Origin of the sequence: Arthrobacter globiformis, from assembly GCF_003261175.1 — a bacterium.
In the GTDB taxonomy this organism is placed as follows: Bacteria; Actinomycetota; Actinomycetes; order Actinomycetales; family Micrococcaceae; genus Arthrobacter; species Arthrobacter globiformis_A.
The window spans coordinates 1-57324 of sequence record NZ_QLNP01000034.1; the positions used below are offsets into that span (position 1 = coordinate 1).

Annotated in this window: 48 protein-coding genes, 1 tRNA gene and 1 other RNA gene (1 of these 50 only partly in view); 18 read left to right on the forward strand and 32 right to left on the reverse strand. The window is 66.5% G+C overall.

What is annotated here, in order from left to right; translation table 11 throughout:
* The first annotated feature begins 277 nt into the window (after nt 1–277).
* Nucleotides 278–3382 (forward strand): S8 family serine peptidase, encoded by a 3105-nt coding sequence (locus DBZ45_RS02630; protein WP_223256888.1) that lies wholly within the window; start codon nt 278–280, stop codon nt 3380–3382.
* Nucleotides 3383–3551: 169 nt separating this feature from the next.
* On the opposite strand, the gene DBZ45_RS02635 is transcribed toward DBZ45_RS02630, so the two are convergent.
* Genes DBZ45_RS02635 through DBZ45_RS02645 form a run of 3 tightly spaced genes read right to left on the reverse strand, consistent with a single transcriptional unit; the run spans nt 3552 to nt 5552 of the window.
* Entirely contained in the window at nt 3552–3956 is a 405-nt protein-coding gene (locus DBZ45_RS02635; protein ID WP_111902421.1) for a serine protease inhibitor, read from the reverse strand.
* On the reverse strand, nt 3956–4894 hold the full coding sequence (locus tag DBZ45_RS02640) for a 3-methyladenine DNA glycosylase (protein ID WP_440130490.1): 939 nt from the start codon (nt 4892–4894) through the stop codon (nt 3956–3958). The genes DBZ45_RS02635 and DBZ45_RS02640 overlap by 1 nt, the downstream gene beginning before the upstream one ends.
* A gap of 19 nt (nt 4895–4913) precedes the next feature.
* The gene (locus DBZ45_RS02645) at nt 4914–5552 is read right to left on the reverse strand and encodes an SSI family serine proteinase inhibitor (protein ID WP_111902422.1); all 639 of its coding nucleotides are present in this window, start codon (nt 5550–5552) and stop codon (nt 4914–4916) included.
* Nucleotides 5553–5793: 241 nt separating this feature from the next.
* Here DBZ45_RS02645 and DBZ45_RS02650 point away from each other — a divergent pair, with 241 nt between their 5' ends.
* Nucleotides 5794–8238 (forward strand): S8 family serine peptidase, encoded by a 2445-nt coding sequence (locus DBZ45_RS02650; RefSeq protein WP_111902423.1) that lies wholly within the window; start codon nt 5794–5796, stop codon nt 8236–8238.
* A 91-nt stretch (nt 8239–8329) separates the two neighbouring features.
* On the opposite strand, the gene DBZ45_RS02655 is transcribed toward DBZ45_RS02650, so the two are convergent.
* Nucleotides 8330–8836, reverse strand: coding sequence for a MarR family winged helix-turn-helix transcriptional regulator (locus tag DBZ45_RS02655; RefSeq protein ID WP_111902424.1), 507 nt, complete (start codon nt 8834–8836; stop codon nt 8330–8332).
* A 105-nt stretch (nt 8837–8941) separates the two neighbouring features.
* On the opposite strand from DBZ45_RS02655, the gene DBZ45_RS02660 reads away from it, so the two are divergent.
* Nucleotides 8942–9136 carry a hypothetical protein gene (locus DBZ45_RS02660; protein ID WP_395405379.1) on the forward strand — a complete coding sequence of 65 codons (195 nt, stop codon included), beginning with the start codon at nt 8942–8944 and terminating at the stop codon, nt 9134–9136.
* Nucleotides 9137–9307: 171 nt separating this feature from the next.
* Entirely contained in the window at nt 9308–9493 is a 186-nt protein-coding gene (locus DBZ45_RS02665; protein WP_223256889.1) for a hypothetical protein, read from the forward strand.
* Nucleotides 9494–9582: 89 nt separating this feature from the next.
* Here DBZ45_RS02665 and DBZ45_RS02670 read toward each other — a convergent pair whose 3' ends face one another.
* The 5 genes from DBZ45_RS02670 to DBZ45_RS02690 form a co-directional block, all read right to left on the reverse strand.
* Entirely contained in the window at nt 9583–10941 is a 1359-nt protein-coding gene (locus DBZ45_RS02670) for an aspartate kinase (RefSeq protein ID WP_111902425.1), read from the reverse strand.
* A gap of 115 nt (nt 10942–11056) precedes the next feature.
* A complete protein-coding gene (gene recR / locus DBZ45_RS02675; protein WP_111902426.1) occupies nt 11057–11656 on the reverse strand; it encodes a recombination mediator RecR in 600 nt (199 codons plus the stop codon).
* A gap of 131 nt (nt 11657–11787) precedes the next feature.
* Complete coding sequence (locus DBZ45_RS02680; RefSeq protein ID WP_111902427.1) at nt 11788–15354, reverse strand: DNA polymerase III subunit gamma and tau; 3567 nt, start codon at nt 15352–15354, stop codon at nt 11788–11790.
* A 32-nt stretch (nt 15355–15386) separates the two neighbouring features.
* Nucleotides 15387–15483: signal recognition particle sRNA small type (gene ffs, locus DBZ45_RS02685), an RNA gene on the reverse strand.
* 72 nt (nt 15484–15555) lie between these two features.
* Complete coding sequence (locus DBZ45_RS02690; protein WP_111902428.1) at nt 15556–15879, reverse strand: hypothetical protein; 324 nt, start codon at nt 15877–15879, stop codon at nt 15556–15558.
* Nucleotides 15880–15955: 76 nt separating this feature from the next.
* On the opposite strand from DBZ45_RS02690, the gene DBZ45_RS02695 reads away from it, so the two are divergent.
* Nucleotides 15956–16043, forward strand: a tRNA-Ser gene (locus DBZ45_RS02695).
* A gap of 69 nt (nt 16044–16112) precedes the next feature.
* Here DBZ45_RS02695 and DBZ45_RS02700 read toward each other — a convergent pair.
* A complete protein-coding gene (locus DBZ45_RS02700; protein WP_111902429.1) occupies nt 16113–17021 on the reverse strand; it encodes an oxygenase MpaB family protein in 909 nt (302 codons plus the stop codon).
* Between the two features lie 260 nt (nt 17022–17281).
* Here DBZ45_RS02700 and DBZ45_RS02705 point away from each other — a divergent pair, with 260 nt between their 5' ends.
* Both DBZ45_RS02705 and DBZ45_RS02710 read left to right on the forward strand, forming a co-directional pair.
* On the forward strand, nt 17282–18958 hold the full coding sequence (locus DBZ45_RS02705) for a M23 family metallopeptidase (protein ID WP_223256890.1): 1677 nt from the start codon (nt 17282–17284) through the stop codon (nt 18956–18958).
* 667 nt (nt 18959–19625) lie between these two features.
* The gene (locus tag DBZ45_RS02710; protein ID WP_111902430.1) at nt 19626–20537 is read left to right on the forward strand and encodes a phosphodiesterase; all 912 of its coding nucleotides are present in this window, start codon (nt 19626–19628) and stop codon (nt 20535–20537) included.
* A gap of 95 nt (nt 20538–20632) precedes the next feature.
* On the opposite strand, the gene DBZ45_RS02715 is transcribed toward DBZ45_RS02710, so the two are convergent.
* Nucleotides 20633–22204, reverse strand: coding sequence for a stealth conserved region 3 domain-containing protein (locus tag DBZ45_RS02715; protein ID WP_223256893.1), 1572 nt, complete (start codon nt 22202–22204; stop codon nt 20633–20635).
* Nucleotides 22205–22365: 161 nt separating this feature from the next.
* Complete coding sequence (locus DBZ45_RS02720) at nt 22366–23295, reverse strand: hypothetical protein (RefSeq protein WP_111902431.1); 930 nt, start codon at nt 23293–23295, stop codon at nt 22366–22368.
* A gap of 148 nt (nt 23296–23443) precedes the next feature.
* Here DBZ45_RS02720 and DBZ45_RS02725 point away from each other — a divergent pair, with 148 nt between their 5' ends.
* Together DBZ45_RS02725 and DBZ45_RS02730 are read left to right on the forward strand one after the other, a co-directional pair.
* Entirely contained in the window at nt 23444–23743 is a 300-nt protein-coding gene (locus DBZ45_RS02725; RefSeq protein WP_043417724.1) for a type II toxin-antitoxin system VapB family antitoxin, read from the forward strand.
* A complete protein-coding gene (locus tag DBZ45_RS02730; RefSeq protein ID WP_111902432.1) occupies nt 23736–24410 on the forward strand; it encodes a LytR C-terminal domain-containing protein in 675 nt (224 codons plus the stop codon). The genes DBZ45_RS02725 and DBZ45_RS02730 overlap by 8 nt, the downstream gene beginning before the upstream one ends.
* A gap of 40 nt (nt 24411–24450) precedes the next feature.
* Here the strand turns inward: DBZ45_RS02730 and DBZ45_RS02735 are convergent, their stop codons facing one another.
* Together DBZ45_RS02735 and DBZ45_RS02740 are read right to left on the reverse strand one after the other, a co-directional pair.
* The gene (locus DBZ45_RS02735) at nt 24451–25101 is read right to left on the reverse strand and encodes a TetR/AcrR family transcriptional regulator (RefSeq protein ID WP_111902433.1); all 651 of its coding nucleotides are present in this window, start codon (nt 25099–25101) and stop codon (nt 24451–24453) included.
* Between the two features lie 103 nt (nt 25102–25204).
* Complete coding sequence (locus tag DBZ45_RS02740) at nt 25205–25936, reverse strand: DsbA family oxidoreductase (protein WP_111902434.1); 732 nt, start codon at nt 25934–25936, stop codon at nt 25205–25207.
* Between the two features lie 200 nt (nt 25937–26136).
* Here DBZ45_RS02740 and DBZ45_RS02745 point away from each other — a divergent pair, with 200 nt between their 5' ends.
* The gene (locus tag DBZ45_RS02745) at nt 26137–27183 is read left to right on the forward strand and encodes a glycosyltransferase family 4 protein (protein ID WP_111902435.1); all 1047 of its coding nucleotides are present in this window, start codon (nt 26137–26139) and stop codon (nt 27181–27183) included.
* Nucleotides 27184–27251: 68 nt separating this feature from the next.
* Here the strand turns inward: DBZ45_RS02745 and DBZ45_RS02750 are convergent, their stop codons facing one another.
* From DBZ45_RS02750 to DBZ45_RS02770, 5 genes are all read right to left on the reverse strand, one after another.
* Nucleotides 27252–28289, reverse strand: a complete 1038-nt coding sequence (locus DBZ45_RS02750) for a Gfo/Idh/MocA family protein (protein ID WP_111902436.1) — start codon at nt 28287–28289, stop codon at nt 27252–27254.
* 94 nt (nt 28290–28383) lie between these two features.
* Nucleotides 28384–29385, reverse strand: coding sequence for a sugar phosphate isomerase/epimerase family protein (locus tag DBZ45_RS02755; RefSeq protein ID WP_111902437.1), 1002 nt, complete (start codon nt 29383–29385; stop codon nt 28384–28386).
* A gap of 1 nt (nt 29386) precedes the next feature.
* On the reverse strand, nt 29387–30607 hold the full coding sequence (locus DBZ45_RS02760; protein WP_111902438.1) for a Gfo/Idh/MocA family protein: 1221 nt from the start codon (nt 30605–30607) through the stop codon (nt 29387–29389).
* 8 nt (nt 30608–30615) lie between these two features.
* Nucleotides 30616–31734 carry a Gfo/Idh/MocA family protein gene (locus DBZ45_RS02765; RefSeq protein WP_111902439.1) on the reverse strand — a complete coding sequence of 373 codons (1119 nt, stop codon included), beginning with the start codon at nt 31732–31734 and terminating at the stop codon, nt 30616–30618.
* A complete protein-coding gene (locus DBZ45_RS02770; RefSeq protein ID WP_111902440.1) occupies nt 31731–32486 on the reverse strand; it encodes a sugar phosphate isomerase/epimerase family protein in 756 nt (251 codons plus the stop codon). The genes DBZ45_RS02765 and DBZ45_RS02770 overlap by 4 nt, the downstream gene beginning before the upstream one ends.
* A 296-nt stretch (nt 32487–32782) precedes the next feature.
* Here DBZ45_RS02770 and DBZ45_RS02775 point away from each other — a divergent pair, with 296 nt between their 5' ends.
* The 4 genes from DBZ45_RS02775 to DBZ45_RS02790 all read left to right on the forward strand — a co-directional run bounded on the left by DBZ45_RS02775 (nt 32783) and on the right by DBZ45_RS02790 (nt 37235).
* The gene (locus DBZ45_RS02775) at nt 32783–34006 is read left to right on the forward strand and encodes an ROK family transcriptional regulator (RefSeq protein WP_111902441.1); all 1224 of its coding nucleotides are present in this window, start codon (nt 32783–32785) and stop codon (nt 34004–34006) included.
* A gap of 66 nt (nt 34007–34072) precedes the next feature.
* The gene (locus tag DBZ45_RS02780; RefSeq protein WP_111902442.1) at nt 34073–35167 is read left to right on the forward strand and encodes a Gfo/Idh/MocA family protein; all 1095 of its coding nucleotides are present in this window, start codon (nt 34073–34075) and stop codon (nt 35165–35167) included.
* Nucleotide 35168: 1 nt separating this feature from the next.
* A complete protein-coding gene (locus DBZ45_RS02785; protein WP_111902443.1) occupies nt 35169–35918 on the forward strand; it encodes a ThuA domain-containing protein in 750 nt (249 codons plus the stop codon).
* A 123-nt stretch (nt 35919–36041) separates the two neighbouring features.
* Complete coding sequence (locus tag DBZ45_RS02790; RefSeq protein ID WP_111902444.1) at nt 36042–37235, forward strand: MFS transporter; 1194 nt, start codon at nt 36042–36044, stop codon at nt 37233–37235.
* 208 nt (nt 37236–37443) lie between these two features.
* Here the strand turns inward: DBZ45_RS02790 and aceB are convergent, their stop codons facing one another.
* The gene (aceB, locus tag DBZ45_RS02795) at nt 37444–39114 is read right to left on the reverse strand and encodes a malate synthase A (protein WP_111902445.1); all 1671 of its coding nucleotides are present in this window, start codon (nt 39112–39114) and stop codon (nt 37444–37446) included.
* Between the two features lie 93 nt (nt 39115–39207).
* Nucleotides 39208–40536 (reverse strand): isocitrate lyase, encoded by a 1329-nt coding sequence (aceA, locus tag DBZ45_RS02800; protein WP_111902446.1) that lies wholly within the window; start codon nt 40534–40536, stop codon nt 39208–39210.
* 165 nt (nt 40537–40701) lie between these two features.
* Between aceA and DBZ45_RS02805 the strand changes: the two genes are divergently transcribed.
* Nucleotides 40702–42216, forward strand: a complete 1515-nt coding sequence (locus tag DBZ45_RS02805) for an XRE family transcriptional regulator (protein ID WP_111902447.1) — start codon at nt 40702–40704, stop codon at nt 42214–42216.
* 184 nt (nt 42217–42400) lie between these two features.
* Entirely contained in the window at nt 42401–44149 is a 1749-nt protein-coding gene (locus DBZ45_RS02810) for a pyruvate dehydrogenase (protein ID WP_111902448.1), read from the forward strand.
* Nucleotides 44150–44168: 19 nt separating this feature from the next.
* On the opposite strand, the gene DBZ45_RS02815 is transcribed toward DBZ45_RS02810, so the two are convergent.
* Entirely contained in the window at nt 44169–44525 is a 357-nt protein-coding gene (locus tag DBZ45_RS02815; protein WP_111902449.1) for an iron chaperone, read from the reverse strand.
* A gap of 223 nt (nt 44526–44748) precedes the next feature.
* On the opposite strand from DBZ45_RS02815, the gene DBZ45_RS02820 reads away from it, so the two are divergent.
* Entirely contained in the window at nt 44749–46023 is a 1275-nt protein-coding gene (locus DBZ45_RS02820; protein ID WP_111902450.1) for a serpin family protein, read from the forward strand.
* A gap of 12 nt (nt 46024–46035) precedes the next feature.
* Here DBZ45_RS02820 and DBZ45_RS02825 read toward each other — a convergent pair whose 3' ends face one another.
* The 4 genes from DBZ45_RS02825 to DBZ45_RS02840 form a co-directional block, all read right to left on the reverse strand.
* Nucleotides 46036–46908, reverse strand: coding sequence for a hydroxymethylpyrimidine/phosphomethylpyrimidine kinase (locus tag DBZ45_RS02825; protein ID WP_111902451.1), 873 nt, complete (start codon nt 46906–46908; stop codon nt 46036–46038).
* 84 nt (nt 46909–46992) lie between these two features.
* Complete coding sequence (locus tag DBZ45_RS02830) at nt 46993–47973, reverse strand: TAXI family TRAP transporter solute-binding subunit (RefSeq protein ID WP_111902452.1); 981 nt, start codon at nt 47971–47973, stop codon at nt 46993–46995.
* The gene (locus DBZ45_RS02835) at nt 47970–49397 is read right to left on the reverse strand and encodes a sensor histidine kinase (protein WP_111902453.1); all 1428 of its coding nucleotides are present in this window, start codon (nt 49395–49397) and stop codon (nt 47970–47972) included. The genes DBZ45_RS02830 and DBZ45_RS02835 overlap by 4 nt, the downstream gene beginning before the upstream one ends.
* On the reverse strand, nt 49394–50062 hold the full coding sequence (locus tag DBZ45_RS02840; protein WP_102972744.1) for a response regulator transcription factor: 669 nt from the start codon (nt 50060–50062) through the stop codon (nt 49394–49396). The genes DBZ45_RS02835 and DBZ45_RS02840 overlap by 4 nt, the downstream gene beginning before the upstream one ends.
* A gap of 397 nt (nt 50063–50459) precedes the next feature.
* Here DBZ45_RS02840 and DBZ45_RS02845 point away from each other — a divergent pair, with 397 nt between their 5' ends.
* Nucleotides 50460–51887: an MFS transporter gene (locus tag DBZ45_RS02845; protein ID WP_111902454.1), complete on the forward strand. Its 1428-nt coding sequence runs from the start codon at nt 50460–50462 to the stop codon at nt 51885–51887.
* A 115-nt stretch (nt 51888–52002) separates the two neighbouring features.
* Here DBZ45_RS02845 and DBZ45_RS02850 read toward each other — a convergent pair whose 3' ends face one another.
* The 6 genes from DBZ45_RS02850 to DBZ45_RS02875 form a co-directional block, all read right to left on the reverse strand.
* On the reverse strand, nt 52003–52935 hold the full coding sequence (locus tag DBZ45_RS02850) for a type IV toxin-antitoxin system AbiEi family antitoxin domain-containing protein (protein ID WP_111902455.1): 933 nt from the start codon (nt 52933–52935) through the stop codon (nt 52003–52005).
* Nucleotides 52936–53080: 145 nt separating this feature from the next.
* A complete protein-coding gene (tgt, locus tag DBZ45_RS02855) occupies nt 53081–54412 on the reverse strand; it encodes a tRNA guanosine(34) transglycosylase Tgt (RefSeq protein ID WP_111902456.1) in 1332 nt (443 codons plus the stop codon).
* 33 nt (nt 54413–54445) lie between these two features.
* Entirely contained in the window at nt 54446–55171 is a 726-nt protein-coding gene (locus tag DBZ45_RS02860) for an SRPBCC domain-containing protein (protein ID WP_111902457.1), read from the reverse strand.
* A gap of 91 nt (nt 55172–55262) precedes the next feature.
* Nucleotides 55263–56378 (reverse strand): DUF6707 family protein, encoded by a 1116-nt coding sequence (locus DBZ45_RS02865; protein ID WP_111902458.1) that lies wholly within the window; start codon nt 56376–56378, stop codon nt 55263–55265.
* 85 nt (nt 56379–56463) lie between these two features.
* Nucleotides 56464–57003: an NUDIX hydrolase family protein gene (locus DBZ45_RS02870; protein ID WP_111902459.1), complete on the reverse strand. Its 540-nt coding sequence runs from the start codon at nt 57001–57003 to the stop codon at nt 56464–56466.
* 135 nt (nt 57004–57138) lie between these two features.
* Nucleotides 57139–57324 carry the 3' end of a VOC family protein gene (locus tag DBZ45_RS02875; RefSeq protein ID WP_111902460.1) on the reverse strand. 543 nt of this gene lie beyond the right edge of the window, so the window shows 186 of its 729 coding nt (coding positions 544–729); its start codon lies beyond the right edge, outside the window; it ends in the stop codon at nt 57139–57141.

Here is a 57324-nt window from a genome sequence, read left to right on the forward strand (position 1 = left end):
GCCCTTTCCGGGCGCCCGCCGCTGCTTTTTGATGCCCGTGTCAAGGGCAGTGACAAAAAGTAAATTCGTTTGGTTGTGCCCTATGTCATATACGGCTCTCAGTAGGTACTGTGGGGATCGGTCGACGATTGCTGGGATCGACAGGACCTGTCATCTTCACGTGTCGTTGCCGCCTGCGCCCGGCAATGTAGCCGGGGCCATTTCTTAGGAAAGGTTCCAACCACTCGTGAAATCAGCAGGAAAAAGCTTATTCCCAAGCCGGGGGGCAGGGAAAGCAGTGGCACTGGTTGTCGGCTTGCCTTTGCTTCTTTCGTCAGTCGGCGCGCTGCCGGCCACCGCGGCGCCGTCGCAGGTTGCGGCTACGGCCGCTCAGCAAAAAAACGTCGACCCCAACGACTACTCGGCCGGCCGCTACATTGTGGTCCTGACCGAGAAGCCCGCAGCCACCTACGAGGGCGGCACTCCCGGCCTGCAGGCCACAAAGCCGCGGTCCGGCCACAAACTCGACGCCGACCGGGCAGAGGTGCGCAAGTACCAGGCCCACCTGGAGGCGAAGCAGGCCGCGCTGGCTGAGAAGGAACACGTGCAGATCCGCCGCAAATACACGGCGGCACTCAACGGATTCACCGCCAGGCTTACCGCCGACCAGGCCGTGAACCTCGCCAAGAGCCCAGAGGTCCTCGCGGTGGCACCCGACACCCAGCAGGCCCCGGACTATTCCACCACGGACTTCCTTAAGCTGAGCGGAGCCTATGGCACGTGGAACAGGCAGTTCGGCGGCAAGGCCGGCGCCGGCAAGGGCGTTGTGGTGGGCGTCATCGACTCCGGCTACACGCCGGGCAGCCAGTTCTTCGCCGGCAATGAGGTTGCACAACTCAAGGGCAATCCGCAGGTAGGTGTTCCCTACCGCACCGCCGGCGGCAACATCGCGATGCTGAAAGCCGACGGCAGCACCTTCGAGGGCGAGTGCCAGAAAGGTGAGGAGTTTAACGGAACGGCCTGCAACTCCAAGGTCCTCAGTGCCAGGTACTTCTCCGACGCGTTCGAGGATTCCGTGGCCAAGCAGGACCGGGCGCCGGAGGAACTGATTTCGCCGGTGGACGTGGGAAGCCACGGAACCCACACGGCAAGCACCGCGGCCGGCAACGCCGACGTGGAAACCTTCGTCGACGGCCGAAGCTTCGGCCTGACCGGCGGCATCGCACCGGCCGCCAAGCTTGCCAGCTACAAGATCTGCTGGGAGGACAACGATCCCAACACCGGCGGCTGCTATACCTCGGCCGCTGTCGACGCCATCAACCAGGCTGTGCTCGACGGCGTGGATGTCCTGAACTACTCGATTTCCGGCACCACCTCCACCACCACGGACCCGGTGTCCATGGCGTTCCTGTCCGCCGCATCAGCCGGCATCTTCGTGGCCACGTCCGCGGGCAACTCCGGCCCCATAGCCAGCACCGTGAACCACGGCGAGCCGTGGGTTACCACTGTTGCGGCCAGCAGTTTCTCCCAGGAACTGCAGGGCACCGTGGAGTTCTCTGACGGCAGCAAGTTCCGCGGCGCCAGCATCATGAACCGTGAAGTTGCCGGCGCGGGCGTTGTGCTCGCGGCCAATGCAGCATCCGGACAGGCCGCCGATCCTGCACTCTGCGCCCCCGGTTCCGTCGACCCTGCCAAGATCGCCGGCAAGGTGGTGGTCTGCGACCGGGGCGTCTATGACCGCGTGGCCAAGAGCGCCGAGGTTGCGCGGGGCGGCGGGGTGGGCATGATCCTCGTGAACCTGGCCGCATCGTCGCTCGACGCCGACAAGCACTCCGTCCCCACCGTGCACGTGAACCCGCCTGCCACGGAAACCATCAAGGCGAAGGTGACGGCGAACCCGGCCATCACGGTCTCCCTGGTCAACAGGGACACCACGGGACTGCCTGCCGAGGCGCAGCCGCAGATCGCGGGCTTCTCCTCCCGCGGACCGCTCCTCGCCACCGACTCTGACCTGCTGAAGCCCGACGTCGCCGCACCCGGCGTCGCCGTCCTGGCCGGCGTATCACCGATCGGCGCCGGCGGCGACGAGTTCGGGTTCATGTCCGGCACCTCCATGGCGTCGCCCCACGTGGCCGGTTTCGGTGCCCTCATCCTGGGCAAGAACCCCGCCTGGTCCCCGGCCGCCGTGAAGTCGGCCATGATGACCACCGCCAGCGACGTCAAGCTCGCAGACGGCAGCAAGAACACGGACGTCCTCGCCACCGGCGCGGGTCAGGTGGATCCTGCCCGTGTCCTGGATCCTGGCCTCGTGTACGACGCCACCACCGACGATTACCTGCGGTTCATCCAGGGGACCGGCATGGACCTCGGCATGCCCGGGCTCGGCAGTACGCGGTCCCGCGACATGAACGTCCCGTCCTTCTCACTGGGAAACCTGGCAGGCAGGATCGAGGTCACCCGCACGGTGACGGCGCTGACGCCGGGAGTGTACCGCGCCAAGGCCAGCGTGCCGGGAGTGAAGGTGACGGTGACGCCGTCGGTCCTGTCCTTCAGCGCGGCCGGTGAGAAGCGCACGTTCAAGGTGGCCTTTGAAAACCAAAATGCGAAGTTGGGCAAGTTCGCCGCGGGTTCCCTCACCTGGCAGGGGGCCAACAAGACCGTGACCTCGCCCATTGCGGTGCGGCCGCAGTCGGTGCTTGCTCCCAAGAATATTGCGTTCACCTCCCAGGGTGCCAACGGTTCCGGGAACATCGGCATCGTCTCGGGCTCAAACTCGCGCACGAACGTGACGCTCGACGGCCTGTCGAAGGCGGACTCCTCGGCCATCGAGCTCGTACCCGGTCCCTTCCGGTACGAGGCCGACGCCTCGAACTTCGTCAAGAAGGTGGAAGTTCCGGCCGGCGTGCCCCTGGCCAAGCTGTCCGTGATTTCCGCGGATGAGAACGCCGACTTCGACATGGTGGTGGTCACGCCGGCCGGGCAGGCAATTGTGGTGGCCACGGCCTCGGCAAGTGAGTCCGTGTCGATTCCGAACCCTGCTGCCGGTACCTACCGGATGTTCGTGAATCTCTTCGACAGTCCCAACCAGCAGGCAACCAAGGCCTCGGTGGATGCTGCGGTCCTGGGCGCGAATGAGGGCAACGCCACCGTGACTCCTGACCCGGTCCGCCTTGCGAACGGGCTCAGCGGGAAGCTCGCCCTCACCTGGAAGAACCTGGCCCCCGGCTCCTATATCGGGCGGATCACCTTCGACGGGTCCAGCGCCCCGACGTTCGTGAGCGTCGTGGTGGCGGAGGGCGGCGCCGTCGCGGTTGCACCGGCTTCGGAAGATCCGAAGAAAAAGAAGGAACGGGGGAAGGTCCAGAACCAGGACCTGACGCGGTCACCGGATAACTCCATCTAGGAAGGTCCCGGAACCGGGCTCCCGAAGGGGCCCCACAGCGAAGGCCGGCGGGCATGGCGCAATTGCCAAGGTCCCGCCGGCCTTCGCCGTGCCAAGCTTCCGTCCGGTCGCCCCCCGCATTCCCTGGACCGCGGCCAAGGATGCACGGCAGGTCAGATCTCGCAGGGGCTTAGATGGCGCCCGTGGACCCGGCGACCCCGCCCAGCAGCGGGGATAGCGCCCGCCAACGGGCAATTTCACAGCCGTCCGTCATGGAAAAGCGGGAGTTCACAGTGCGCCCGTTGAACGTGCCGGTGACCACGGCCACCTGAGGGCCGCCGTACTGCTGGGTGCACAGCTTGGGCGGGCCCGGTTCGGGGAAAAAGATCCGTTCGCCGAAGCGTCCGACGGCGGCAATCGCCGCCGCGGGATCCGGCAGGGTTGATTCCACCAGTAGTCCGGAACGGCTGACCAGGACAAAGACGTGTTCCGGGCCGCCCGGGGCGTGGGTGAGGGCGACGGTCAGTTCAAGGTCTGCTTCCGGAGGCAGGTCCGCGTCCGGGCCTGCGCCTGGGAATGGAGGTGCGCCGCTCATCATTCGGTCTCCGTTCCAAGGCTGCCAAGGAGCGGCACGAGGGCGGCCATGAGCCTGCCGCGGAGCTCCTGCGCTTCGGCCGAGAAGGCGCGCTGCTGCTCCACGTAAGCAGCCTTGCCGTCGGGGGTCTCAATCGGAATGGCCGGGTAGCCCCAGTCTGTGAGGTCATAGGGCGAGGCCTGCATGTCCATGGCCCGCACCCGCCACGACAGCTCAAAGCAGTCCATAACGAGTTCGCTGGGCAGAGCCGGGGAGAGCTTGTATGCCCACTTGTAGAGGTCCATGTTGGCGTGCAGGCAGCCGGGCTGCTCCATGGTCCGCTGGTTCTCGCGGCTGGGGGAAAGCTCGTTGAGGGGCACGGCGTCGGGTGTGTAGAACCGGAACGCGTCGAAGTGCGAGCAGCGGATCCTGTTGTCCTCGACCACCTTGTCCGTGCCCGCGCCGCCCAGCCGCAGTTTAAGGTACTCGTGGCGCAGCTCGAACTTCTCCTGCCGGTAGACCATGGCCCACTCGTGCAGGCCGAAGCAGCCGAACTGCGCGGGCCGCGCGGCTGTTCTGGCCAGAATGATCCGGGCAAACAGGAGGGCCTCGCGCCGTTCGGCCAGGAACGACTGACGGTCGAACGCCACCGCGGTGCTGCCGGGCGGGAGGCCGGCGCGGGCCAGCTCACCGCCGTCGAGCGCTTTGTAGTATTTCCAGTCCCTGCGGGCAGCCGCCTCCATTCCGGAGAGGACCACACCGTCACCGGGATGCCAGCGCAGCAGTTGGCCTGGCTTTTGCGTGTAGTACGTGAAGAGGAAGTCCTCCACGGGATGCTTCCGCCCCGCGGAGCGGCGGGCAAGGTAGGGATCGGCGTAACGGCGTACCCGGCGCACGTGAGCGGCTTCCCGTCCCGTCCAGTCAGCAGGGCGGAGGACCTGGGCGGCGGGGATCGTCAATGGAGTACCTGCCACGGTGCTAAAGAGCCCCGCCTGCAGCACCGAGAATCTCCTTGGCGGCGTTCCAGGCTCCGATCTGGCAGCCGTCCAGCAGGGCGAAGGAGGTCTCCACGGGGGTGCCATTGACTTCGCCGGTCACGGTGGCCAACTGCGGGCCGCCATACTGCTGCGTGCAGGAGATACCCTTTGGCGGCGCGGCAGGGTTCACGATGGCTGCGTTGTCCTTCAGTGACGTGCAAGCTGCTGCGGCGTTGGGGTGCTGGCTCTCTGCCATCGCCGCGCCGCCCTTGCAGACCAGCGTGTAATTGGCGGCCTTGCCGTCCTTCGACGCTTTGACCGTGATGGACAGTTCGGCATCGCCGGCGCCGGGCCCGGACGGCAGGGGGGAAGCGGCAGGGGGTGCGGGCGCCGGGACGGTCGTTTCGGCGTCGGGCGGTGTGGAGCCGGGCGCCGGAGTACTGGAAGTGCCGGTGCCGGGGGTTTCAGTGCCCGGAGTTTCGGTGCCCGGCGAAGAAGTCCCGGGCGATGACGTCCCCGGCGAGCCGGTGGTGGCCCCGGGGGTGGCCGAAGGCTGGCCGGTTCCGGTGTTCGGGGTGCAGGCCGCGAGACCGCCCGTCGCCGCGAGGGCGAGCAGCACAGAAATCAGTTGCTTGCGCATGCCGGGTCTCCTCAAGTTTTTCCCATTCTACCGTCGGGGCCCCATGCCGTCCGGTACAGCCGGATAACGGTACCGGGCAATTGCTAACGGAAGGGTATCGATTCTTGGGGGCGTCCGCGGTATCTTTCTGACATCAACGGGTGCGCGGCATAACCAAATAGTGATGACGCCCATGGGGGGCAGAGCGTCCAGTTCGTGGGACCGAAGGTCTACAGGTCCTGAACCAAGGAAGGCATCCCCCATGATCCCTCAGCAATCCACTACCCGCCCCGGACAAGGCAGCAGGTTGCCGGCCGTCTTCGCCGTCGCCCTTGCCATGGTCATCGGCCAGGGCCTCGCCGGACCAACGGCGGCGGCTCCCGCACCTGCATCGGCGCAGCCGGCAGTTCTCCAGCCAACCGCCGCCCAGCCGGCGGCATCGCCGCTCAACGACGGCCACTACATCGTGATGCTCAAGGACAAGCCGCTGGCCACCTACTCCGGCGGCGTCCCGGGCATCCCGGGCACGGCGGTGCCGAAGGGCAAGAAGCTGAACCCCTCCGGTCCCAACTCCCGCAAATACGATACTCACCTCAGGGCCAAGCAGCAACGGGCGGCAGCATCCAGGGGCGTGACCATCAACAGGAGCTACACCCTGGCAATCAACGGCTTCAGCGCTGTACTCTCCGCGGCGCAGGCCAAGGCGCTCGCCGGTGACAGCAGCGTGCTGGCCGTGGTCCCCGACAGCATGCGCAAGCCGGATTACTCGAGCACCGACTTCCTTGGACTTCCCGGCGGCGACGGCGTGTGGAACCAGCAGTTCGGCGGCACGGATGAGGCGGGCAAGGGCGTCGTCGTGGGCGTGGTGGACACCGGCTACACGCCCGACAACCCGTTCTTCACGGGGGACACCGTCGATCCGCTGTCCGGCACCCCGGACGTGGGCGTGCCGTACCACCTCCAGGGCAACGTGATCGCGATGCGGAAGGCCAACGGTGGAACCTTCGTGGGTGACTGCGTGGCCGGAGACGGTTTCGACGGCACGGAATGCAACAGCAAGGTCATCGGCGCCAGGTTCTACGACAAGGCCTACAAGGCGGCGGTCCCGCCGGAATTCCGGTCCCCGAACGAGAAGTTCTCGCCGCTGGACGTTAACGGCCACGGATCCCACACGGGCAGCACGGCAGCCGGAAACAGTGGCGTCGCCCAGACGGCAGGCGGCCGGGACTTTGGCAAGAGCTCAGGCGTTGCGCCGGCGGCCAAGATCGCCGTTTACAAGGTCTGCTGGGAAGGTTCCATTCCTGAGGCTACCGGGTGCGTCGAGTCGGACATTCTCAACGCCATCCAGGATGCGGTCCTCGACGGCGTGGACGTCCTGAACTTCTCCATCTCGGGAAACAACAACTCCACTGTCGACGCGGTTTCGCTCGCGTTCCTGAATGCCGCGGCCGCAGGGATCTTTGTGGCGGCCTCCGCCGGCAATTCGGGCCCGACGGTCTCGACCGTCAACCATGCCGGACCCTGGATCACCAGCGTGGCCGCGTCGACGTTCGACAACACGCTGCGCGGAACCGCCGAACTGTCGGACGGCAGCAAGTTCGCCGGTGCGAGTGTCATGGGCAGCGAGGTGGACGCCAAGCCGATCGTGCTGGCCGTGGACGTGAAAACAGCCGCCGCCCTGGCTGCAGATGCGGCGCTGTGCGCACCGAACTCCCTGGACCCGGCCAAGGTTGCGGACAAGATTGTCGTCTGCGACCGCGGCGTTGTGGCACGCGTTGACAAGAGCGCCGAGGTCAAGCGCGCCGGCGGTGTAGGCATGGTCCTGGTCAACCTGACGCCCAGCTCCCTCGACACCGATCTGCACAGTGTCCCCACGGTTCATCTGGGCGACCCGAAGATCAAGGACCTGGTGGCGGCAACTCCGGGCATGACGGCAAGCCTCAAGGCGACTGACACCACCGGAGCCGCACCCCCGCCCGTGCCGCAGATTGCCGGATTCTCCTCACGCGGGCCCACGCTGGCATCCAACGGAGACCTGCTCAAGCCTGACGTTGCGGCTCCTGGCGTGGCTGTGCTTGCCGCTGTTTCGCCCGTGGGGTTCAAGGGCGAGAATTTCGGCTTCCTGTCCGGCACGTCGATGGCATCGCCGCACATCGCCGGCTCGGGAGCCCTGCTGCTCGGCAAGAACCCGAAGTGGTCCCCGGCGGCCGTGAAATCCGCCGTCATGACCACGGCCTACGACCTGGTTAATGCGGCAGGCGCCAAAGTGCATGACGTCTTTGCCCAGGGCGCCGGCCACGTCGATCCGGCCCGGTTCGACTCCCCGGGCCTCGTTTACGACGCCGGCATCAGTGACTGGATGGGCTTCCTCCAGGGACAGGGAATCGACCTTGGCGTCGCCCCCATCGCGGCCAAGGACGTCAACCTACCCTCGGTGGCACTGGGCGCCATGTCCGGCAGCCAGACCGTCACGCGGCGGGTCACTGCGATGACGGCAGGAACCTATCGGGCAGCGATTACCCTTCCGGGCATTACAGCCACAGTCAGTCCGGCAGAAGTGACGTTGGCAGAGGGTGCAAGCGCCACGGTCACCATCACGTTTACTACCGCAGGGGCACCGCTGAACGCGTACTCCACCGGATCGCTGACGTGGACGTCAGGTGACAACACCGTCCGCTCACCGGTGGCGGTGCGCCCGGTGCCATAGTGCAGTTGGTCCCAAGACGGACGACGCCGGGACTCACCCCAGGTGGTGAGTCCCGGCGTCGTGCCTGGGCCGGTTTAAAAGCAAAAAGAAGTCAGCCATGGGCGGAGCCCGTGGCGGCAATCAGGTCCATCATGGACCTATGCAGGCTCTCCACTTGGTCCCGGCTGAGGCCCAGCTTGGACATCATGGTCACGGGAACTGCAGTGGCCTGCTGGCGGAGGGCGGTCCCCTGCGGAGTCAGGTCCACTGCCAGAGCACGTTCGTTCCCCTCCACTCGCGTGCGCGTGATGAGGCCCGCCGCTTCCAGGCGCCGCAGAAGAGGCGATATGGTCGCGGGCTCGTGCAGGAGGGCCTGGCTGATATCGCGGACCGAGCGCGGGCTGGACTCCCAAAGGCACAGCATGACCAAGTACTGGGGGTGGGTGAGCCCCAGCCTGTCCAGCACGGGCTTGTAGGCGCCCACTACGCTGCGCGAGGCGACGGTCAGGGCGAAGCACAGTTGCCGTTCCAGAAGGAGGTCGTCCTGCGCGGAAGCAGGCGTTGCGGCTGTTCCGGCAGTACCGGCGGCCGTTGATTTCGGGCGGGTAGCGATGAGCATCCCTTTCTATCGTTAGTACACTAATCATTAGTGTATCCTTGATACTGGCACTAGTCGTGGAATGGAGTGGACACCGTGGCAAAAGAGAACGGCGCGCAGCGGTTCATGCGGGCAACCGGCAAGCTCAGGGCGGTCTTTGGCCCCGCCAACAGGAGTTCGCTGGTGCACGACATGACCGAGGAGAACCGCAAACTGCTCGCCCAGCGCGAGGCCGAGACGCAGCAGTGGGAAACGGTCCACCGACCGGACGGCAGCACGTATGTAGTGCCCCGCAACCCCGACGACAAGTCCCTGCGTTAGCCACCGGCCGGGCCCGGCGTCCGGCCATAGCCAGCGGCCAGGCTGTACCTGCCGGGGTTCTTTTTCGGGGTCCCGGCGTAAAATAAGGGCACTGGCAGTCGAAGGGCAGACGCTCTCCGCCTTCAAGCAGGGAAGGGGGTGGGACTTGTGGCACACGTGCTCAGTGGCTTTATGAACCTGACAGACAGGCTCCGGTTCGTATTTGGCCCTGCCGCCGTCGGCGACTCAGCCACGCCGGTGGTTCACCTGCATGACGATTATGAGCATGCTTCCGAAAACGATCTGGCCCAATTCGAAGTCGAGACCGACTCGGAGGGGCACCACTATGCTGTCCGCAAGGGCGACCAGGATAAGTGACAACGCCGTTAACGAGTGAAGAAGCCCCGGTGCGCGTGAGCGCACCGGGGCTTCTTTCTGCACTGACTCGCAGTGCTTGACCGGGACCTTTAGCGGCCGGTGCCCCCGTAGACGGTGGCAACCGCTTCGCTGTCCAGGTCGAATGCCTTGTGGATGGCGCGGACTGCGTCATCGAGCAGGTCGGCATGGGTCACCACGGAAATGCGGATTTCCGAGGTGGAGATCATGTTGATGTTGATGCCCGCTGCGGAGAGGGCCTTGAAGAACGTGGCCGAAACGCCCGGGTGGGAGCGCATGCCGGCGCCGATCAGCGACAGCTTGCCGATCTGCTCGTTGTACTCGATGCTTTCAAACCCGATCTCGGCCTGTGCAGCACGGAGGGCGGCAAGCGCGTCAGCGCCCTCGACGATGGGCAGCGTGAAGGAGATGTCCGTCCTGCCGGTGCCGTGCGTGGAGACGTTCTGGACGATCATGTCGATGTTCGAGTGCGCGTCCGCGATGACCTGGAAGATCGCGGCTGCCTTGCCGGGGATGTCCGGAACACCTACGACGGTGACCTTTGCTTCCGAGCGGTCGTGTGCAACACCGGAGATGATTGGCTGCTCCAAGGCAACTCCCTCTTGAGTCGTGATCTTGTCATCGGCGCCGGGCAGGACCCAGGTGCCTTCGTTCTGGCTGAATGAGGAACGGACATGCAGCGGCACGCCGAACCGCCGGGCGTATTCAACGCACCGGAGGTGCAGGATCTTGGCCCCGGACGCGGCCAGTTCCAGCATCTCCTCGCTGGAGATGCGGTCGATCTTCTGGGCTGACGGCACCACGCGGGGGTCCGCCGTGTAGATGCCGTCAACGTCGGTGTAGATCTCGCAGACGTCAGCCTCGAGGGCGGCGGCGAGGGCCACCGCCGTCGTGTCCGAACCGCCGCGGCCGAGCGTGGTGATCTCGTTCGTGGAGCGGCTCATGCCCTGGAACCCGGCGACGATGGCAATGTGCCCCTTGTCCAGGGCGGTGCGGATGCGGTGCGGGTCGACGTCGATGATCCGGGCCTTGCCGTGGATCCCGTCCGTGATCATGCCGGCCTGGGAACCCGTAAAGGACTGCGCGGACGCGCCGAACTTGTTGATGGCCATGGCCAGCAGGGCCATGGAGATGCGCTCACCGGCGGAGAGGAGCATGTCCATCTCCCGGGCCGGGGCTGAGTCGGTGACCTGGCTGGCAAGGTCAAGGAGTTCGTCGGTGGTGTCACCCATCGCGGAGACGACGACGACGACCTCGTTGCCGGCCTTCTGGGCGTCGACCACGCGCCTGGCCACGCGCTTGATGCCGTCAGCGTCAGCCACCGACGAGCCGCCGAACTTCTGCACAATGAGCTGCGTGGTGGCAGCAGCATCTGCGGGCAGCTCCTGCGGCCGCGGTTCGGTTTTCACATCGGTACTGGGCATACTCATGCGTGCACCCTCACTGGATCAAATTGGAGTTCTGGAGGCCAGGCGGCCTGACGGCACGGCGGCATACCCAGTTTATCGCCGTGGCCCGCCCGCCGTGGAATTGTGACCGTTGCGGTCAGCTGAGGGCGTTCCGGCGGCCCTCGAAGGCCCTGCCCAGGGTGACTTCGTCCGCGTATTCGAGGTCGCCGCCTACTGGCAGCCCGGAAGCGAGCCGCGTTACTGCGATGCCGATGGACTGCAGCATGCGCGCCAGATAGGTGGCCGTGGCCTCGCCCTCCAGGTTCGGGTCGGTTGCAATGATGATCTCCTGGACGGCGCCATCGCTGAGCCGGTTGAGGAGTTCACGGATCCGGAGCTGCTCCGGGCCGACGCCGGCGATCGGGTTAATGGCACCGCCGAGCACGTGGTAGCGGCCCCGGAATGAGCGGGTGCGCTCCACGGCCAGCACGTCCTTGGACTCCTCCACGACACAGATGACTGATGGGTCACGGCGCGGGTCGCGGCAAATGTTGCAGAGTTCCTGCTCGGTCACGTTGCCGCAGGCGGTACAAAACTTGACCCGTTCCTTGACAGTGGTGATGGCCTCCACCAACCGCTTCATGTCCTGGGGGTCCGCCTCCAGGATGTGGAACGCCAGGCGCTGCGCCGACTTCGGTCCCACGCCGGGAAGACGTCCGAGCTCGTCGATCAGCTCCTGAACTGCACCCTCGTACACTTTTTCCTCGATTGCTTGGTTGAAAGATGGCCGGTGCCGCCAGACGGGGCACCGGTACGTCGCAGGGCGCGCTGCCCGGGCCTTGGGTCCTCGCTCCGGGCGGGAGGTCCTTCAGGGCCGCGTGCCGCCCCCTAGTACCGGGGCGCCAGGGGGCTGCCGTCCAGCGACCGTTCTTCGATGAGCTTTCCGCCCAGAATACGCTCGACGGCGGCACGGCCAAAGACGCCCGACTCCTCGATGGTTTCGTCGTCCGCGCTGGGGATGTCCTGCACGTACGGTGCCGGTTCCTCGGTGCTCCGCGCGGGCGCCTTGGCCCGGCCAGCCTCGGCCTCCGGGCTGTTGGATAGCCTCTGGTAGAGGCTCAACTTGCCCCTTGCGGAAGTCTCGGTTGCAGGCTCCGGCACCGGCACAGCGGCGCGAACAGCGGCAACTGAGGGGCCGGCCTGTACCGCTGGTCCTGCCTGTACCGCTGGTCCGGCCTGCAGTGCGGGGCCGGCCTGCACCGTTGGTCCTGCCTGAACTGCCGGGCCGGAGGCGAACACAGGAACGCGGACCGGGGCGGCGTCGGTGGCAGCGGTGACGGCGGGGACGCGGACACCCTGGTTCGGGGTGGGTGCTCCGTACTCGTGGCTGGCAGCCGCCGGGGCGGATGCCATGGCGTAGGCAGGCTCGAACTCCGGGCCACCGCGCTCAACTGTTTCCGGCGCGCGCTCAGCAGGGGCGATTTCAGCTGGGCCACTCACACCCGGGCCGCGTTCAGCTGGGGCGCTCCCGCCCGGGGTGCTGGACAGTTCGCCTCCCGCTGCGTCCCCGCCGGCACGCGGCAGCTGGGCGGCGGCGGGTGGGTACACCGGTGCAGCGGAGCCGCTCGACTCCTCGTCGTGGTCGATGTCAGCCGCAGCCGGGTTTTTGCCCACGTTGCTCTCGGAACCGAGAGCCCAAACGCCAGGTGTCTGCTCGACAGCACGGGACCACGGATCGGCCGAGGTGTCCGGAGCAGGCTGGCGCTCCGCCTGCGCCGGGGCTGTAGTTTTTGCGCGGGTTTGCGCGGCCGGGGGTGCGGACCCGGCAGTCTGGTTTACCGTCGGTGCCTTTATCTCCGGCGCCGACGACGGCGCGGGGCTGCCCTGCCACTGGCGCGACGGCTCCCAGTCCATGGGTGGCTCTTCGTCCAGCGGAGGTGCGTCCTCGTCGAGTGGAGGGCCCCAGTCGTCATCCGGATAGGAGTAGTCGCCGGCCTGCTGCTGAGGTCCGCGTGCCGCCTCTTGCTGCCCGGCGACGGACGGCGCGGCAACGGACGGTACGGCGGGCGGCTGTGTGGCAACAGGCTGCGTGGCGGACGCCTGGGTGGGAGCAGGCTGCTGGGGGAGTGCGGCCGGTTCATTGCCGGATGCTCCCGGAACGCTGCCGCTGCCGGTGCCGGCGGGGGCGGCGGTGTCCGCCCGGGATGCCGTGATGGTGGGTCCTGACCACTGCGGCGCGGACACCGCAGAGGCCTCCGGCGACGACGCAGGGGCATGCCCGGCCGCGGGTACGGTGGACGAACCCGGCGACGCCGGAGCCGAGCCGGTTGCGGCAGGGCGGGCAGGGGCGGGCTCCGGCTCTCCGGAGACACCTGGGGCAGGGGCCAAGCCCCAATCCGCGTCGGTGGTGGTAGCCGGAACGTCCCGGCTAGTAGGCGCTTTTGGGTTTGGCTCAGAGCTCGCTGAACTGCCGGCGCCTGCCACCGCGGTGATCTGGCAGTCGATGCCGATCGTCTTGTGGATGGCCTGGCGCAGATTCTCGGAGTGGTCTGCCCGGCCGAAGGCACCGGCCAGCCCGGAGGTAGTGAAGACGAGCGTCAGGACCTGGCCGTCGAACTGGCCAACCTGGGCGTTGGGCTCCACGAGCGCCCAGGTGCTTCGCTTAATTTTTGCCACGGTCTGCAGGACCTCGGGCCAGGCGCGGCGCAGCACCTCGACGTCGGCATGCGCCCCGGTGGAAGCTGCCCCGGCGGAGGCTGTACTGGACGAGGGCCGGGCGTGTGACTGCGGCGCGGGAGCCGACGGGGCCGCCGGTGCGGCAACCGGCTCTGGGCCTCGAGCCTGTTGGCGCGGGGCCTCGTGGTGCTGGGCCTGTTCCGGCCGCGGGGCGGACTCCGGGGCCTGCGAGGCAGCGGGACGCTGGGCGTCGGGCTCCCGGCCCTGCCTGTCGTTCGCGTCCGGGTCAGGGCGGTGGCGCGCGGCGGCGTCATCCATGGGCCAGTCACCGGTGGTGATCCGTGGGGCGGCCAGGGCTTCCCGCCCGGGCGCGTCCGGTGCCGCCGGTGCGGCATCGATGTTCGGTGGGCCCGCCTGCGGCCCGCCGGACGCCGGAGCCGCCTCGGCCGGAGCGGCAGACGGAACAGACGCAGAAGCTGCCGGAGCATGGGAGACCGGGGTGTTCTGGGCCGGAGCGGCAGACGGAACAGACGCAGGTAGTGCCACCGGAGCCGGCACAGCCGGCGCGACCGCCGACGCAACCGCGGCGGGAGTACCGGCGTCGGACCCCGCGTAGTTCAGGCGCCGCTCCACGCGGTCGATCCTCGCTGCGATACCGCGTTCGGTCTGCTCAGAACTGGGCAGCAGGATGCGGGCGCAGAGCAGTTCCAGGTGCAGGCGCGGCGATGTGGCACCCGTCATCTCTGTCAGCGCGGTGTTGGTGACATCGGCCGCGCGAGACAGCTCAGCCGCACCGAGATTGTGTGCCTGGCTCTGCATCCGGGCGATCTGGTCGGCCGGCATGCCGCGGAGGATGGCCTGGGCGCTTTCCGGCATGGCCTGCACGATGATGAGGTCGCGGAAGCGCTCCAGGAGGTCCTCAACGAAGCGGCGGGGATCGTGGCCCGTCTGAATGACGCGGTCCACAGCGCGGAAGACCGTAGCGGCATCGGAAGCGGCGATTGCTTCGACGACGTCGTCCAGAAGTGAGGCGTGCGTGTAACCGAGAAGTGCCACGGCGAGCTCGTAATCGAGGCCGTTGGGTCCGGCGCCTGCCATGAGCTGGTCCAGCACGGACAGCGAGTCGCGGACGGACCCCGCTCCGGCGCGGATCACCAGCGACAGCACTCCGGGGGCCACCGGGACGTTTTCCTGGTGGCAGAGCTGCTCGAGGTACGCCATGAGCGGCTCAGGCGGCACCAGACGGAACGGGTAGTGGTGCGTGCGCGAGCGGATGGTCCCGATGACCTTGTCCGGCTCGGTGGTGGCGAAGATGAACTTGATGTGTTCCGGCGGCTCTTCGACGATCTTCAGCAGGGCATTGAAGCCCGCTGAGGTGACCATGTGTGCCTCGTCAATGATGAAGATCTTGTAGCGGTCCCGCACCGGAGCGTAGGTGGCGCGTTCGCGGAGGTCGCGGGCGTCGTCTACGCCGCCGTGGCTGGCAGCGTCGATCTCGATGACATCGAGGGAGCCGGCTCCGCCGCGGGCAAGTTCGACGCAGCTGGGGCAGACGCCGCACGGGGTGTCCGTGGGGCCCTTCGCGCAGTTGAGGCAGCGGGCCAGGATGCGCGCAGACGTGGTCTTGCCGCAGCCGCGCGGGCCAGAGAAAAGGTATGCGTGGTTCACGCGGTTCTTGCGCAGCGCCGTCATCAGCGGGTCCGTGACGTGTTCCTGCCCGATAACGTCCGCGAACGAGTCCGGGCGGTACCTGCGGTAAAGGGCAGTTGTAACAGTCACAGGGAAAACCTACCTATAGGGACTGACATTAAATAAGAGACCCCTCATGCACCCGCCAGAGCCCATCTACCCTTGCTACCTTCCGGTCCTGGGGGAGTTCAACAGGATGACGCCACATGAGGGGCCGTCAGATACTTTACCCGAACTTTGGGCGTGGCCCGAATCGGCTCCGATGGGGCAGTGGCGGGCGCCGCCGTCGTCTTAGCGGTGCCCGTTCACGCGCCAGCTCATGAACGCCGGCTCCTCATAGGGGTGGGCCCGCCGCAATCCCTGCACGACGGCGTCGAGCACGTCCTCCTCCACGATGCACTCGATCCGGACCTCGGAAACTTCCTCCGGCGTACCCGGGGCGCCGATGTAAGGCCGGGCTCCGGGCAAGGGGGTAAAACGTCCCGTACCCGGCGACGTGAAGGAGCAGTGCGAGTAGTCGCCCAGCCGGCCGGCGCCGGCGTCTCCGATGGCGGCGAGCACCGCATCGGCATGGGAATCGGGAACGTAAATCACGAGCGCATGCAGCTGGGACATGGCTCCATTTTCGGCCGATTGGGAGATGCCGGAAAGTTCAGGTATTCTAGTATCTGCTTTTGGTTCAAGAGCAGCTGGAGAATTCGCCTAGCGGCCTATGGCGCACGCCTGGAACGCGTGTTGGGTTAACGCCCTCGGGGGTTCAAATCCCCCATTCTCCGCCATTGGAAAACCCGGTCCTGACATCGTCAGGACCGGGTTTTTCTGCTTCCCGCCCCCGTTGCGGGAGGGAGTTACGTCACACCCAGCCTCCGGAGCCGCTCGCGGGCGGCTAGCTGGCTTGGGCTGGCCGGACCCAAAGCGAGGCGTACGACGGCGAGGGTAGCCCGGGCGGCCAGGCTCACCGGCAGCGGCAGGGGACCGATGCTGGCAGTCCGCAGTCCGAGCAGCCGGCGGTAGTCGGGGTCCAGGCTCAGGACGGCGGCCTCGAACAGCACCCGGTAACCCGGTTTCAGCAGGGGGTGCAGGGGCGGATTCCTGATGAACGCGACTGTCTCGGAGACCCGTTCATCACAGCGGAGAGTGCCTTCGGCAGACCATTCCGCGAGCTCCCGGACGAGGGCCGCCTTGCTCTCCGGCGGGGACTCCACTCCCATTAGCCTGCCCGCCTGCGCCCATTCACGCACGTAGGCATCCGGGCCGCCCGGAATCGGGCCGTCCCACAGCTCATGAGTGCGGAGGAACGAGTCCGTGAACGTGATGTGCACCCACCGGAGCAGCTCCGGGTCGTTGGCGGAGTACTTCTTGACGGTGCCGTCGCAGCCGACATATTTGCCGTTAACGGATTCGTGCAGCCGGACCACCCTCGCGGTTGCCGACCGGGCTTCAGCCGTGGACCCGTATGTAAGGGCGTGGATCCACGCAGTAGTCCGGGCCAGCCGGCCCAACGAATCCGCACGGAAATTTGAATGGTCGTGCACCCCCGCGAGGACTGCGGGGTGAAGTGTCTGCATCAAAAGGGACCGGATGCCGCCGACGATGGTCGGCACGCCGCCATGGACAGCCCAGACCGCAGAACCCGGGAGGAAATACCCGGGGTCGTCGCCCTGGGCAAACTTCCGGGACCAGTCCGGCAGCGCGTCCGGGCTGCCGGTGAGCGTGCGCTTCAGTTCCGCCTGCCACTTCCTCAGGAAAGTCCGCATATTTCATTCTCGCGCGCCGAGGCGGGTCGGTTAAGTGGAGGAGTCGCCTCATTTTCCTTCTGCGCCCCGGGCACGTCCGAAGAGCCGGGTATCCAAATAGCCCGCGGCCAGTACCAAGGCAGCACTCGCATAAAAACCTATGGATTCGTGCCGGCTGACCCCCCAGTTTTAGGGGTTTCGCGGCTCTTCAGCCTGTGGCCACAATGGAGGACACGCTCGTCGAGATACGCGTTTGGCGGGTACTGATCCAGGAGAATTCTGTGGCAAATCATGGGGGACACAAGCACTCACCGAGGGTGATCGGCCCGGGCCGGATCGCCTTGCGGAGCCTGTCCGCGGCGGTGGTTGTGGGATTCTCCGTCTTTGCCTTCGGATTTCAGGGACCTGCCACTTCCATCCAGCAGCCAGTGGGTGCCGCCGTCCCAATTGCACCTCCCTCGGGAGTCGTCGGGCCAGAGCTCCTCGATCCCGACACCGCACCGCCCGGGTACCCGGTTAGCGGGTCCGGCATCGCTGCGCCGGCTAAGGCTCCCACCGGCCACGCAGTGTCCAACTCCAAAGCCAAGTCAACCAAGACAGTCGCCGCCAAATCTCCGGGCGTGGCCTCCACCGCGCTGAAGCGGCCCGGAGCCGGCTTCCTCATGGCGCCCTTGGAAGACCTCACGCCAACTTCCCCGTTCGGCCTGCGGCACAGCCCCATCACCGGCGAAGCAGGGGAATTCCACTGGGGCCAGGACTACGCAGCCGCTTGCGGCACCCGTGTCTACGCAGCCGACGCCGGCGTGGTCCGGGCCGCCGGATGGCACCCCTGGGGCGGCGGCAACAGGGTAGAGATCGATCACGGCAACGGCCTGATCACCACGTACAACCACCTGCAGGGCATCGCCGTCGAAAAGGGCGACCCGGTTCGGGTAGGCCAGATCATCGCGGAGGTGGGCACCACCGGATCCTCCACCGGCTGCCACCTGCACTTCGAGGTCATCAAGAACGGACAGCACGAGAACCCCCTGAACTGGACGCTGCTACCCATCCGGCAGACCGACCAACTGACACCCGCTGTGTTTACCAGCTTCGCGGGCGGCGCTGCCAGCACGTATGGGTGGGCGATCCCCAACATTCCGGGCAACAGCGGGGCAGGCAACACCGACGACGGCCTGACACCGGTCACCGCGGCCGCGCTCGCCAACCCGCACACCGGTCAGGCATCAGCGGTGCGGCCCACCCTGCTCTCGGCATCGTCCGGTTCGCCGGCTTCCGGTGCGCCGACTTCCGGTTCGTCGGCCTCCAACCCGGCAACAGATCCGACAGTCACTGCAAGTCCCAAACCGCCGGCGCCGAAGCCTCCAGCGACGACCAAGCCTAAACCGACGCCCACGCCCACACCGACGCCTACCCCCACACCGACGCCTGCTCCTGCGACGCCAACCCCGACACCCACGCCGACTCCGACTCCAACGCCGACCACGCCGCCGACCACGCCTCCTGCTGACCCTGCTCCGGTGGAACCTGCTCCGGTTGACCCGACTCCCACCGAGCCTGCGGTCCCAGCAGACCCCGCGCCGCCCTCCGAACCGGTGGTACCTTCCGCGCCGATCACGAGTTCGGAACCTGCCCCAACGGAAGTTGCCCCCGTCGAGCCCGCTCCGGTGCCCGTACCGGATCCAGTCCCCGCGCCGCCGGCCCCCGAAATTCCGGTTGCGCCCGCGCCAGTTCCGGTTGCTCCGGCTCCGGTTCCGCCCGCGCCGGTTGCTCCGGCTCCGGCTCCGGTTCCGCCCGCGCCGGTTGCTCCGGTTGCGCCCGCGCCGGCTCCAGTTCCCACGTCGGAACCGGCAACCGCGACTTCGCCAAATGCCGTGCCAACTCGGGACGCTGCCGTGGCAGCGGCGAAGGCCGCAGCAGGAGCTGTTCCGACGGCGGAGCCCACGGCGGCGCCGTAGACGGTGACGGGCAGCGCGGTCGGGCTGTTCGCTTACCGGGTGAAACCAACTGGTCAGGAGGTCAGGGAATGCAACGGAGGCCAAAGCCGTTGTCACTAGTGACAGCCATGCACCCGGCGAGAGAGCACGATGTGACTTCCCTCCAAATTCCGCCGACACCCGACGGAACCCGCCCGGGTTTCGGATGCCCTACGGGCGATGCGGTGCCGGCGGCGGATGCGTCCGCCGACTGCGGCTGTACGGGCTGTACCGGAGCTGCTGGGCGGTTGGCCTGCCCGGCGCGGGCACAGGCCGTCGTCGTTTTCTCAAACGCCCCCTGGCACGGTAAGCCGGGGACCTTCCGGAAGAGCATTCCGCCCGGACTTACCCGGGCAAGTTCCCCCTTCTTCTCTGCGGCAAAGCTGCCGGGCGCATAGCCCAGTCTCTGCCAGATACAGGCGGAATGCGGCAAATCGAAGAATGCGCGGCATATCAATGAAGCGGTCATCGGGAGATGGCCGTGCAAGGAAACGAAAGCGAGGAAGGTAGCCCGAAAGCAGCGGCGGTGTTGTAATTTTTCAACATGCCAACTCCCGTTTCCCCCTAGTTCGCTTTTTATCTGGTTGGATGGAAGGTACTGAGAGGGACACAGGAGGCGCCCCGCTTCCTAACTACCGCGAAGGCAGCAATGGAGCTCATCGAGGCCGAGCACCCCCGGCCACGCCATTTTCTACTCCACCTGAGTGACACCCACCTGTTGGGCGGTCCGGACCCCCTATACGGCGCAGTTGACAGCGAAGCCCGCCTGATCCAGCTTTTCGACGAGGTTCAGGCCTCCGGCGCGCGCCCGGAAGCCGTGATTTTCACCGGCGACCTGGCAGACAAGGGCGACCCTGAGGCCTACGCCAAGCTCCGCGCAGTCGTGGAGCCCGCGTGCCGGGACCTCGGCGCCCAGGTCATCTGGGCCATGGGCAACCACGACAACCGCGCCAACTTCCGCGCGGGCCTCTTCGACCAGCGCGGCAACGACGATCCCGTCGACCACAGCTACTACGTCAACGGGCTCCGGGTCATCACCATGGACACGTCCGTGCCCGGCTATCACCACGGCGAACTCAGCGGGAACCAACTGGACTGGCTCGCCGGGCAGCTGGAGACTCCTGCCCCGGACGGCACCATCCTGGCCCTGCACCATCCTCCCGTTCCATCGGTGCTGGACCTGTCCGTGCTCGTGGAACTCCGCGACCAGGCGTCCCTGGCGGCCGTCGTCAGGAACTCGGATGTGCGCAGCATCCTGGCCGGCCATCTGCACTACTCCACGACGGCGAGCTTTGCCGGCATCCCGGTCTCCGTGGCCTCAGCCACCTGCTACACCCAGGACCTGAATGTTCCGGTGGGCGGCACCCGCGGCCGCGACGGGGGCCAGTCCTTCAACCTGGTGCACGTTTATGAGCACACGGTGGTGCACTCCGTGGTGCCGCTGGGCGCCACTCCCACCGTGGGCGAGTACGTCAGCCCCGAGGAGACGGAACGCCGCCTGGCGGCGGCCGGAATCCGCATCCCCGAAGGAGCCAAACGTCCCGTCCTCACGCGGAAGTAGCAGCCAAGGTTTGCTTGCACACATGAGCCCCCGCCGGATCTGACTGGTCAGTTCTGGCGGGGGCTTCCTGCGGTACAGTTCTTGGCTTTCCCTGCTTACTTTTCCCAGGGCGCCTTGATGGGGTAGTACCGCTCCAGGAACTCCGTGACAAGGTCCGCCCGTTCGTCGGCCGGCACCTCTGGAAAACTCCCGTCATTGAGGCAGAAGAAGTCCATGTTGCGCTTGTTCAGCAGCTTGGGCAGGTAATTCAGTCCCGACCGGAGCGTGGTATCGACGTACCGCACCTTGGCCGCCGTCTGGGTCACCGCCCGGCCGGTCAACAGCGCGTAGTAGTGGTAGAAGGAATTCGTGACAGAGATGTTGTCCGCGGCCCGGAAGGTGCTGGCGGCGGTGTTCGCGAACTCCGCCGGGAACTCCTGCTCCATCTGGGCGACGAGGCTCCGGCGCATCGGCGCTGCCGAGTGCTCCAGGTGGCGGGTGGTGATCCGGCCGAAGCGGTTCCAGAGCAGCTTCCGGTTGACCCGGGCCGCGTTCTCGAAGCCGCTGCGTTCGGCGTCGTTTTCGCCGAGGCCGATGCGGGTCTCAGCCTCGATGAACTTGGTGATCCCGCCCGGAGTGAAGAACATGTCCGGGCCCACCGGCCGCCCGAAGAACATGTCGTCGTTGGAGTACAGGAAGTGCTCGGAGAGGCCCTCGATGTGGTGCAGCTGGCACTCCACGGCCTGCGAGTTGTGGGTGGGCAGCACCGACGGGTCAGCGAAGAACTCCTCGCTCCGGACGATGGTCACGGAGGGGTGATCGTTCAGCCATTCCGGCGCGGGGGAGTCCGTGGCGATGAAAATACGGCGGACCCACGGTGCAAACATGTACACCGACCGGAGCGCGTATTTGAGCTCATTGATCTGCCGGTATCGCGCCTCGTGGTCGTCGCCCTCACCCAAAACAGCCCCCGCCATTCGGGCCCGCCGGGCGGCGATGTATTCCGGGGAGGTGCCGTCCACCCAGGAGAAGACCATGTCGATGTCGAAGCTGATATCACTCGCGTGGTCAGCGAACATGTTCTCGATGGTGGGCCAGGTGTGGCCGTAACGCTCAACCGTTCCGCGGACGGCTTCGTGGGCCATCATGGTGCGGCGGGTGAGGGAGTTCTCGATCGGCAGGATCACTTCGTTGCCCAGGAAGCTCCAGAGTTCCACCTGGACGCCGGCGGACGCACCAAATTCGAAGCCGCCCTCGGGCTCCACGCGCGGGCGGTACAGCCGGAAGATGCGAGCCTGGCGGTTGACGGAGAGCTCGCCGTCGGCGACCAGGACGGACGTTTTCTTCTTTGCGTCCACGGTCATGGAGTAGAACGGTTCGTGCCGGCACGCCTCAACGAGGGCGGACCGCAGCTTCTTCCGGTCCTTCCAGTCAAGGGCGACCACGGGACGGTCATTGTTGCCCCGGACCAGCAGGTAATCCAGCCCGGCCCCGTCCAGCACATTCCGAAGGAAGAGCAGGTCCTCCACCATGGCCTGGTAAGGCGTCCGGGTGTCGTTGATCAGCGCATACCGGCCTGATCGGCGGACGACGTCGGGGCGGTGTTTGAGGCGCGCCACTGCCGCCGGCGACGTTGCTTCCGCAAGTGCGGGTACGTCGTCCTCGGCTGCCTGACCGCCGTAATAGATGTCGTCCTGAACCGTTACGTCCGTGATGGCGTTTCTCCCATGCTGCTAGGGGTGTGGTGAAGTCTTACTTGCATGATAGTCCTGCCGGGAAAACATGCCGGGCAGACGGCCAAGGCCTGCCCTCGGGCCCCGGCCCGGCCCACTGGGCGGCGGCAGCGGGCCTAGCCGAGGAGCGCCTGCCGCCAGCTGGACAGGAACGCCGCCCCGGCGTCGTCGTGAATGACCGTTTCCTGCAGGCCCAGGTCGGCCGCCGTGAGGACGTCGTAGGGCTTGGCCGGGACGCCGTCCGCAGGCCTGACGTCGACGTGCTTCACGGCGTGATCGTTGTGGTGCAGCCAGTCGGCCATGGCGTAGTCCGTGCGCGAATCGCCGACCGTCCGCCACGCCTGCGGCGTGATGCCCTGGGCCGCCAGCAGTTCCACGGCGCGGCTCGCTCCGAGGTCCTTGCCCAGCCGCACCGATTCAATGTCCGTGGAGATGATGGTGGGGTCCACGCGGTAGTCGATCTCGTCGTCGGAGTTGGGTGCGTGGTGGTCCAGCCGCACGACGCCCAGGCCGTGGCGCTCCATCAGCTCCATCGCCTCGGCATCAAACAGCTTTTGCTCGGCGAGGTACTCGCTGCTGGGCACCTCAATGTGCTGCTCCACCGACACCATGGCGCGCTTGGTTTCGTCGAAGAACATGTGGGCCGAGTAGTCCTCAGCCACCATGCGCCGGACATCGTCGCCGTAGGCTGCCGGCACGGCAAGCTCGTGGTCCACGTGGATCGGTCCCGGGCCGGCCGAGGTGTAGCTGAACCACACCGCGCCTTTTTCGCAGATGGCGTGGATCAGCGTTCCGCCCGGCATTCCGGCGGCGATCATGGGCTCCATGACCTGCTCGCGGATGAAGGCGTCCGAGCGCCCAGTGTTGAATATGACCGGTACTCCGGCGCTCGCCAGCGCCACCAAATCGGCAATGATTTCCGGTTTCACATCCCTGGTCACCGGGCTGGCAACCGGGCCGTCAACGTCCAGGAGCAGGGCCAGGGCGGGTGCCGACGGCGTGTGGGCGCCGAACTCCGGGGCAGCATTCGCGGTAGGTGCAGTCATGGCTCCATTCTGTCAGCCGACACCGGCCAAGCCGCCCGGACCGAGGCAGGCGGCCAGCATGTGACAGATAGTTACTGTTTGGCTACAACCTCCCGCGGCGCGCTGGTCCCACATTCCCTTGAACCGGCCAGTTGCTTAAGCTTGCAGGGTGATATTCAAAGCTGTGGGCGAGGGACGCCCTTACCCCGACCATGGTTTCAGTACCCCCAAAGACTGGGCGGCGCTTCCGCCCCGTCCCGTGCGGTTGGATGAACTTGTGACCACCAAGCGGACCCTGGATCTTGAAGCGCTCCTTGCCGAGGACTCCACTTTCTTTGGGGACCTGTTTCCCCACGTGGTGCAGTACCAGGGCACCCTCTATTTGGAGGACGGCCTGCACCGCGCGGTAAGGACTGCACTCCACCAGCGCACCGCCATACATGCAAGGGTGCTTGTGATCGATGGCTAGAAAACCCAAAGACGTGACCGTCCTCCACGGTCACCGCGTGATTAGTGGCCCCGAGCTCAGGGCCACGTTCGTCGAGGACGACGAGAACGCGGAGAACCCCGGCCGCCTGCGCCGCCGGATCCTGCACGGTGTGGTGCTCGTGCTGCTGCTTGGCCTCATTGTCGCGGGGATCATGGGGGCAATGGGTGTGATGAGCGGGCAGATCAAGTTTCCGTCCGCGATCCAGGCCCAAGAGAACTCCTCCGTCTGCCCGGCAACAACCTTTGACTACACGCCGCCTGCCAAGGTGAAGGTGAACGTCCTCAACGCCACGAGCCGCAACGGCCTGGCCAAGGCGGCAGCCAATGAGTTCAAGGCCAGGAAATTTGTTCTTGGCAACGTGGCCAACACTGAAACCGGCTACCGCGGCGTGGCGGCCATCGTCTCAGGTGCTGCGGGACAGGGGGCGGCCTTCACCGTCCAGCGGAATCTGCCTGGCTCGGACTACTTCCAGGACGGGCGCAAGGACGCCACCGTCGACGTAATCCTGACTGGCGACTACCGCGGCCTGGTCAAGCCGCAGCTTGTTGACCAGACCCCGGGCCAGCTCAGCTGCCCGCGGGAAAGCCGTCGGGTCGCCGACGATTCGCAGTGGCCAGTCATGCCCACCCAGGGCGCCAAGCCCTGAGCCTTAACCGCCTGTGCCTGAGCCTTAGCCGGCCGCAGCCTTAGCCAGCCGCAGCGGCCGGCGGCTGCAGGCGCAAGGGGCGGCCGCCGTCGTCGAACCTTGCCCCGGCACCCAACTGGATGAAGCGGACGGTCCGGGAGATCCTTTCCTCCAGGTCCGCGGAGGCGTCGCCGCCCCGGGCGGCGCTGGAGGAGAGCGTGCCGTGGATCAGCTGCGCCTGCTGGAGGGGATCGGCCACCGGGAAGTATCCCTGGTCCATGCCGTCGCGAAGAATGTCCTGCAGCATGTCGCTGAGCCCGGCCACGTGGTCGGCCAGCTTGGCGAACGACGCCGGCGAGAGTACGGCGCCCATGGCCGGACCCGGGGGCAGATGCCGGCGGCTGAGATCCTCCACCTGGGCCCGCACGTACAGGGCCAGCCGGTCCACCGGATTGTCCAGCCGCGCCAGCGACTCCCGCAGCCCGGTCATGAATCGTTCCGTCTCCACGAGTGCGTAGGCAATCAGGAGCTCTTCGATGTCCGCGTAGTAGTTGTAGACAGCTGTGCGCCCGATCCCTGCGTGCCGGGCGACGTCGGTCATGGTGAGCCCGGGCAGCCCGTGCGAGAAGAGGAGCTCACCGAAGGCGTTCAGGATGCGGCGCTGGGTCTCGGCGCGCTGCGCAGCGTTGCTGGGGGCCGAGATCCGGGGCATAGGGACACTTTACCGCCATCTGTCACCAAACCGTTCCGAACTTTCGTCCAGATTTGGCCGCTACAGACCCTCGGTGAGGATATCTGCCCAATAACTCAAAGGCTTAGACGGGGCAGCCGTCCGGGCCGCACACCTCCGCGTTATCCGCCTGCGCGCCTTCTTGGTTGGCGCCGGGTTTGTCGCCGACCATCACGAGCGGGTGCGACTCTTGCCAGGCCTGCTCGAGGGCCATGGTGAAGCTTGCTGCGGGCTGGGCTCCGGACAGTCCGTACTTGCGGTCGATCACGAAGAACGGAACGCCGCTGATGCCAAGGGCGCGGGCTTCGGCGAAGTCGCGTCGGACGTCGTCGGCGTACTTGTCGGTGCTGAACAGCTGGGCAACGTCGGCGGCGTCGAGCCCCAGGTCCGCGCCAACCGACGCGAGATAGTCGGGGCTGCCTATGTCCTTGCCGTGCTCGAAGTGGTCGCTGAGCAGCCGCTCCTTGGCCACGTCCTGCTTGCCGTGCGCGGCGGCCAGGTGGATGAGCCGGTGGGCCGTGAAGCTGTTGGCAACCACGACGGCGTCGAACCGGTAGTTGAGGCCCTCGCCTTTGGCCTGGGCTGCCACATGGTCGAACATCTGGGTGACCTGGCCGGGGGCCATGCCCTTGCGCTTGCTGAGGTAGTCCAGTTCCGTGCCGTCATAGTGCGCGGGCACGCTGGGGTCCAGCTGGTAGCTGCGCCACTGCACCTCCACCTGGTCGCGGTGCGGGAACTCGGCGAGGGCGGCCTCGAACCGGCGCTTGCCGATATAGCACCAGGGGCAGGCAATGTCTGACCAGATCTCAATCTTCATGCCTGCGACAACTCCCGGTCTTTCCCCTGCATTCCTGCGCGGACAGTTGCTTTGGTCACTCGGTCCTCCGGGCGGTTCCGCTGGGCGGTGCTGCGCCGGTGCTGGGCCCGGCGTCGCACAGCCCTTGTTTGGCGGCGGGCACGGCCATATTGTTTGGACTAACTCCCGGCGGTCAGGCCGTACCTTCGTGGGAGGCAAAAGTGCGTATTGGACTTATATCGGGGCCGTGGATCCCGGTGCCGCCGCCGGGTTACGGCGGCACCGAGCGGGTAGTGGAAAGCCTTGCACGCGGATTGGCCGCAGCCGGGCATGAGGTCCTGCTTGCCGCCCCTTCCGACAGCACCTGCCCGGTTCCGCTGGCCCCCCGGATGCGCCCCTCGGAACCGGCGGACTTGGGACTTGCATTGTCGGAGCTGAGCCACGTTATCAGGGCCTACGACGGCATGGCAGGCATGGACATCATCCACGACCATACGCTGAGCGGACCGCTGTATGCCGGCCGGCCAGCCGGGGTCCCGGTGGTCACCACCATCCACATCCGCCTGGCTCCGCAGGCCGTGGACCTGTACACCGCCATCGGAAAGACCACTGGCATCATTGCGATCTCCCGGGACCAGGTGAGCCGCTCGCCGGAGGTCCCGGTGACGAAGGTGATCCACCACGGCATGGACGTGGCGTCCGTTCCCGTGGGCCAGGGGGACGGCGGTTATCTGTGCTTCATCGGACGGCTGTCCCCGGACAAGGGCATACTCGAAGCAATCCAGATCGCACGTGCCGCGGTCATCCCCCTGCGCATCAGTGCCCGGATCCAGGGGCCGGAGGAGCAGGCCTATTTCGACGATGTCGTCAGGCCCGCCCTGGGGCCCGACGTGGAGTTCACCGGGCCGCTGTCCGACGCCGAGAAATACGAACTGGTCGGTGGTGCGCTCGCGTTCCTGAACCCGATCCAATGGCCCGAACCGTTCGGGCTCGTGATGATTGAGGCGCTGGCCACTGGAACGCCCGTTGTGGGGACCCCTGCCGGTGCTGCTCCGGAAATCGTGGACCACGGGGTCACGGGTTACCTGGGCAGCACCGACCAATTGGCTGGATTCGCCGCCCAGGCCGCGGGCCTCAGCCGGGAAGCCTGCCGCGCCGCCGTCGAGCAGCGCTTCAGTTCGGCCCGCATGGTGGCCGACCATCTGGCGCTCTATGAACAGATCCTCGGCGGAACGACCGCGGGGGAGCGGCAGGGCACCACCAGCTAGCAGGCGGCGACGACCCCTGCCCGCGAACCTCATGCTGCCGGGGTTTAGCTGTCCGGGGTGAGACGCATTCAAGCACGGGAGCTCCCTTCCGAGGTGCCGGCGTCGGCCTCGTAGCTGAGGCCGATCTGCCGGCGGACCTCGTCCATCGCGGCCATAATCGCTATGCTCTCGCTCGGCGGAAGGATCGTGCCCGCGGTGACGCCCTCCCGGACCAGGCGTTCCATCTCGGCCGCCTGATACTGCATGCCCCTGCTGCCGACCTGTTGCTCGAACCGCTCCAGGACGTTTCCGTGGGTGTCGAACACTGTGAAGGGTGTCGGGTTGTACCAAGTGGACTCGATGTCGATCCACCCTTCTGTTCCGATGACCACTGCCCGGTTGTTTCCGGCCGTGTCCAGTGCACAGTCCAAGATGGCCTGCTGGCCGTCTGCGTACTCGAAGATCGCCGCCGTCTGGCGGTCCACACCCGTTGCTGTCATGGAGGCGCTGGCCCGGATGCTTTCCGGAGTGCCGAGGACGTCAAAAGCGAACGAGACCGGGTAGACGCCGAGGTCCAGCAACGCACCACCGCCCAGGGCAGGATCGTTCAGTCTGTGGGCGGGGTCCTTGGGGAGGTTCTGTTTGTGGCTGGCCACGACCTTCCGCACCTCGCCCAGCGTGCCTTCCTGGATAACCTCACGGAGGCGGATCATGTGGGGAAGGAAGCGGCTCCACATGGCCTCCAGCGCCACCAGACCCTTGGACTCGGCCAGGGCAACGAGCTCCTGAGCTTCGCGGGCGTTGATGGTGAACGCCTTCTCCACCAGAACATGCTTTCCGGCATTGAGGGCGAGCAGCGCGTTCGCATGATGGAAAGGGTGTGGCGTGGCAATGTAGACGATGTCCACGTCCGGGTCGGCGACCAGTGCTTCATAGCTGCCGTGGGCAGTGGGGATGCTGTGGTTGTCACCGAACGCCCTGCTGGATGGCAGCGTACGTGAGCCGACGGCCTGGACGGTGAATCCGTTCTCGATAAGGTCCTGTGTTTGCAGGCCGGCGATGAAGCCGGTGCCGAGGATTCCCCAGCGGAGTTTTCCGTCGGAAGTGCCTTGGGGGAGGTTGGTCACGTTAGTCCTTTTTCGTGGTGGGGCGGGTGAATGGGTAAGCCACGTAAGCGAACCGGGCGCAATCGGGTGACCAGGCCGGGTTGAAGTGTGCCGGTCATTCCTTGCTGCTGAAGGCCGCGTCGAAGCTGGTCTGCGACGCGGGGAAGTCGAACTTTTTGAGGGCGGCGAGGGCTTCGGGGGCGCCGTGGAGGCGGTCCATGCCGGCGTCTTCCCACTCGATGCTGATGGGGCCGGTGTAGCCGATTGCGGTGAGGGCGCGGAAGGAGGATTCCCAGGGGACGTCGCCGCGTCCTGCGGAAACGAAGTCCCAGCCGCGGCGGGGGTCGCCCCAGGGCAGGTGCGAGCCCATGACGGTGTTCCGGCCGGTGAAGCGGAGCTTGGTGTCTTTGCAGTCGACGTGGTAGATCCGGTCCTTGAAGTCCCAGATGAAGGAGACGGGGTCGATGCCCTGCCACATGAAGTGGGAGGGGTCCCAGTTCAGGCCGAATGCTTCGCGGTGGCCGATCGCTTCGAGGGTGCGGACGGTGGTCCAGTAGTCGTAGGCGATCTCGGAGGGGTGAACTTCGTGGGCGAAGCGGACCCCGCATTCATCGAAGACGTCCAGGATGGGGTTCCAGCGGTCGGCGAAGTCCTGGTAGCCGGCGTCGATGACCTTTTCCGGGACGGGCGGGAACATGGCGACGTACTGCCAGATGGAGGAGCCGGTGAACCCGACGACGGTGTCCACGCCCAAAGCGCGCGCGAGGCGGGCGGTGTGTTTCATTTCCTCGGCGGCACGCTGGCGGACGCCTTCGGGGTCGCCGTCGCCCCAGACCTTGGACCCGACGATGGCTTCGTGGCGGAAGTCGATCGGGTCATCGCAGACGGCCTGGCCCTTGAGGTGGTTGGAGATCGCCCAGACCTTGAGGTTGTACTTTTCCAGGACTGCGAGTTTGGACTCGACGTAGCCGGGTTCGTCCCAGCGCCAGGCGTCCAAGTGGTCGCCGGAAACGGCGATTTCCAGGCCGTCGTAGCCCCAGCCGGACGCGAGTTTGGCGACTTCCTCGAAGGGCAGGTCGGCCCACTGGCCGGTGAAAAGGGTGTACGGCCGGGGCATATCAGGCTCCTTCGGATGCGGTGTCGGTCGGGGCGGCGGCTGCGGCGCCGATGGCTGGGACGAGCTGGATGGTGGCGCTTTTCGCTGCCGCAGACTCCTCAACGGCGGCGAGGACGCGCTGGACGGCGAGGCCCTCTTCGAACGACGGCGACGGCGGGGTCCCGCCGCCCACAGCAAGAAGGAAATCGCGGATCTCGTGCGTGAAGGTGTGTTCCCAGCCGATGATGTGGCCCTGCGGCCACCAGGCGTCCAGGTACGGGTGTTCGGGTTCGTTGACCAGGATCCGGCGGAAGCCCTGCTCCCGCACCGGGACGGTGGCGTCCAGGAAACCGAGTTCGTTCAGGTTCTCCAGGTCAAAGAGGATGGTGCCCTTCTCGCCGTAAATCTCCAGTCTCAGGGAGTTCTTCTGCCCGGTGGCCACCCGGGAGACTTCGACGGAGGCAATGGCCCCGGAGGCGAGCGACAGCGTGGCCCAGGCGGCGTCGTCGACCGTTACCTCCTCCAGACCGGACGAGCCGGGCCGGCGGGTTGTGAAGGTGTGCAGCCGGCCGGAGACCTCGGTGACGGTGTCTCCGAGGAGGAACATGACCTGGTCGATTGCGTGGGAGGCGATGTCCCCGAGCGCGCCGGACCCGGCGGTTTCCTTGTTCAGCCGCCAGGACATGGGGGATGCAGGCTCGCTGAGCCAGTCCTGCAGGTATGCGGCGCGGACGTGCCGGACGGTGCCGAGCCGGCCCTCCGCGATCAGCTCCTTCGCGAGGGCCAGGGCGGGCACGCGGCGGTAGTTGAACCCGACCATGGACTGCACCCCGTTGACCCGCGCCGCTCGCGCCGCCTCGGTCATGGCCTCGGCCTCCGCCAGGGTGTTGGCCAGTGGCTTCTCCACGAGCACGTGCTTCCCGGCTTCGAGGGCCGCGATGGCGATCTCGGCGTGCATCCAGCCCGGGGCGCAGATGTCCACGATGTCGATGTCGTCCCGATCCAGGACCGAACGCCAGTCCGTCGCGGACTCGGCCCAGCCGTACTTAGCTGCGGCGTTGGCGACCTGGCCGGCGTCCCGGCCGACGAGCACTTTCTGCACGAAGGCCGGGACGTCGAAGAAGGACGCGACGTTCCGCCACGCGTTCGAGTGGGCCTTGCCCATGAACGCGTAGCCGATCATCGCCACACCCAAAGGGCGGTTGTCTCCCGGTGGAGTGTCGGGGGATTCGGACGAAGTCATTGCTGGTCCTAGAGGGTGGGTGCGGTGGGGTCCCAGTCCTCGGGGAGGGCTGGCGACGCGGGGGCAGAGCTTTCGACGTTGACGAAGGTGCCGGATTCCACGGACTCGGAGATCGAGACCATCGTGTCCAGCACGTGGTAGGCCAGGTTGCCCGTGGCGCGGTGCGGAACCCCGGCCCGGATGGAGCGTGCCATGTCCAGCACGCCCATGCCGCGGCCGTTGGACGGCCCCATGGCGGGGATAACTGTCCAGTCCTCGTCGCCGGCGCGCCAGAGCCGCACGTCGCCGTCGAAGTAGTTGGGGTCCGGGAGGGAAATGGTTGCCTCGGTGCCGGTGATCTCCACGAAACCCATCCGCTGCCGCGGCGACTCGAACGAGAAGACGCTGTGAGAGGACTGCCCGCCTTCGAACTCGGCCATGGCGCTGACGTGGGTTGGGACGTCCACGGTGAACTCTTCGCCGAGCTTGGGGCCGGATCCGATGACACGGACCTCCTTGGCTTTGGAACCGATGGCTGCGACCTTCCGGACGGAGCCGAAGGTCTGGACCAGGGCAGTGAGGTAGTAGGGGCCCATGTCGAAGAGGGGGCCGGCGCCGTACTGGAACAGGAATGCCGGATTCGGGTGCCAGGACTCCGGGCCCGGGGTCTGGAACGTCGTCATGGCAGTGAGCGGGGTGCCGATCTCACCGCGTTCGATGAGCCTGCGGGCAGTCTGGAGCCCGGCGCCGAGGAATGTGTCCGGCGCGGTGCCGAGGCGGATGCCTGCGGCGTCGGCCGTTTTAAGGAGCCCCAGCCCTGATTCGCGGTCCAGGGAGAAGGGTTTCTCCGTCCAGACATGCTTGCCAGCGTTAACGGCGGCGGCGGCTACTTCCACGTGCGCGGCCGGGATGGTCAGGTTGACGATGATTTCGACGTCGGGGTGGTTCAGTGCGGCGTCCACGCCTCCCCACTCCGGGATGCCGTATTCCTTGGCGCGTGCCCGGGCTGCCTCCTCGAAGAGGTCGGCGATGACGTGGACCTTCAGGTCCGGGAAGACCGTCAGGTTGTCCAGGTACTGCTTGCTGATGTTGCCCGCACCGATGACACCGACGCCGACCGGCCCGCGCCGGGTAGATGCGCCGCTCATGCCTGTGCGCCTTCGGTGGCCTTGGCGGAGGAGCTCAGGAACGCAAGCGACTGGGCGATGCCGTCGAAGATGTCCCCCGAGTAGTCATCGAATTCCACGACGCCGACTTCCAGCGACTTGGCCGCGCCGATGACGTCCCAAACCGGGATTTTGCCCTGGCCGGCAGGCTGCTGGGCCTTGGTGTCGGTGTTCAGCGGGCCGTCCTTGATGTGAATGAACTTCACCGGGTCACCCAGCTTGGTCAGAATCTCCACCGGGTCCTGGCCGCCGACGGCGACCCAGTAGGTGTCCACTTCCAGGACCAGCGCGGGGTCCAGCAGCCCTTCGAAGTACTCAAGCGCGGTCTGGCCCTCGATGCTGGACTCCAGCTCCCAGGCGTGGTTGTGGTAGCCCACGCGGATGCCGTATTCGGCGCCCTTTTTGGCAGCCGCGTTGAGCTTGGCCGCGGTGGCCTGGATGGTCTCCGCGTCCTGCCAGTGCTCGGCCGTAATGTACGGTTCGATCACCGTTCCGATACCCAGTTCCTTCGCGGCGGCGAAGATTTCGTCCTGGTCCTGGCTGAGCAGCGGGGCGTGGCCGGACGGCGCAGTGAGCCCGTACTCCTTCAGCGCGGCGCCGAGCTCCTTGGCTGTGGACACGAAGTTGTAAGGCTCAACCTGCGTGAAACCGATCTCCGCGACCTTCTTGATGGTGTCGGCCAGGTCCTCCTGGATGGCGTTGCGGAGGGTATACAGCTGCAGTGAGTAAGACATGTCATTCCTTTGCGGCAGTTGGTTTGTTCTCGAAAGAGGGGCTTGCGGTTCAGGACGGCTACCAGCCGGCGAGACTTCCGCTGATGCCGCCGACGCTGAAGTATTGGTGGTGGCTCGACAAGTCCATACCTCTTCGTAATTGCCGGAAAGCTCTGTCCGCCGCGACCGGTGATACTCGGATGCGGCTCACCGCTCAACCTAGAACCACTTTTGACGAACGTCAAGCAAAAGTCAGAGGTTATCGATCTTCTTTGTGTCTTGTGACACTCAGAAGCATTCGTGCTATCACTGAAGCCATGAGTCCACGAACGGGTAATAGCCAGACAGCGGAGCCGGTTGCCGCCGAGGGTACGGGCAGCCTGTCCCGCGCTGGCGACCTGTTCCAGCTGCTCCGCGACGGCAGGGCCCGGACCCGGGCCGAGCTGGCGCTGACCACCGGACTGGCGCGCTCCACGGTGGCTTCCCGCATTGATGCACTAATTGCCTCTGGGCTGGTGGGCCCCGCCGGTGAGGCGACATCGAGCGGCGGCAGGCCACCGTCGCGCTTTGCCTTCAGGCCTGCCGCCCGGGCAGTGCTGGCTGTCGACGTCGGTGCCACCCACGTGATCATCGCGGTCACCGACCTGGGCGGAAACATCCTCAGGGAACGGCGCCTGGTCCAGGATGTGGCCGCGGGGCCAGAGGCAGTGCTGGACCGGCTCGTGACCGAGGCGACGTCGCTGCTGCCGGAGACGGGACGGACTCCGGAGGACCTTGCCGGCTTCGGAATCGGCCTGCCGGGACCCGTGGAGCATGCCACCGGCATGCCGGTGAAACCGCCCATCATGCCGGGCTGGGACGGGTTCGACGTAGTCAGTTACGTCCAGCGCTCGTTCCCGGTGCCGGTGCTGGTGGACAACGACGTCAACATCATGGCGCTGGGTGAACGCACAGCCCATTGGCCGGAGCACGACAACGTCCTGTTTATCAAGGTGGCCACGGGCATCGGGGCCGGCATCATCAGCAACGGTGAACTGCAGCGCGGTGCCAATGGCACGGCCGGCGACCTGGGCCACGTCCGGGTGCCCAGGGGCGATGACGTCCTGTGCCGGTGCGGCAACTACGGCTGCCTTGAGGCGCTTGCGTCAGGCCCTGCAGTGGCGCGGACGCTGGCGGCGCAGGGCGTTCACGCAGAGAGCGGGGCCGACGTCCTTCGCTTGGTGGCCGAGGGCAACCTGCAGGCCATCCAGGCCCTGCGGCAGGCCGGGCGGGACGTGGGCGACGTGCTCGCCACCGTGGTGAATCTCCTGAATCCCTCCGTCATCGTCGTGGGCGGAAGCCTTGGCCAGGCGGGCGAGCACCTTATGGCGGGCGTGCGCGAAGTGGTCTACCGAAGGTCGCTGCCGCTTGCCACCACGCACCTGCGCATCGGCCTGTCCATAGCGGGCAGCCAGGCTGCCGTGCTGGGCGCAAGCCAAATGGTGACCCAGCACGTCCTTTCCCCGACGGTCATCGAAGCAACACTGCAGGCCACGGGCTAGCCACCGGCAATGGGCTAGCCGCAGGAAGACCGACTTTCACACCCACGCGAAACGGAGCCTTGAACATTGAGCAACCAGAAGAACCCACCCCTGAAGGTCGGCGTCGTCGGCATCGGCTGGGCCGGCCAGCAGCACATCGATGCCTACAAGAAGATCGACGGTGTGGAACTCGTCGCGGTCGCCGCGATGGAAGAGGACCTGCTGAGGAAAATCAAGGACGAGCACAGCGTCCCCCATACGTTTGCCCGCTGGGAGGACCTGATCGAACTCGACGGGCTCGACGCCGTCAGCGTGGCAGTACCGACCTTCCTGCACGCCCCGATTGCCATCGCCGCCCTGGAGCGCGGCCTCCACGTCCTGAGCGAGAAGCCCCTGGCGCGCAACGGCGAGGAAGGGCTCCAGATGGTGGAGGCCGCACGGAAGGCCGGCCGCGTCCTGGACGTGGCCTTCAACCACCGCCGCCGCGGCGACATTCAAAAGCTGAAAGGCATCATCGACGACGGCGAACTCGGCCGTCCGTACTACGCCAAGGCGTCGTGGCTGCGCCGGCAGGGCATCCCCATGCTCGGCAGCTGGTTCACCAACCCTGCGCTCGCAGGCGGGGGACCGTTGGCCGACATCGGCGTCCATGTCCTGGACTATGCCCTGCACCTGCTGGGCGAACCCCGGGTCCTCTCCGTCTCGGCGTCGACCCATTCTGAGCTGGGCCCCCGCGGCCTTGGCGGCAACGCCCGCTATACCGCCATGAAGTCCTCCCACAAGTTTGAGGTGGAGGACTTCGCCTCGGCGTTCATCCGTCTCGAAGGCGGCGGCACGCTGATCCTCGAAGCCGGCTGGGCCGCCTACCGGGACGAGGAGGACCTGATGGACTTCACCGTTTACGGCACCGACGGCGGAGCGGAACTCCGCGCCGTCGGGGCATCCAACGTCCCCGTCGCCGACGTCCGGGTCTTCAAGGAAAAGGACGGCGAGAACGCCGACTACGTGGTGGTCGCCGAGCCCGGCAGGGCGCACCAGGCCGTGGTGGAGGACTTTGTGGACGCCGTCCGCGGCGGTGAGACCGTATGGGGAGCCCACGACGGGTCACTCGCCCTGACCCGCGCCCTGGTGCTCGACGCCTGCTACCAGTCCGCCCTCGAACAGCGCGAAGTGAGGCTCTGACATGACCGAAAAACTCAACATCCTTGTCTGGAACGAAGGCGTCCACGAGGCGAACAACCAGCCGGAAACCATGGCCGAGATGTACCCCAACGGCATGCACGGCGCCATCGCCGACGGGCTCAGGGGCTTTTACCCGGATTCCGGCATCACCACCGCCACGCTCGCCGACCCGGAGCACGGGCTCTCCGAGGAGACACTGGCCGCCACGGACGTGCTCCTGTGGTGGGGGCACGTGGCCCACGGTGACGTCAGCGACGAGGTGGTGGAGCGGGTGCAGCGGCACGTCCTGGGCGGCATGGGGCTGATCGTGCTGCACTCCGGACACTTCGCGAAGATCTTCACGAAACTGCTCGGCACCACGTGTTCGCTGAAGTGGCGCAATGAAGGCGAGCGGGAACTTGTGTGGACCGTGAAGCCGTCGCATCCGATTGCCGCCGGCGTGGAAAGCCCCATCGTGATCCCGAAGCAGGAGATGTACGGCGAGCTCTTCGACATTCCCGAGCCGGACGACCTCATCTTCATCAGCTCCTTCGAAGGCGGCGAGGTGTTCCGCTCGGGCGTGACGTTCACACGCGGGAAGGGCCGCATCTTCTACTTCAGCCCGGGCGACCAGGAGTACCCCGTGTACCACCAGCCGCAGATCCGGCAGGTGATCGCCAACGGCGTGGGCTGGGTGGCCCAGCCGGGCCGGTTCCGCGAGGAACCCGGTGTCAGCAACGCCCCGCGGGACTGGTTCCTGAACACGCCCTAAGCGCGAACGGACCCCTGTGGCCCGGCGCTCCCGCCGCCCTGTCCGCCGGTAGGGGCGCCGCGTGATAGCAATGAGGGTGATGAAACCCTTTGCCCGCATCCAGCGCCCTGACGTCCGCGCCCTATGAGGGACTCGATCGGAACGAATGTTCCCCGAAGCTGGATTCTCCTCGCGTGCATCGGCCTCATCGCCCTCAACATGCGGGGTCCCTTCGTGGCGGTGGCGCCGGTGCTGGGCCCGATGCAGCAGGAACTGGGGTTCACACCCGTGGAGTTGGGCCTGCTGACCGGGATTCCCGTGCTGTGCTTCTCGCTCGCGGCGCCCCTTGCCTCGCTCGCCGGGCGCCGGCTTGGTGCGGAACTGGCCATCACGCTCACGCTTGCGGGCGTCCTCGCCGGCGTGGCTGTCCGTTCGGCCGGCGGCGGTGCCATGGTGATGGCGGGTACGGTCATCCTGGGCCTGGCCATCACCGTGGGCAACATCGCGGTGCCGCTGATCATCCGGCGGGACTTCTCGCCGCGGCGCCAGGGGACCGCCATGGGCATCTACACCGCTGCCCTGAACGTCGGTTCGTTCGTAACGTCCGTGGTCACGGCGCCGCTGGCCGAGCTGGCCGGGTGGAGGGCGGCCATTGCAGGGTCGGCGGGCTTCGCCGTCGCGGCCGTCGGATTCTGGATTTTCGCGACCGGGCGCCGGGCCTTCCTCCCAGCAGCCGACGACGGTACGGGCGGCCCGCCCGCTGCCGGCCGCCCGGCGTCGCGCTGGATCACGGTGGGTTTGACGGTCGGGTTCGCGGGCCAGGCCATTTCCTACTATGGCGTGACCGCCTGGCTGCCCACCCTGCTGTCCGATGAACTCGGCATGACGCCCGCAGCGGCGGGAGCAGGCTCTTCACTGTTCCAGATCATGGCCATCGCGGGCGGCCTGGGCGTGCCGGTTGCGGCCCGGTTCATGAGTACGACGTCGGTTGCCGTCACCTTGGGTGCCATGTGGCTAACCGTTCCGCTTGGGCTGCTGTTCGTTCCCCAGCTGTGGTGGCTGTGGTCTTCGCTCGGGGGAGTGGCGCAGGGCGGCGGCATCACCCTCATCTTCATCGCGATCATCAAGCTCGCACGGGACCAGGCGTCCGCGGGCCGGATGTCGGCGACCGTCCAGGGTGTGGGCTACGGCGTCGCGGCCCTGTCTCCGACCGTTGTGGGCTACGTCCACAGCTCCTCGGGCACCTGGTCCATGCCTCTCCTGGTGATCCTCGGGTCCGTGCTGGCGTTCGTCATTTCAACAACGCTGTCCGTGCGGAAGGTGCCCCGCCAGCGCTAGGCCCGGTCCCGCCGTCGTACTTCCCAAACCTCATAGCGCGAACTGGCAGCTAACGCCCTCAAACCGGGGTTTTGGGGTCAGTAGCTGCCAGTTCGCGCTGTGGGGTGGTTCCGCTGCCGGGCCGCCTCCCCGGCCTTCGGGGGTGCCTGTTGCGAAGGGCATGGCGGCCCGGCGGGCGGAAATCTGTGCCCTTTTTTGCCGGCGTGGACTAGGCGGCGACGAGCTCGTCCTCGATGGCCTCGGCCGTGGCGTCGATGCCCTCGCGGGCCTCGTGCAGGTACCGGGCATAGGCGGGAACCGTGAGGAAGCTGGGGAACTTGTCGCTCAGCGTGACCTCCTCGAAGATGTCGCGGGCATCGGTGAAGCGGTCGCCGTCGAAGCGCTCCAGCCGGGCGAACTCCTCGTCCAGCATCTCCTGCACCCATTCCCGGCTGATGATCTCGCCGTGGTCCGTGATGGCGCGGGAGTAGATCCACTGCCACAGCTGCGAGCGGGAGATCTCCGCGGTGGCGGCGTCCTCCATCAGGTTGTGGATGGCGACTGCGCCGTTGCCGCGCAGCCAGGACTCGATGTAGCGGATACCTACCTCTATGTTGTTCCGGATGCCCTGTTCGGTGATGGTGCCCTGGGTGGCGGCCACGTTGATCAGGGCGCGGTCGTCCGGGGTGACGTCCTCGCGCAGGCGGTCCAGTTGGTTGGGACGGTCACCGAGGACGCGGTCGAACACCTCGCGGCATACGGGGACCAGGTCCGGGTGGGCCACCCAGGAGCCGTCGAAGCCGTCGGCTGCCTCGCGGGTCTTGTCTGCGCGGACCTTTTCGAAGGCGTTGGTGTTGGCGGCCTCATCCTTGCGGTTGGGAACGGCGGCGGCCATGCCCCCAATAGCCATGGCGCCGCGCTTGTGGCACGCGCGCACCAACTGTTCGGTGTAGGCCCGCATGAACGGGGCGGTCATGGTCACCTGGCCGCGGTCCGGCAGGACGAAGCGCGGGCCGCGGGTGCGGAAGTTCTTGATCAGGGAGAAGATGTAGTCCCAGCGGCCGGCGTTCAGGCCCGCGGCGTGGTCCCGCAATTCAAAGAGAATCTCCTCCATCTCGAAGGCGGCGGTGATGGTTTCGATCAGCACCGTGGCGCGGATGGTGCCCTGCGGAATGCCGAGCAGGTCCTGGGCCAGGATGAAGATGTCGTTCCAGAGCCGGGCCTCGAGGTGGTTTTCGATCTTCGGCAGGTAGAAGTACGGGCCCTTGCCCTGGGCCAGGAGGCGGCGGGCGTTGTGGAAGAAGTACAGGCCGAAGTCCACGATGCCGCCGGCGATGGGTTCGCCGTTGATGAGCATGTGCTTCTCGGGCAGGTGCCAGCCACGGGGTCGGACCACGATGGTGGGCAGGTCCTCGGCGGCCTTGAGCTTGTATTCCTTGCCTTCGGGCGAGGTGAAATCGATCCGGCGCTCCAGCGCGTCGGTGAGGTTCAGCTGGCCCTGGATGACGTTGCGCCAGGACGGCGTGGAGGCGTCTTCCATGTCCGCCAGCCAGACCTTGGCGCCGGAGTTGAGGGCATTGATGGTCATCTTGCGGTCCACCGGACCGGTGATCTCGACCCGCCGGTCCTCCAGGCCAGGCGCCGGGGGAGCGACCCGCCAGTGCGGATCATTCCGCACTTCTTCGGTTTCCCGCAGGAAGCGGGGGTCCTGGCCGCGGGCGATGTCGTCCCTGCGTGCCCGCCGGGCCCGCAGCAGTTCCTCGCGCCGACCGGCCGTGGCCCGGTGCAGCTTGGCGATGAACGCCAGCGCATCCGGGGTCAGCACCTCGCCCTGCCGGCAAATAGGCTGCGCGGTCAAAGTGATCCCGTTGATCGTGAAGTTGTCAGTGAAGCTGTTCATGGGAGTTCTCCTTTAAAGGTCCCAACTGGGTAGCAGTAAGTGTCGTTTTGAGCCTTCAAAACGACACCTACTGCTACTTACTTGGGGAAATGATTAGTGGAACTGGCCTTCTTCTGTGGATCCCACGAGGGCCAATGTGGATGCGTTCGGGTTGAGCGCAGTGGAGATGTCGTCGAAGTAGCCGGTGCCGACTTCGCGCTGGTGCTTGGTTGCGGTGTAGCCGCGGGACTCGGAGGCGAATTCCTTTTCCTGCAGTTCGACGTAGGCGCTCATGCCCTCACGGGCGTAGCCGTGGGCGAGGTCGAACATCGAGTAGTTCAGGGCGTGGAATCCGGCCAGGGTGATGAACTGGAAGGTGAAGCCCATGGCGCCGAGTTCGCGCTGGAACTTGGCGATGGTGGCGTCGTCCAGGTGCTTGCGCCAGTTGAACGACGGCGAGCAGTTGTAGGAGAGCATCTGGTCCGGGAACTCGGCCTTGACGGCCTCGGCGAACTTGCGGGCCAGCTCCAGGTCCGGGGTGCCCGTTTCCATCCAGATAAGGTCCGAGTAGGGGGCGTAGGCCTTGGCCCGGGCGATGCAGGGTTCGATGCCATTGCGGACCTTGTAAAAGCCCTCGGCGGTGCGTTCGCCGGTGATGAATTCCTGGTCCCGCTCGTCGACGTCGGAGGTGATCAGGGTGGCTGCCTCGGCGTCGGTACGGGCGATGACGACGGACGGGGTGCCGGCGACGTCGGCGGCCAGGCGGGCCGCGTTCAGGGTCCGGACGTGCTGCTGGGTGGGAATGAGCACCTTGCCGCCGAGGTGGCCGCACTTCTTCTCCGAGGCGAGCTGGTCCTCCCAGTGAACGCCGGCCGCCCCGGCCTGGATCATGGACTTCATCAGCTCGTAGGCATTCAGCGGACCGCCGAAGCCGGCCTCGGCGTCCGCGACGATCGGGACCAGCCAGTCCTCGACGGTCTGGATACCCTCGGAGAACTCGATCTGGTCTGCGCGGAGGAGCGCGTTGTTGATGCGGCGCACCACAGTGGGGACCGAATTGGCCGGGTACAGGGACTGATCCGGGTAGGTGTGGCCGGAGTTGTTCGCGTCAGCGGCGACCTGCCAGCCGGAAAGGTAGATGGCGCGCAGGCCCGCCTTGACCTGCTGCACGGCCTGGTTTCCGGTCAGGGCGCCCAGGGCGTTGGTGTACTTGCCGTCCTTGTGCTCCTCGGTGAGCTGCTTCCACAACTTCTCGGAACCGCGGCGGGCCAGCGTGTGCTCTTCGGAGACCCGGCCGCGGAGGCGGACGACATCCGTTGCCTTGTAGTCACGGGTCACACCTTCCCAGCGCGGGTTGGCAGCCCACTCGAGCTCCAGTGCGGCGGCCTGTTCTGCTGTGTCCTGGCCGGACGGCTCCTGGGTGGGCTCAAATGCTGCAGTCATCTTTGTCTCCTTGTTAGCTCCCGGGCCATTCCGGGGTTCGTGGTTCCGGCCCGACCTTCGCTGCGCCTTTGCAGCTCCGGCCGGCTTTTCCGGTGGTGCTTCTTTCCGTGACACCTACTTTTCTGCACTTTCCAACAGCTTTCTAGGGGAAAACTGTGGAAAGAAATGCAGTTCTTCACGTATTCTTCAGAAATGTCGCCTTCAAGCTGGAACAGGGAAGTTTCGCAGCCGTCGTCACCACAGTCGACGGCGGAACTGGACGTTATCTCGCTCGGCCGCCGTGTCCGCCATCTGCGCAAGCAGGCGGGACTGACGCTGGATGGCCTGAGTGCCGCCGTCGGCACCGCCCCGAGCCAGTTGAGCCTAATTGAAAATGGCAAGCGGGAACCCAAACTCGGCCTGCTACAACACCTGGCAACGGCGCTCAACGTCAGCATCGACCAGTTGCTCGGAGCCGAACCGCCCAGCCGCCGGGCAGGTCTGGAAATCGAGCTCGAACGCTACCAGCGGGGCCCCCTCTACGAGTCGCTGAACCTGCCCAAAATCCGCGTCAGTTCGCGGTTGCCGATGGATGTCCTGGAGGCGCAGGTGGGGCTGCTGCACGAGCTCGAACGCAAGATGAACGAGCAGGTGGCGACGCCGGAGGAGGCCCGGCGCGCGAACGGCGAGCTGCGTGCCATGATGCGCGAGCGCGGCAACTATTTTCCGGAGTATGAGGCGGAGGCGCAGAAGGTCCTTAAGGGGGTCGGCTACACCACTGGTCCGCTCAGCCAGCACGTCATTGCCGACATCGCAGAGAACCTCGGTTTCAGCCTCCACCACGTGAGCGACCTGCCCCATTCCACGCGTTCGGTGACCGATTTGAAGAACCGCAAAATTTATCTGACGCAGAGCGAGCGGCAGGACCACGACCCCCGCTCCGTGCTCCTGCAGGCCTTGGGGCACTACGTCCTGGGCCATGAAACGCCCCGCAACTACGGCGACTTCCTCGCGCAGCGGGTGGCCACGAACTATTTCGCGGCCGCGCTCCTGCTCCCGGAGCAGGCAACCGTGGAATTTCTGCAAAAGGCTAAGGCGGCGAAGGAGATCGCGGTCGAGGACATCCGGGATGCCTTCGCCGTGTCCTATGAGACCGCCGCGCACCGTTTCACCAACCTGGCCACCAAGCACCTGGGCATCACCACGCATTTCCAGAAGACGCACCAGAGCGGAATCATCTACAAGGCCTACGAGAACGACGGCGTGAACTTCCCGCAGGACCACACGGGGGCGATCGAGGGGCAGCCGTCCTGCAAGGCCTGGACATCCCGTGCCGTGTTTGATGTGCCGGACAAGTTCAGCGCCTACAGCCAGTACACGGACACGGCGTCGGGCACGTACTGGTGCACCGCTCGCACCGACCGGTCGGCCAGCGGGCAGTTCTCGCTGAGCATCGGGGTCCCCTACCAGCACGTGAAGTGGTTCCGCGGACGGGAAACGACAGCCCGGGCAACGTCCAACTGCCCCGACCCGAACTGCTGCAAACGCCCGCCGGCCGCGCTGACATCGGAGTGGGCGGGCAATGCCTGGCCCTCGGCGCGGGCGCACTCGCACCTGCTTGCCGCCATGCCCCCGGGCGCCTTCCCCGGCGTGGACGAGACCGAGGTATACACGTTCCTGCAGGCCCATTCGGGAAGCTGACCGACGCTCTCGCAGATCCTGCAGGCTTTCCAGGTGCGCTCATGCACTCTTGCGGGAGGCCTGCTCTGCCCTGCAGGCTGGCCCGCTCAGGCGTCGTGTTGGGGAAGACTTGTCGTTGTGCCAAGGTGCGCGGACTATATTGGCCCTTGTCAGCCCACCAACCTGATTGCGGGAGCGTGCACCCATGGCTAAGGAACTTGCCACCCAGCTCATCGAACAACTGCAGGCTGCCGGTGTGCAGCGGATCTATGGAATCGTCGGTGACAGCCTCAACCCAATCGTGGACGCCGTCCGCCAGACCGGCGGCTCGCAGCAGGGCGGCATCGACTGGATCCATGTCCGGCACGAAGAGGCCGCCGCCTTCGCCGCCGCGGCCGAAGCCCAGCTGACAGGAAAGCTAGCAGTGTGCGCCGGCTCATGCGGCCCCGGCAACCTGCACCTGATCAACGGCCTGTACGACGCAAACCGTTCGGGCGCGCCGGTTCTGGCCATAGCCTCGCACATCCCCAGCAAGCAGATCGGCAGCGGTTTCTTCCAGGAAACCCATCCGGACCGGATCTTCAACGAATGCTCCGTCTACTCGGAGCTCATCAGCACGGCTGAGCAGGCGCCGCGGGTGATGCACAACGCCATCCAGCACGCCGTCGCGTTGGGCGGCGTCGCCGTCGTCACCCTTCCGGGCGACATCGCCGGACTGGAGGCCACGGCCGAAACCCCGCTGCCCGCAAACTTCCGGCCCGCAACCCTGACCCCGGCGCCCGAAAGCGTCCGGGAGCTCGCCGACGCCATCAACGCGGCCGGCAAGGTTGCCATCTTCGCCGGTGTGGGCACGCAGGGAGCCCATGACGAGGTCATTGCTCTGGCAGAACTGATCGGTGCGCCGGTCGGGCACACCCTGCGCGGCAAGGACTTCCTGCAGTACGACAACCCGTACGACATCGGCATGACCGGGCTGCTGGGCTATGGTGCCGCGGCGGAGGGGATCGAGGACGCGGACCTGCTGATCCTGCTGGGCACCGACTTCCCGTACGACCAGTTCCTGCCAGGAACCCGCACCGCCCAGGTGGACCGTGCCGCCCACAGGCTGGGCCGGCGGACCGACGTTGACATCGCCGTCCACGGCGACGTCCTGCCAACCCTCAACGCGCTGATGCCCCTGCTCGCACCGAAGAGGAGCCGCCGCTTCCTTAACCAGATGCTCAAGAAACACGACCGGCTCATGAACAAGGCTGTGGGCGCCTACACCCGCAAGGTGGAAAAGAAGCAGCCGATCCATCCCGAATATGCGGCGTCCCTGCTGGACCAGGTGGCGGCCGAGGATGCCGTTTTCACCGCGGACACCGGCATGTGCAACGTGTGGACCGCCCGCTACATCAACCCGCTGGGCACGCGCCGGCTGATCGGCTCGTACCTGCACGGCTCGATGGCCAATGCGCTGCCGCACGCGATTGGCGCGCAGGTCGCGTACCCCGGGCGCCAGGTCATTTCGGTGTCGGGCGACGGCGGGCTGTCCATGCTGCTCGGCGAGCTCATCACCGTTGCCGCCCACCGGCTGCCGGTTAACGTGGTGGTCTTCAACAACTCCACCCTGGGCATGGTCAAGCTGGAGATGCTGGTGGACGGCCTGCCGGACTTCGGCGTGGACGTGCCCGACGCCGACTACGCCGCCGTTGCCCGCGCCCTCGGCTTCCACGCGGTGCGAGTCACGGATCCAGCCCGGATTGAGGACGCGTACCGTGAGGCCTTCGCCCATCCGGGGCCGTCGCTGGTAGAGCTCATCACGGATCCGAAGGCACTGTCGATCCCGCCGAAAATCACCGGCTCGCAGGTCCTCGGGTTCGCCACCGCCATGTCCAAGGTGGTCCTGAACCGCGGCGCCGGCGAGGCCGTGAGCATGGCGCGGAGCAACCTCCGGAACATTCCGCGGCGTTAGTAGAAAGTACCGACGGCGGTTATCGTCTTTGGCGCTCGGCGGCGAGAAGCGCCGCCGTCCTTTCGATGAGCCCGTAGGGGATGGGCTTGCCGAGGGGGAACTTGAGCGTGCCCTTGGCGGACCGGAAGTGCGCGATCTCAGCCTGGAACGCGTCGTCACCGGACGGTAACGGGTAGACCGAAATATGCTGCGCCCAGCCTGCGAAGTACACGACATACTTGCCGCCGAGGGTGACGGTCGGGATGCCGTAGCTGATCATTTCGCCGGAACCCGGCACGGCAGCGCGGCATCTGCGCCGGACCTCCCGGAGGACATCCTGCACGTCGGCGGGAAACTGGGCGATGTACTCGTCGACGTTGTCGAAATGCTGGGCCATGCCACGCTCCTTCACGATCGATCCACCGCGCTCCGCCGATGCCTTGAGAATACGCCCGCGCAGGAATGAGGGCGCGTTGCCGAAAACGTTGCGGAAACTGAGAGGGCGTCGGACGGGTGAGACCAAAGCGACGGCAAACCGTGACCGGGCAGGCATCGTTACTGTCGGACCCCGCTGGTTGACTGAGTACGTACGGTGTTCTCCGGACGAGCCGAGGACTGCAATGAACAGGATTCGAATGGCCAAAATGGTGGCGGCCTCGGCCGTAGTGGCGCTTGCGACGGCGTGTTCGGCGCCGGTGCCGGGACTGGTGAAGGCCGACGGCGTGGAGCGGGTTTCGGTGGACGGCACGGCTTACGCCGCCGAATACCGCTCGTTCCGGGACGCCGCCCTTGGGCTCGGCCTGGCACTGCTGGCCGACGGCGGGGACGGTTCGGGCGGGAACGTGGTGTCCTCGCCGGGAAGCCTGCTGGTTGCCTTGGCGATGCTTCGAGCCGGCGCCTCCGGGGAATCGGCTACCGAGCTGGACAGCGTTGTGGGGTTCCCGGAGAAGCGCGATCAGGCCATGAATGCGCTGCTCGCGTCCCTGGCGACGTTCGACGGTGACCCGGGGGCCGTGGACGAGGACAACCCGCCGCGGCAGCCGGTCATGCATGCCGCCAACGGATTGTTCGTGGACAAGGACGTGCAGGCCGGCGAGGCATTCCTCGGCACGCTGGCCAAGCACTACGGGACCGGCGTGTATGCGGTGGACTTCCGCAATGAGGGTGCCACCAAGCCCGCGATCGATGCCTGGGTGGACACCAACACGGGCGGCCGGATCAAGCAGGCGCCGGCGAAGTACGATCCGCGGAACACCTTCAGCCTGCTCAATGCCGTGTGCTTCGCAGCAGCCTGGCAAACCCCGTTTGATCCGGGCTCCACATCGGATTTGCCCTTCACCACTGGCGGGGGAGAGGAAGCCGACGTCCCCGCCATGCACAACCTGCTGGAGATGAAGTACGCGGAAGGCGCCGGCTGGCGGGCCGTGGACCTCCCGTATGCCGAGGGATTCGTGATGCGTCTGGTCCTGCCGGAAGCTATCGACTCCCATGCCTCATTCGGGGCGCCTCAACTCACGGAAATCGCGGATGCCATGGGCGCCGCGCCTCTGGAGACGGTGCAGATCCAGCTGCCCCGCTGGGACCACAAAAGCAGCTTCGATCTGCGCCGGGTCCTGGAAGCCGCCGGACTGCATAAGACGCTCACCACCACTGAGGACTTCAACGCGATCCAGCCGAAAATGACCATCACGCAGGCAGCGCAGGCCGCCAACATCACGGTGGCGGAGAAGGGAACGGTGGCTGCAGCGGTGACCCAGATCAACGGCATGGTCACTGGCGCGCCACCCCAGCCCGAGCACACCATCGACTTCGACCGGCCGTTCCATTACCAGATCGTGCACGTCGAAACAGGGCTGCCGCTGTTCATGGGAACAGTGGCCGACCCCCGCTCCTGATCAAACCAACGCTTAGCGCGGGCCGCCCTGCCAGAGGGCTTCGAACGGGGCACCCGAGGCCACGCGGTTGCGGATGCCGGCGGTCACGAAATCCTTGGCCGTGCGCGCTGCCTCCAGCGGCGAAGCGCCCTTCGCCAGCTCGGCCGTCACTGCCGCGGCGAGCGAGCATCCGGCGCCGGAGACGGCGACCTCGCCCACCTTCGGAGCGCTGAGGACCTCGAGGGTTTCGCCGTCGTAGAAGACGTCGACGGCGTCGGGCCCGGACAGGCGCACGCCGCCCTTGGCCAGCACCACGGCTCCGCTCAGCTCGTGGATACGGACTGCCGCAGCCTTGAGGGAGTCGACGTCGGTAATCTCCAGGCCGGACAGCGATTCCGCCTCGAAGTGGTTGGGCGTGACGAACGTAGCGAGCGGCAGGATCTGCGCCTTGAGTGCTTGGTCCGTGTCCAGCGCGTGGCCCGGTTCCTGGCCCTTGCAGATCAGCACCGGGTCCAGGACAACATTGCTGAACGCACCCGCAGCCAGCGCGGAGGCCACGGTCGAAATGGTGTCCGGGCTGCCCAGCATGCCGATCTTCACCGTGTCCAGCACGGAAGGTGCGCCGGAAGCGGGACCGTAGGCCGCCGTCGTCGCCTCCAGCTGGTGCGCGATGACTTCCTGGTCCACGGGCACGAAGCGGTGGTTCCAGTCATTCTTTGGGTCGAACGAGACGATGCACGTGAGGTTGGCGATGCCGAAGACGCCCAGTTCCTGGAAGGTCTTCAGGTCGGCCTGGGCCCCGGCACCGCCGGTCGCCTCCGAGCCGGCGATGGTCAGGACGACGGCGGGAGCCGTCCCGGCGGCCGGGTTCGCCCCGGAAAGGTTTTCAGAAGCAACAGAAGTCATCGTTCCATCCTGCCATGGCCCGGGAGCCTGCATGCCCTGGGAGCAGCGCCATGCCCCGAAGCCGGCCGCAGCTGGGGGCCCTGCCTAACCATGCAGCGTGCGGTAGGCCTCCGCCGCAGCGGGATGCAGGGGCAGATCCGCCGTGTTGATCAGGGTGTCCGGGCTCAGGAACTGAACGCCGAGGCTGGACCGGGGAACGAGCTCGTCGGCGTGATCGACCAGCAGCCTGACAGTGTTCCGGACGATGCCGCCGTCAAGGTCGCCACGGCACAGCAGGAGGTTCGCCACGCCCACGGTCCAGACGGACCCGGCTCCCGGGTAGCCGCTTCCGGGAATCAGGACACGGTCGTAGAAAGCACCGAAGCGGTCGCGAAGGGGCCGGACCAGGCTGGAGAGGTCGAGCAGCCGAAGCCCCGGCTCGTCGTTCGCCTTCGTGATGGCGGCTGTCGGAACACCGCCCGACCAGAACAGCGCGTCCACGGCTTTCCTTCGAAGCGCGCCCAGCCCGTCGTTGAGACCCAGATTGACTTCCGTAACGGCCCTGGCCGAGCCTGCCAGCCCGGACACTTCCAGGATCCTCTTGGCCGTCAGCGATGTTCCCGACCCCGCCTCACCAATCCCGATCCTCCTGCCCGTGAGGTCGCGGTAGTTTCCGATTCCGCTGTCCCGCCGCACCAGGCAGTGGACATAGTTTTCGTAGACCTTCCCGACGGCGACCATCGCCCCGGCGGGCTGGCCCACAGTCTGCTGCACAGCGGCATCGAGGAGCGCGACGGCGAACGTTGCCTCGCCGGCGACCAGTCGCTTCATGTTGTCCAGGCTGCCGCCGGTGGTCAGGGGTTCTGCGCGTTGCGCGATCCCGTGGCGCTGGAGCGACTCGGCAAGAAGAGTGGCGAACTCGAGGTAGAACCCGCCCGCTTCACCGCCGGCCACGGTCACCCTGGCGGGACCCGGTGACGCAGTGCATGCCGCAATGCCCGGGAAGCTAACGGCCCCGAGGGCCAGGCCCAGTCCGGACTTCAGGACCCCGCGCCGGCCCACTGGGTGCTGTCTTCCCGGCCTCATGGTCGCCATCCTTCCCGGGCAGCGGCGGGAAATTCCAGGATTGCACGGAGACCGTGCGGATCGCGTCCCCGAAGCGTCAGGCGTCCCCCGTTCGCACCTGCCAGCCGGTCCACAATGGTCATTCCCAGTCCCGTGCCTCGAATGTTGCCGTGGCTCGGGGAGCGCCAAAACCGCGTGGCTGCAGCGCCGAGCTCTTCGGGCGGCAGCCCAGGGCCGTCGTCGGACACTTCTACCACCACTGAGGCGCCCAGCGGGCGGGCCTCCACCGTAATGGTGGCCCCGGGGGCGTACTTGATGGCATTGGTGATCAGCTCACCCACCATCTGGGCGAGCTCGGCGGCGCTGCAGCGAAGCTCCAGTGGCGGTTCCGGAGGAGCAGCCAAAACGAGGCTGGAGCCGACGGATTTGGCGGCGGGGCGTGCCCGGTCCACTTCCTCCTGCAGCACGGGGTACGGATCGATGGGCTGCACGGTGCCGCCCGCGCCCGGTCTCAAAGTTTCGTTGGCCGCGCCCTCGGAAGCCCGGTGCTCGGCGGTGGCCAACTTCAGGACGTCGTCCAGGATCTCCTCCACGCGCTCGAGTTCCTTCACGACCCCCGCAGCTTTGGCCCGTTCAGCGTCGGTCCGGAGTTCCAGCTGCAGCAGGTCGATCCGCAGCCGCAGCGCGCCGATGGGGTTGCGGAGCTGGTGCGAGGTGTCGGCGATGAGCCGACGCTGGGACTCGGTGCTGCTGCTCAGTGTCTCGGCCATTTTGGTGAAGGAGCGGCTCAGTTCCTTGAGTTCGGGGGGCCCGGCCTCGGGAAGCCGCGCGGCCCTGCCGGTGGCCTCCAGTTCCGCTACCGCCGAGTTCAGCCGCAGCACCGGCCGGATCACCCATCCTGTGGCACGGAGCGCCCCCAGGAGCAGGACTGCAGAAAGCCCCGCCGCGCCCAAACCCACCAGCAGCCAGCGTTCGCGAAGCTTCTGCCGTGCCGGCCCGAGGTCCACTTCCAGGACGGCTTCACCCAGCACCTGGCTGGCGCTGCCGAACGAGCGCGAAATAAGTGCTCTGCCCGAGCCAAACGGCTGCAACGGCTCAAGCGTTGTGTCATTGAGGTTCAAGCTGGCCCGGGAGATCGCATCCCGCACGTCGGGGCGGTCCGGGGTAAGCCCGCCGGACTGCACCGTGGCGGCCTCCTGCAGTCGAACGATGACGCCCTCGCCGTAAAGGCTGGAGTAACGATCCATCTCGCGCCGGAGCTGCGTCGTGTCGCCGCTTTGCGAGGCGTCGTACGCAACCTGGGCAAACCGGTTGAGCCCCGAGACGCGATTGATCTGGACTTCCTGGGTCAGCTCCCGGCCAGCCGAGGTGAGGATGGCGGTGGAGACCGCCAGCACCATCACCAGGGCGAACAGGCTCAGGATGCCCAGGACCCGGCGCTTCACGTTTGATCCGCTTCGACCCGGTATCCCACGCCCCGGACGTTGATGATGAAGCCGGGCAGCTGCAGCTTGGACCTCAGTCCGGTGAGGTGCACATCCAGGGCCCGGGACGAGGCCAAGAAAGCATCACCCCATAGGGCATCGAGGATCTGTTCGCGGGTCACCACGGAGCCGGCGTTCCGGGCCAGCAGGGCCAGGAGATCGAATTCCGTTGCCGTCAGTGAGAGGACCCGGGATCCGATTGCCGCCACCCGCCGGTCGAGGTCGACGTCGAGTTCGCCCAGGACGATGCTGTGGGACCTCTCCGGGCCGCCGCGGCCCGCCCGCCGTGTCACCGCTTCAATCCGGGCGAGGAGCTCCACCAGCTTTACCGGCTTGACCAGGTAGTCGTCAGCGCCGGAGCGGAGGCCCAGGACCACGCTTCGTTCGTCGTCGCGTGCAGTGAGGATGAGGATGGGGCAGCCCGTAACCTGGCGAAGCTTCCGCAGGAGCTCGAGGCCGTCCATGTCCGGAAGCCCGAGGTCCAGAAGGATGACTTCGTGTTCGCGGTGGACCAGCAATGCGTCCGCACCCCGGGACACACGATGTGGTTTGTGGCCTGCGGATACGACGGCCGCCTCGAGGGCCGACGCCATCGCGTCGTCGTCCTCGACGATGAGCACGCGCATTGCCTGTTTCCTCTGCCTTCGTTGCGGTTGGCGGACATCGGAGTCCGTTTGGACATTACTCCTTGTCTGCGGATTTCGCCTTGTTGCTGCCGTGGCAGGATGACGGAGTGCCTGCGATGCCGTTGGGCGAAGTGCAAAGGCGACCCGCCGCCGTCGGCAGTTTCCAATTCCTAAGGAAGTGTTAGGAAATGCCTCTCCACGTTGGATGTGCCAAGGATCACGCATAAGTTGGCAGGTGTCCTCTTGCACTATCTGCCGGCAAGGCGACCGGTTCGGGGCAGTCGGCTGAGGACCCCCAACGCCGCACAGACGCAGGGAAGCCCGGAGCAGGATTCCGGCAGGACACCCATTTCGCACCCCGGACGCCGACGGTGGCACCGACCAGGAAGGTTCATTGATGAGCACCCAGCACGCCGCGCCCCACAGCGCGGCACCCAGCGAGGCCGCACAGACACGCAGGGCCGTAAGCAACATCCTCAAGGGCTCCGCCGGCAACCTCGTGGAGTGGTACGACCTCTACGTCTACACAGTCTTCGCGGCGTACTTCCAGGCACACTTCTTCAATTCCAAGGACGAGCTCCAGGCCGGCCTCGAAGCGATGGCCGTTTTCTCGACGTCGTTCCTTATGCGCCCCATCGGCAGCTGGTTCTTCGGACGGTACGCTGACCGCAACGGGCGCAAGGCGGCCCTGACCCTCAGCGTGACCCTGATGTCCGCGGGGTCCTTCGCAATCGCGATCCTCCCGACGAAGGATGTCATCGGGATCTGGGCCCTGGTCCTGCTGATCCTCATCCGTGTGCTGCAGGGCTTCTCCGTGGGCGGCGAATACGGCACCAGCGCCACGTACATGTCCGAGGCCGCCACGTCCAAACGACGCGGCTTCTTCTCCAGCTTCCAGTACGTGACCCTGGTCGGCGGCCAGATGCTGGCCCTGCTGGTTCTGGTGATCCTGCAGAACTCCCTGGGCGACGGCCTGCTGAAGGAATGGGGCTGGCGCATCCCGTTCGCCATCGGCGGCGTTGCGGCGCTGGTGGTCCTGTGGCTCCGGCGTTCCATGGAGGAGACGGTTTCGGCGGAGCAGGTCCAGGCGGCCAAGGCTCCTGCCGCAGCCGGACAGGCCCAGCCCGGGACCCTGCGGCTCCTGTTCACTGAGCACTGGAAGCCGCTGCTGATCTGCATCGGCGTGACGCTGGGCGGCACCGTGGCCTTCTACACCTACACCAACTTCATCCTGAAGTTCATGAACGATACGTCCGGCATCGCCAAGACCGACACGTCCGTGATCAACTTCTGGGCGCTGTTCATCTTCATGCTGCTCCAGCCCGTCTACGGCATCATCTCGGACAAGGTGGGCCGCAAGCCGCTGCTCCTCTGGTTCGGCATCACCGGCGTGCTCTTCACCTGGCCGCTGCTCTCCACCCTGGCCGGAACCAAGGATCCGTTCACGGCGTTCCTGCTGATGATGGGCGGCCTGCTGATCGTGGGGGGCTACACGTCCATCAACGCCCTTGTGAAGGCCGAGCTCTTCCCGGCGTCCATCCGCGCGCTCGGCGTGGGCCTGGGCTACGCCATCGCCAACTCGCTGTTCGGCGGCACCGTCCCGCTGATCGGCGCGGCGCTGCAGAAGTCGGACCAGGTGGATCTGTTCTTCACCTACGTCACCGTCGCGGTCGGTGTGTCCCTGCTGGTCTACATCTTCGCGCTGAAGAACAAGAAGACCACCCACCTGGACCGCGAACAGGGCCCCGCCTGGTCCGGCGCGGCTGCAGGCGCTTCGGCCGGCGCGGTGCGCAAGGATGACGACGAGGACTTCGTCAACGCCTAAAGCCCGAGCTTCGGCTAGCCCGGCTCTGCGCCGTTTCGACGGTTCCCTGCCCCGCTAGACGTACCGCAACGTCTAGCCCGCAGGGAACCGTCTAAACGGGCTGAACTGCGAACCCTCAAAACCCTCGGGCCAGCGCGTGGAGCACCCGGTACTTGAACTCCTGCTCCCGGAACAGGTCCTTCCACTCGACCCGGACGAAAATCCACCCCTGCTCCATGAGCGCCTTTTCTCGTCGGCGTTCCTCGAAAACCACCTCGCTCGTGGGCCGGTAATCGAAGTACTTGGTCTTGCCATCGAACTCCAGGGCAACCTTCCGCCTGGGCCATGCAAAGTCCAGGCGGTGCTCGCCCAAGGATGTCCGCACCACGTATTGGAGCTCGGGCGGCGGAATCCTGAGCCTGTGGATGAGTTCCCGGGTCAAGCTCTCACCGGCAGACTCGGAGCGGGCATCCACCAACTCCAGTGCCCGGCGCAATGCTACAACCCCGTTACGGCCCCCCAACGCCGTGCAGTAGTCCCGCAGCAGGTGCAGGTCGGCGCCCAGGCGGGCCGCGTGGTCCACCAGGATCAGTGCCTGACGAACGTTAAACATCAGGCAACAGTCCACCACGGTCCGCTCCAGGGAGGTGCACCGCAGACCGTCCACGAAAGCCAGTTCCCGGCTGCCCAGTTGCCTGGTGTGAGCTACTACGCCGCGCGCGTGGGAGACAGCGGACGGGCAGCCCGCCTGGGTCAGATGGACCATATCGTCGACGCCCCACAGATGGAGGCTCTGCAGGCTGGCGCCTGAAGTGTGGCTGTAAACGAAGCCGCCGGCCGACGTCGTGCGTGTACCGTGCGCATGGGCGAAAATCAGCTGGCGACGGCGGCCCCCTGCGTTCAGGCCCGTCCACCAGCTACCTCGCGCATAGCAGCCACGGCGCACGCGGACCAAGGTTCCATCCCTAACGAGTTGCGCGATCGCCCGCGAGTTCAGCCCGCACTGCAGGAGCTGGGCGGTCCGCCAGAGGTCTTCAGCGACGGGCAGAGCGGGGATGCGTGAGTTCATCTCCCCACCATGGCCACGGCAGTGACAGAGGCACAGAGTCTCCCGCTCCTATGTGGAGAACGCCGTTTCGACGGTTCCCTGCCCGTTCGACGTTCCGCGACGTCTAGTGCGCAGGGAACCGTCGAAACGGCGGCGGCCACGGCCCCTAGGAGTAGTACCGCCCCAGGGTCTCGGCCTTGAACTCGAAGAAGTCGCCGGACTCGATGGCGAGCCGGGCGTCGTCCACCATCTTCACCACGAAGCGCTCGTTGTGGATGGAGATGAGCGTGGCGGAGAGCATCTCCTTGGCCTTGAACAGGTGGTGGATGTAGGCGCGTGAATAGTTTAGACACGCATAGCAGTCGCAGCCATCCTGCAACGGGCCGAAGTCGCGCTTGTACTTGGCGCCGGACAGGTTGAAGCGGCCGTCGGGCGTGTAGAACGCCGAGTTGCGGGCCACGCGGGTGGGGGAGACGCAGTCGAAGGTGTCGGCGCCATTCTCAATGGCCGTGAATATGTCGTCCGGCTCGGAGATGCCCAGCAGGTGCCGCGGCTTGTTCTCCGGCAGCTCCTCGTTGCACCAGCGCACAATCGTGCCCAGGTTCTCCTTCTCGAGGGCGCCGCCGATCCCGTAGCCGTCGAAGGCCATGGCGCCGAGGTCGCGGCAGGCCTTGCGGCGCAGGTCCTCGTACTGGGCGCCCTGGATCACGCCGAACAGCGCCTGGTACGGCTTGCCCGGGCGTTCGTCGGTGAGCCGGAAATGCTCCTCGATGCACCGCAAAGCCCAGCGCCGGGTGCGCTCCAGCGATTCCTCCTGGTACCCCCGCGAGTTCTGCAGGGTGGTGAGCTCGTCGAAGGCGAACATGATGTCTGCGCCGATCTGATGCTGGACCTGCATGGAGATCTCGGGCGAGAAGCGGTGGCGGTCCCCGTTGAGGTGGCTCTTGAACCACACGCCGTCCTCGTCCACATGGGCCAGCCGCTCCTTGCCCGGCGCCACAGCATCGTCGGGGACGGCGGTATCCGCCACCGGCACTGTCTTCATGTCGATGACCTTCTTGAACCCCGACCCGAGGCTCATCACCTGGAAGCCGCCCGAATCTGTGAAGGTGGGCCCGGGCCAGTTCATGAAAGCGCCCAGGCCGCCGGCTTCGTCCAGGACCTCGGGGCCGGGCTGCAGGTACAGGTGGTAGGCGTTGGCCAGCAGGGCCTGGGCGCCGAGTTCGGCCATGGACTCTGGAAGCACGGATTTCACCGTGGCTTTGGTGCCGACGGCGATGAAGGCCGGCGTCTGGATCTCGCCGTGCGGGGTGGCGATGGTGCCGGTCCGGCCCAGGAACCCGCCTCCGTTGGCGCTCTCCTGTTCCGGGGCGGGGCTGCATGTTTCAGTGAGCCGCTTGCCCACCCGGAAGGAGAACTCCGACTGGCGGGCGGCCGGCACCGGTGCAGAAGGGGAAAGCGGTGCAGGCGGAAGGGACGGTTCAGGATTGGCTGGCACGGTTCAAGTGTGCCAGCTAACAGTCGCGGACCCTTACTGGAGGGGTTCTGATGTGGGGTAGTTCTCAGAGCGCCAGTCGTCCCACAGGGAACGGATCGTTTCCATGCTGTTCGCGCCGAGATCGTACAGCGAGAGAATCACGAGCGATCCGCCGTCGGGCCTTTTCTCGGGAATCACGGGCTGGTCGGCCACGATCAGCAGGCCCTCACCGTGCTCCGCGTAGCTGTGCACCGTCAGCCCCACCTGGTGGTTGGTCTTGTGCCAGACCCTGCCCGAGACTTCCTCGCCGGTGGCCAGGGTGAGCGAATACTCTTCACCGGGAGCGGGGATATCCTTGAGCCCGAGTTTCTCGATGGCGGACCCGCCGCTGCCAGGGACGGAGAAATAGCAGGTCCGGCGCTTGCCGTGGGGATGGCGCTCCAACGCAAACCTCAGCTGCTGCAGGAAGATGAGCCATCCTTGGGTGATGTCCTCGTCCCACGCGGCCCATTCTGAGTTGTGGTCCACCCCGGAACGGGTGACGCGGACCTCGGTTCCGGTGGGCACGGGCTTGAGCTCGAAGACATCGCCGTTGTTGACAGTCAGCGTGGTGTGGTCCGGTCCTTCGACCACGTTGTTGCTGAAGTAGATCTCATTGATTTCCGCCGCCAATTCGTCGGCCTCCCAGCCGTGCCACTGCGCGACTTTCGAGGGTTCACGCAGCATCGTCCAAACCTGCGGCGCGTCCGAATTGATCACAACGCTGAGATTGTTCGTCATGGCCTGAATCTACAACTTGGGGTGCAACCCGGGCTAGAGGAAAGCCCGGTGGAAAACGGGTGCAGTCGTGCAGGGGCAGGCCAGTGACGGCCTAGGCCCGCACGGATTCCAGTTCGTTCGCAATCCGCCGCTCCAGTTCCGATCCGCTGATGGTCTGCGATCCGCCGTGGGCGCGCAGGAACAGCAGCGATTCCAGGCGCAGCAGCCGCCACTCGCGCTCCGCCTCATGGTTGGAGTTGTCGATGGAGCGGAAAATTTCTTTGTCGTACAGGTTCGGCTCGTTGAGTGAGCGCTGGCGCACCCTGGCCTGCATCCGCGCCTTGAACGGATCCGTCTCCTGGTTCTCCGGAGCCCGGAGCAGCTTCTCATACACGGCGGCCCGGTCCTTGTGCCCTGTCTGGCGGCACACGTAGCTGGACAGCGCGAGCGACGCCTCCACCGATCCCCAGCGCCCCGGGTTACCGTCGAAGGGCAGCACGTTCAGCAGGTCGGCGACCGCCAGCGCGGCCTCGGCGTCCTTGAGCATGACGAACAGCTCATGCGCGAGGTCGCTCAGGTCCTTCAGGCAGCTGCCCGACTTGGTGTTGATGCCCTTGACCAGCTTGTCGGCCAGCAGTTGCACTCCGGTGGAGTCCGGATGGGCCTCCGCCACGGCTTCCACCACGGATTCAGGCGTCCCGGAGGGCTGCGGGATGAGGGCAAGATCGTCGGCGCTGGGGCCGATCACCACCGGGGTGGTGGCCGGCAGGGGAGGGACGACGACGGCGGCAGGCGCCGTCCGCACAGGCTCCGCAGGTGCCTGGTTCCCCACTACGGAGTTCCCCACGACGGAAAGGGGAGTGCCGGCGTCGGACGCCTGGGCACCGGACGCCTGGGCACCGTCCGCCGTTCCGGCGCCGTCTGCGCTGGTGGCACCTTCGACGACGGAAGCGGTCCTTGCAGCGTCATTGCCGGCGTCTGCCGGGGCATGGAAGTCGTCAACCGCGGGTTCGGTGATCCGCACGGACGAGCCGGCAGCGATGCGCAGCGTGCCGCCGCCGGTGAGGGTCGCAAGGATGGTGGCGGGACTGCCGAAATCATCGGTTTCGACTTCTACGGAGTGGATTTCCGCGGACCGCTCGCCATCCGGCAAGAGCAGGTGGTCGCCCGCCCGCAGAGAGCCCGCCTGCTGTTCACGGTAGGTCTTGGCAGCTGCAGGGTGGTTCATCGGGAGTCCTTAAGTTCTCTTGCGGTCCGCCCAACAGTCTACAAAGGAGAGGGTGCGAAGTCCGGGAGGCGCGGGCGCCCGGGCGTCAGCTGCCGACGCCGGCGTAGGCCAGGGCCTGCTTCACCAGGGCGCCGCGGCCGCCGGCGAACTCGAGCTGCACGCCGTCGCTGAGCACTTCCTGGGGCGTCATCCAAGTCAGCTCCAGCGCGTCCTGGCGGGGATCGCATTCGCCGGTTACAGGGATGATGTAGGCCAGCGATACGGCGTGCTGGCGGTCGTCGGTGAACCCGGTGTGGGAGGGTGCAGGGAAGTATTCGGCCACGGTGAACGGCACCGGGCTGATCGGCAGCTGGGGGAATGCCAGCGGGCCGAGGTCCTTTTCCATGTGCCGCAGCAGGGCGGCGCGGATGGTCTCGCGGTAGAGCACCCGGCCGGAGACGAGGGACCGGACCATGGTGCCGTCCTCGTCCGCCTGCAGGAGCGTGCCCACCTCATTCACGAACCCGAGTGGATCCAGCCGGACCGGCACCGCCTCCACGTAGACCATCGGAAGCCTGCCTCGGGCTTCGAAGAGATCTTCGTCCGAGAGCCAGCCGGGGTTGGGGTCAGGGGTGCGCACGTTCATGAGTCATTTTTACCCCATCGCCACAGGTCCGGCCGCCGAGGCGTGAGATTCCACCGCTTAGAGGCAGGCAAAGCGGCGGGATCTCACCCCTCGATTTGCCGCCCTACGACGGCCGCTGGGGTAGGGGAGCGGGGGCTACGACGGGCGCCGGGCGGAGATCCAGAGCGGTGCCCGCTGGGTTGCCGCGCCGTCATTGTCGGGATGCGGCACATGCAGGGTGCGTCCGAAGGCCTCCTCGGTCAGCGTAACCTCGTGTCCGGCGCCAGTGAGCCGGTCCCGCAGGGCGTCAAGGTCGCCGGCGTACTCGAAACCCAGTCCTGC

Coding starts and splice junctions, on each gene's coding strand:
- DBZ45_RS02700 (WP_111902429.1), bottom strand. CDS start 17,021: ATGCGGACTTTCCTGAGGAAGTGGCAGGCGGAACTGAAGCGCACGCTC.
- DBZ45_RS02845 (WP_111902454.1), top strand. CDS start 50,460: ATGAGCACCCAGCACGCCGCGCCCCACAGCGCGGCACCCAGCGAGGCC.
- DBZ45_RS02825 (WP_111902451.1), bottom strand. CDS start 46,908: ATGACTTCTGTTGCTTCTGAAAACCTTTCCGGGGCGAACCCGGCCGCC.
- DBZ45_RS02765 (WP_111902439.1), bottom strand. CDS start 31,734: ATGAGCGGCGCATCTACCCGGCGCGGGCCGGTCGGCGTCGGTGTCATC.
- DBZ45_RS02870 (WP_111902459.1), bottom strand. CDS start 57,003: ATGAACGTGCGCACCCCTGACCCCAACCCCGGCTGGCTCTCGGACGAA.
- DBZ45_RS02655 (WP_111902424.1), bottom strand. CDS start 8,836: ATGCTCATCGCTACCCGCCCGAAATCAACGGCCGCCGGTACTGCCGGA.
- DBZ45_RS02760 (WP_111902438.1), bottom strand. CDS start 30,607: ATGACTTCGTCCGAATCCCCCGACACTCCACCGGGAGACAACCGCCCT.
- DBZ45_RS02820 (WP_111902450.1), top strand. CDS start 44,749: ATGAACAGGATTCGAATGGCCAAAATGGTGGCGGCCTCGGCCGTAGTG.
- DBZ45_RS02710 (WP_111902430.1), top strand. CDS start 19,626: ATGGAGCTCATCGAGGCCGAGCACCCCCGGCCACGCCATTTTCTACTC.
- DBZ45_RS02740 (WP_111902434.1), bottom strand. CDS start 25,936: ATGAAGATTGAGATCTGGTCAGACATTGCCTGCCCCTGGTGCTATATC.
- DBZ45_RS02785 (WP_111902443.1), top strand. CDS start 35,169: ATGACCGAAAAACTCAACATCCTTGTCTGGAACGAAGGCGTCCACGAG.
- DBZ45_RS02755 (WP_111902437.1), bottom strand. CDS start 29,385: ATGCCCCGGCCGTACACCCTTTTCACCGGCCAGTGGGCCGACCTGCCC.
- DBZ45_RS02840 (WP_102972744.1), bottom strand. CDS start 50,062: ATGCGCGTGCTCATCGTCGAGGACGACGACGCGATGGCGTCGGCCCTC.
- DBZ45_RS02720 (WP_111902431.1), bottom strand. CDS start 23,295: ATGACTGCACCTACCGCGAATGCTGCCCCGGAGTTCGGCGCCCACACG.
- DBZ45_RS02865 (WP_111902458.1), bottom strand. CDS start 56,378: ATGAACCACCCTGCAGCTGCCAAGACCTACCGTGAACAGCAGGCGGGC.
- DBZ45_RS02810 (WP_111902448.1), top strand. CDS start 42,401: ATGGCTAAGGAACTTGCCACCCAGCTCATCGAACAACTGCAGGCTGCC.
- aceA (WP_111902446.1), bottom strand. CDS start 40,536: ATGACTGCAGCATTTGAGCCCACCCAGGAGCCGTCCGGCCAGGACACA.
- DBZ45_RS02665 (WP_223256889.1), top strand. CDS start 9,308: ATGAACCTGACAGACAGGCTCCGGTTCGTATTTGGCCCTGCCGCCGTC.
- DBZ45_RS02830 (WP_111902452.1), bottom strand. CDS start 47,973: ATGAGGCCGGGAAGACAGCACCCAGTGGGCCGGCGCGGGGTCCTGAAG.
- DBZ45_RS02650 (WP_111902423.1), top strand. CDS start 5,794: ATGATCCCTCAGCAATCCACTACCCGCCCCGGACAAGGCAGCAGGTTG.
- aceB (WP_111902445.1), bottom strand. CDS start 39,114: ATGAACAGCTTCACTGACAACTTCACGATCAACGGGATCACTTTGACC.
- DBZ45_RS02850 (WP_111902455.1), bottom strand. CDS start 52,935: ATGAACTCACGCATCCCCGCTCTGCCCGTCGCTGAAGACCTCTGGCGG.
- DBZ45_RS02790 (WP_111902444.1), top strand. CDS start 36,042: ATGAGGGACTCGATCGGAACGAATGTTCCCCGAAGCTGGATTCTCCTC.
- DBZ45_RS02670 (WP_111902425.1), bottom strand. CDS start 10,941: ATGAGTATGCCCAGTACCGATGTGAAAACCGAACCGCGGCCGCAGGAG.
- DBZ45_RS02635 (WP_111902421.1), bottom strand. CDS start 3,956: ATGAGCGGCGCACCTCCATTCCCAGGCGCAGGCCCGGACGCGGACCTG.
- DBZ45_RS02815 (WP_111902449.1), bottom strand. CDS start 44,525: ATGGCCCAGCATTTCGACAACGTCGACGAGTACATCGCCCAGTTTCCC.
- DBZ45_RS02775 (WP_111902441.1), top strand. CDS start 32,783: ATGAGTCCACGAACGGGTAATAGCCAGACAGCGGAGCCGGTTGCCGCC.
- DBZ45_RS02660 (WP_395405379.1), top strand. CDS start 8,942: ATGCGGGCAACCGGCAAGCTCAGGGCGGTCTTTGGCCCCGCCAACAGG.
- DBZ45_RS02770 (WP_111902440.1), bottom strand. CDS start 32,486: ATGTCTTACTCACTGCAGCTGTATACCCTCCGCAACGCCATCCAGGAG.
- DBZ45_RS02690 (WP_111902428.1), bottom strand. CDS start 15,879: ATGTCCCAGCTGCATGCGCTCGTGATTTACGTTCCCGATTCCCATGCC.
- DBZ45_RS02730 (WP_111902432.1), top strand. CDS start 23,736: ATGGCTAGAAAACCCAAAGACGTGACCGTCCTCCACGGTCACCGCGTG.
- DBZ45_RS02735 (WP_111902433.1), bottom strand. CDS start 25,101: ATGCCCCGGATCTCGGCCCCCAGCAACGCTGCGCAGCGCGCCGAGACC.
- DBZ45_RS02805 (WP_111902447.1), top strand. CDS start 40,702: ATGCAGTTCTTCACGTATTCTTCAGAAATGTCGCCTTCAAGCTGGAAC.
- DBZ45_RS02645 (WP_111902422.1), bottom strand. CDS start 5,552: ATGCGCAAGCAACTGATTTCTGTGCTGCTCGCCCTCGCGGCGACGGGC.
- DBZ45_RS02860 (WP_111902457.1), bottom strand. CDS start 55,171: ATGACGAACAATCTCAGCGTTGTGATCAATTCGGACGCGCCGCAGGTT.